Source organism: Citreicoccus inhibens (assembly GCF_019039035.1).
GTDB lineage: Bacteria > Myxococcota > Myxococcia > Myxococcales > Myxococcaceae > Citreicoccus > Citreicoccus inhibens.
Map to the genome: position 1 here is coordinate 403,701 of NZ_JAHNZT010000004.1, position 50,282 is coordinate 453,982.

The 50,282-nt window shown below is 70.0% G+C and carries 44 protein-coding genes and 2 riboswitches (1 of these 46 only partly in view); of the genes, 16 read left to right on the forward strand and 28 right to left on the reverse strand.

The window, feature by feature from the left end:
* Nucleotides 1-50, reverse strand: partial view of a glycosyltransferase gene (locus KRR26_RS08115; RefSeq protein WP_217079528.1) — the beginning only. It extends 1,195 nt beyond the left edge of the window; 50 of the gene's 1,245 nt are visible here — the first part of the coding sequence; the start codon lies at nucleotides 48-50; the stop codon falls past the left edge of the window.
* A 223-nt stretch (nucleotides 51-273) separates the two neighbouring features.
* On the opposite strand from KRR26_RS08115, the gene KRR26_RS08120 reads away from it, so the two are divergent.
* A complete protein-coding gene (locus KRR26_RS08120; protein ID WP_217079529.1) occupies nucleotides 274-1,107 on the forward strand; it encodes a penicillin-binding transpeptidase domain-containing protein in 834 nt (277 codons plus the stop codon).
* A gap of 69 nt (nucleotides 1,108-1,176) precedes the next feature.
* Complete coding sequence (locus KRR26_RS08125; protein WP_217079530.1) at nucleotides 1,177-2,475, forward strand: hypothetical protein; 1,299 nt, start codon at nucleotides 1,177-1,179, stop codon at nucleotides 2,473-2,475.
* 120 nt (nucleotides 2,476-2,595) lie between these two features.
* On the opposite strand, the gene metK is transcribed toward KRR26_RS08125, so the two are convergent.
* Nucleotides 2,596-3,774: a methionine adenosyltransferase gene (gene metK / locus KRR26_RS08130; RefSeq protein ID WP_120205714.1), complete on the reverse strand. Its 1,179-nt coding sequence runs from the start codon at nucleotides 3,772-3,774 to the stop codon at nucleotides 2,596-2,598.
* A 230-nt stretch (nucleotides 3,775-4,004) separates the two neighbouring features.
* Between metK and KRR26_RS08135 the strand changes: the two genes are divergently transcribed.
* From KRR26_RS08135 to KRR26_RS08160, 6 genes are all read left to right on the forward strand, one after another.
* Nucleotides 4,005-4,595: an ABC transporter substrate-binding protein gene (locus KRR26_RS08135; RefSeq protein ID WP_120205712.1), complete on the forward strand. Its 591-nt coding sequence runs from the start codon at nucleotides 4,005-4,007 to the stop codon at nucleotides 4,593-4,595.
* A 117-nt stretch (nucleotides 4,596-4,712) separates the two neighbouring features.
* The gene (locus KRR26_RS08140; protein ID WP_217079531.1) at nucleotides 4,713-6,875 is read left to right on the forward strand and encodes a site-specific recombinase; all 2,163 of its coding nucleotides are present in this window, start codon (nucleotides 4,713-4,715) and stop codon (nucleotides 6,873-6,875) included.
* Between the two features lie 119 nt (nucleotides 6,876-6,994).
* Nucleotides 6,995-9,643: an efflux RND transporter permease subunit gene (locus tag KRR26_RS08145; protein ID WP_217079532.1), complete on the forward strand. Its 2,649-nt coding sequence runs from the start codon at nucleotides 6,995-6,997 to the stop codon at nucleotides 9,641-9,643.
* 80 nt (nucleotides 9,644-9,723) lie between these two features.
* Nucleotides 9,724-10,326, forward strand: a complete 603-nt coding sequence (locus tag KRR26_RS08150) for an MXAN_6521/LA_1396 family lipoprotein (RefSeq protein WP_236068380.1) — start codon at nucleotides 9,724-9,726, stop codon at nucleotides 10,324-10,326.
* 11 nt (nucleotides 10,327-10,337) lie between these two features.
* Nucleotides 10,338-10,823, forward strand: a complete 486-nt coding sequence (locus tag KRR26_RS08155) for an MgtC/SapB family protein (RefSeq protein ID WP_120205707.1) — start codon at nucleotides 10,338-10,340, stop codon at nucleotides 10,821-10,823.
* 111 nt (nucleotides 10,824-10,934) lie between these two features.
* A complete protein-coding gene (locus KRR26_RS08160) occupies nucleotides 10,935-12,533 on the forward strand; it encodes a hypothetical protein (RefSeq protein ID WP_236068381.1) in 1,599 nt (532 codons plus the stop codon).
* Nucleotides 12,534-12,539: 6 nt separating this feature from the next.
* Here KRR26_RS08160 and KRR26_RS08165 read toward each other — a convergent pair whose 3' ends face one another.
* From KRR26_RS08165 to KRR26_RS08205, 9 genes are all read right to left on the reverse strand, one after another.
* Nucleotides 12,540-12,890 (reverse strand): hypothetical protein, encoded by a 351-nt coding sequence (locus KRR26_RS08165; protein ID WP_147422943.1) that lies wholly within the window; start codon nucleotides 12,888-12,890, stop codon nucleotides 12,540-12,542.
* A 99-nt stretch (nucleotides 12,891-12,989) separates the two neighbouring features.
* A complete protein-coding gene (gene ptsP, locus KRR26_RS08170) occupies nucleotides 12,990-14,816 on the reverse strand; it encodes a phosphoenolpyruvate--protein phosphotransferase (protein WP_120205704.1) in 1,827 nt (608 codons plus the stop codon).
* 40 nt (nucleotides 14,817-14,856) lie between these two features.
* Nucleotides 14,857-15,135, reverse strand: a complete 279-nt coding sequence (locus tag KRR26_RS08175) for an HPr family phosphocarrier protein (protein WP_120205703.1) — start codon at nucleotides 15,133-15,135, stop codon at nucleotides 14,857-14,859.
* Nucleotides 15,136-15,162: 27 nt separating this feature from the next.
* The gene (locus tag KRR26_RS08180) at nucleotides 15,163-15,945 is read right to left on the reverse strand and encodes a PTS system mannose/fructose/sorbose family transporter subunit IID (protein WP_328707079.1); all 783 of its coding nucleotides are present in this window, start codon (nucleotides 15,943-15,945) and stop codon (nucleotides 15,163-15,165) included.
* Complete coding sequence (locus KRR26_RS08185) at nucleotides 15,942-16,658, reverse strand: PTS sugar transporter subunit IIC (protein ID WP_120205699.1); 717 nt, start codon at nucleotides 16,656-16,658, stop codon at nucleotides 15,942-15,944. Before KRR26_RS08185 ends, KRR26_RS08180 begins: the two co-directional genes overlap by 4 nt.
* 4 nt (nucleotides 16,659-16,662) lie before the next feature.
* On the reverse strand, nucleotides 16,663-17,148 hold the full coding sequence (locus KRR26_RS08190) for a PTS sugar transporter subunit IIB (RefSeq protein WP_120205698.1): 486 nt from the start codon (nucleotides 17,146-17,148) through the stop codon (nucleotides 16,663-16,665).
* A gap of 33 nt (nucleotides 17,149-17,181) precedes the next feature.
* On the reverse strand, nucleotides 17,182-17,604 hold the full coding sequence (locus KRR26_RS08195; RefSeq protein WP_120205696.1) for a PTS sugar transporter subunit IIA: 423 nt from the start codon (nucleotides 17,602-17,604) through the stop codon (nucleotides 17,182-17,184).
* A 363-nt stretch (nucleotides 17,605-17,967) separates the two neighbouring features.
* Nucleotides 17,968-18,888, reverse strand: coding sequence for a diacylglycerol kinase catalytic domain-containing protein (locus KRR26_RS08200; RefSeq protein WP_120205694.1), 921 nt, complete (start codon nucleotides 18,886-18,888; stop codon nucleotides 17,968-17,970).
* 15 nt (nucleotides 18,889-18,903) lie between these two features.
* On the reverse strand, nucleotides 18,904-19,911 hold the full coding sequence (locus tag KRR26_RS08205; RefSeq protein WP_120206135.1) for an SPFH domain-containing protein: 1,008 nt from the start codon (nucleotides 19,909-19,911) through the stop codon (nucleotides 18,904-18,906).
* A 403-nt stretch (nucleotides 19,912-20,314) separates the two neighbouring features.
* On the opposite strand from KRR26_RS08205, the gene KRR26_RS08210 reads away from it, so the two are divergent.
* Nucleotides 20,315-21,028: a metallophosphoesterase family protein gene (locus KRR26_RS08210; protein WP_120205693.1), complete on the forward strand. Its 714-nt coding sequence runs from the start codon at nucleotides 20,315-20,317 to the stop codon at nucleotides 21,026-21,028.
* 68 nt (nucleotides 21,029-21,096) lie between these two features.
* Nucleotides 21,097-21,873 carry an imm11 family protein gene (locus KRR26_RS08215; protein ID WP_199723764.1) on the forward strand — a complete coding sequence of 259 codons (777 nt, stop codon included), beginning with the start codon at nucleotides 21,097-21,099 and terminating at the stop codon, nucleotides 21,871-21,873.
* A 10-nt stretch (nucleotides 21,874-21,883) separates the two neighbouring features.
* Here the strand turns inward: KRR26_RS08215 and rapZ are convergent, their stop codons facing one another.
* Both rapZ and hprK read right to left on the reverse strand, forming a co-directional pair.
* Nucleotides 21,884-22,747 (reverse strand): RNase adapter RapZ, encoded by an 864-nt coding sequence (gene rapZ / locus KRR26_RS08220; RefSeq protein WP_120205691.1) that lies wholly within the window; start codon nucleotides 22,745-22,747, stop codon nucleotides 21,884-21,886.
* On the reverse strand, nucleotides 22,744-23,712 hold the full coding sequence (gene hprK, locus KRR26_RS08225; protein ID WP_217079533.1) for an HPr(Ser) kinase/phosphatase: 969 nt from the start codon (nucleotides 23,710-23,712) through the stop codon (nucleotides 22,744-22,746). Before hprK ends, rapZ begins: the two co-directional genes overlap by 4 nt.
* Between hprK and KRR26_RS08230 the strand changes: the two genes are divergently transcribed.
* From KRR26_RS08230 to KRR26_RS08240, 3 genes are all read left to right on the forward strand, one after another.
* The gene (locus tag KRR26_RS08230) at nucleotides 23,702-25,228 is read left to right on the forward strand and encodes a glycosyltransferase family protein (RefSeq protein WP_120205688.1); all 1,527 of its coding nucleotides are present in this window, start codon (nucleotides 23,702-23,704) and stop codon (nucleotides 25,226-25,228) included. The genes hprK and KRR26_RS08230 overlap by 11 nt on opposite strands.
* Before the next feature lie 60 nt (nucleotides 25,229-25,288).
* Entirely contained in the window at nucleotides 25,289-25,633 is a 345-nt protein-coding gene (locus tag KRR26_RS08235) for a histidine triad nucleotide-binding protein (protein WP_120205686.1), read from the forward strand.
* Nucleotides 25,634-25,701: 68 nt separating this feature from the next.
* Nucleotides 25,702-26,472, forward strand: a complete 771-nt coding sequence (locus KRR26_RS08240; RefSeq protein ID WP_120205684.1) for a YoaK family protein — start codon at nucleotides 25,702-25,704, stop codon at nucleotides 26,470-26,472.
* 4 nt (nucleotides 26,473-26,476) lie between these two features.
* On the opposite strand, the gene KRR26_RS08245 is transcribed toward KRR26_RS08240, so the two are convergent.
* From KRR26_RS08245 to KRR26_RS08295, 12 genes are all read right to left on the reverse strand, one after another.
* On the reverse strand, nucleotides 26,477-28,660 hold the full coding sequence (locus KRR26_RS08245; RefSeq protein ID WP_217079534.1) for a spermidine synthase: 2,184 nt from the start codon (nucleotides 28,658-28,660) through the stop codon (nucleotides 26,477-26,479).
* Nucleotides 28,661-28,732: 72 nt separating this feature from the next.
* Complete coding sequence (locus KRR26_RS08250; protein WP_233576867.1) at nucleotides 28,733-29,497, reverse strand: ABC transporter ATP-binding protein; 765 nt, start codon at nucleotides 29,495-29,497, stop codon at nucleotides 28,733-28,735.
* Nucleotides 29,498-29,520: 23 nt separating this feature from the next.
* On the reverse strand, nucleotides 29,521-33,210 hold the full coding sequence (locus KRR26_RS08255) for a serine/threonine-protein kinase (protein ID WP_217079535.1): 3,690 nt from the start codon (nucleotides 33,208-33,210) through the stop codon (nucleotides 29,521-29,523).
* 85 nt (nucleotides 33,211-33,295) lie between these two features.
* The gene (locus KRR26_RS08260; RefSeq protein WP_217079556.1) at nucleotides 33,296-34,987 is read right to left on the reverse strand and encodes an FHA domain-containing protein; all 1,692 of its coding nucleotides are present in this window, start codon (nucleotides 34,985-34,987) and stop codon (nucleotides 33,296-33,298) included.
* 149 nt (nucleotides 34,988-35,136) lie between these two features.
* Nucleotides 35,137-35,688, reverse strand: coding sequence for a QcrA and Rieske domain-containing protein (locus KRR26_RS08265; protein WP_328707081.1), 552 nt, complete (start codon nucleotides 35,686-35,688; stop codon nucleotides 35,137-35,139).
* The gene (locus tag KRR26_RS08270; protein ID WP_217079536.1) at nucleotides 35,685-36,398 is read right to left on the reverse strand and encodes a cell surface protein; all 714 of its coding nucleotides are present in this window, start codon (nucleotides 36,396-36,398) and stop codon (nucleotides 35,685-35,687) included. Before KRR26_RS08270 ends, KRR26_RS08265 begins: the two co-directional genes overlap by 4 nt.
* Nucleotides 36,395-37,669 carry a hypothetical protein gene (locus tag KRR26_RS08275; RefSeq protein ID WP_120205674.1) on the reverse strand — a complete coding sequence of 425 codons (1,275 nt, stop codon included), beginning with the start codon at nucleotides 37,667-37,669 and terminating at the stop codon, nucleotides 36,395-36,397. Before KRR26_RS08275 ends, KRR26_RS08270 begins: the two co-directional genes overlap by 4 nt.
* Nucleotides 37,670-37,813: 144 nt before the next feature.
* Nucleotides 37,814-38,031: riboswitch (cobalamin riboswitch) on the reverse strand.
* 46 nt (nucleotides 38,032-38,077) lie between these two features.
* The gene (locus KRR26_RS08280) at nucleotides 38,078-39,115 is read right to left on the reverse strand and encodes a FecCD family ABC transporter permease (RefSeq protein ID WP_120205672.1); all 1,038 of its coding nucleotides are present in this window, start codon (nucleotides 39,113-39,115) and stop codon (nucleotides 38,078-38,080) included.
* A gap of 134 nt (nucleotides 39,116-39,249) precedes the next feature.
* The gene (locus KRR26_RS37370) at nucleotides 39,250-39,372 is read right to left on the reverse strand and encodes a hypothetical protein (RefSeq protein WP_268905783.1); all 123 of its coding nucleotides are present in this window, start codon (nucleotides 39,370-39,372) and stop codon (nucleotides 39,250-39,252) included.
* A 226-nt stretch (nucleotides 39,373-39,598) separates the two neighbouring features.
* The gene (locus KRR26_RS08285) at nucleotides 39,599-40,477 is read right to left on the reverse strand and encodes an ABC transporter substrate-binding protein (protein ID WP_236068382.1); all 879 of its coding nucleotides are present in this window, start codon (nucleotides 40,475-40,477) and stop codon (nucleotides 39,599-39,601) included.
* A gap of 32 nt (nucleotides 40,478-40,509) precedes the next feature.
* Nucleotides 40,510-42,135, reverse strand: a complete 1,626-nt coding sequence (locus tag KRR26_RS08290) for an MXAN_6577-like cysteine-rich protein (protein ID WP_217079538.1) — start codon at nucleotides 42,133-42,135, stop codon at nucleotides 40,510-40,512.
* Nucleotides 42,110-44,155 carry a TonB-dependent receptor plug domain-containing protein gene (locus KRR26_RS08295; protein WP_217079539.1) on the reverse strand — a complete coding sequence of 682 codons (2,046 nt, stop codon included), beginning with the start codon at nucleotides 44,153-44,155 and terminating at the stop codon, nucleotides 42,110-42,112. The genes KRR26_RS08290 and KRR26_RS08295 overlap by 26 nt, the downstream gene beginning before the upstream one ends.
* 59 nt (nucleotides 44,156-44,214) lie before the next feature.
* Nucleotides 44,215-44,458: riboswitch (cobalamin riboswitch) on the reverse strand.
* A gap of 399 nt (nucleotides 44,459-44,857) precedes the next feature.
* Here KRR26_RS08295 and KRR26_RS08300 point away from each other — a divergent pair.
* A complete protein-coding gene (locus KRR26_RS08300; protein ID WP_120205667.1) occupies nucleotides 44,858-45,106 on the forward strand; it encodes a hypothetical protein in 249 nt (82 codons plus the stop codon).
* Nucleotides 45,103-45,456, forward strand: a complete 354-nt coding sequence (locus KRR26_RS08305) for a ComEA family DNA-binding protein (RefSeq protein WP_217079540.1) — start codon at nucleotides 45,103-45,105, stop codon at nucleotides 45,454-45,456. Before KRR26_RS08300 ends, KRR26_RS08305 begins: the two co-directional genes overlap by 4 nt.
* Nucleotides 45,457-45,543: 87 nt before the next feature.
* Here the strand turns inward: KRR26_RS08305 and KRR26_RS08310 are convergent, their stop codons facing one another.
* The 3 genes from KRR26_RS08310 to KRR26_RS08320 form a co-directional block, all read right to left on the reverse strand.
* A complete protein-coding gene (locus tag KRR26_RS08310) occupies nucleotides 45,544-45,927 on the reverse strand; it encodes a hypothetical protein (RefSeq protein ID WP_147422942.1) in 384 nt (127 codons plus the stop codon).
* 46 nt (nucleotides 45,928-45,973) lie between these two features.
* Nucleotides 45,974-46,507: a hypothetical protein gene (locus KRR26_RS08315; protein ID WP_236068383.1), complete on the reverse strand. Its 534-nt coding sequence runs from the start codon at nucleotides 46,505-46,507 to the stop codon at nucleotides 45,974-45,976.
* A gap of 250 nt (nucleotides 46,508-46,757) precedes the next feature.
* Nucleotides 46,758-48,608, reverse strand: a complete 1,851-nt coding sequence (locus KRR26_RS08320) for a WD40 repeat domain-containing protein (protein WP_236068384.1) — start codon at nucleotides 48,606-48,608, stop codon at nucleotides 46,758-46,760.
* A gap of 738 nt (nucleotides 48,609-49,346) precedes the next feature.
* Between KRR26_RS08320 and KRR26_RS08325 the strand changes: the two genes are divergently transcribed.
* Entirely contained in the window at nucleotides 49,347-50,144 is a 798-nt protein-coding gene (locus KRR26_RS08325) for a formylglycine-generating enzyme family protein (RefSeq protein ID WP_268905787.1), read from the forward strand.
* Nucleotides 50,145-50,282: the final 138 nt, after the last annotated feature.

Genomic DNA, 50,282 nt, shown 5'->3' on the forward strand with positions numbered 1-50,282 from the left:
CGCTCATAGTCGGCGACCTGGACCAGGCGATGCACGGTGGAGCTCGTCATGGGCCCATCACTGCGTTCGGAGATGGGACGCCGCCACCGCGCCCTTCGCGAAACGCCACCTCGCGCACAGATGGACCGAGCAGGACCCGTGAGAGGTGTGGCCCGCAGACCACTCCACCGCGTCACCCGAGCCACGCTTCGCCCCGGCGTCGGCCGTCCACCGCTGGCGCATGCCTTGCTTCGCGACCCGCGCCTCACGCCCTTCACGACAGGAGTCTCTCGCATGTCGCAGCACCCGCTTCAGCTCTTGGGATGCCTCCTCCTCGGTGTCCTCGCGAGCACCGCGTGCGCCACCGGCCGCCCCGCGCCCTTGCGCCTCGCCACGAACCATCCCGGCTGCTTCGGGCTGATGAGCCTGGAGACGGGCGAGGTGACCTTCAACGATGCGGCGCGCTGCCGCGAGCGCCTGACGCCGGCCTCCACCTTCAAGGTCCCGCACGCGCTCATCGCCCTGGAGTCGGGCGTCGCCACGCCCGACGAGGTCTTCCCGTGGGACGGCACGAAACGCTCTTTCGAGGCGTGGAACCAGGACCAGACGCTCGACACGGCCATGCGCCGCTCCGCGTTGTGGGTCTTCCAGCGTCTGGCCACAAAGCTCGGCCGCGAGCGCGAGGAGGCGTGGCTGAAGCGCTTCCACTACGGCAATGAGGACGCGTCGGGCGACATCACGAAGTTCTGGCTCAACGGCCCGCTGCGCATCTCTCCCGAGGAGCAGCTCGCCTTCCTGGCGCGCATGTACCGAGGCCAGCTCCCGGTCAGCGCCCAGACGTTGAGGACGGTGCAAGGCATGCTCGTGCAGCGCGCGGACAGCGTGGCTCACGTGCGAGACGACATCGACCTCGCGGGTCCTTGGAAGGACGGCTCGGTGCTCAGCGCAAAGACGGGCTCCGCGCTGCGCCCCGAGGGCAACGTGACATGGCTGGTAGGCCACGTGGCCACGCGGCACGGCGCGTTCGTTTTCGTCAGCGAGGTCCAGACGCCCGCGGGCCCGCTTCCCTCGCCCCATCCCGCGCTGGCCGCCGCCATCGCGTCCCTGCGCGCCCAGGGCCTGTTGTGACATCCTGTGCCCGCTCCGAGCGCGCCCCTTGCGCTCGCCGGAGCCCTCACCCGCTGCCCGAGGCCCCCGATGCGCACCGGACTCCTCCTCGCATCCGTCGTCCTGCTCGCCTCGCCCGCGGGCGCCGCTCCGCCGACGTTCGTGGAGCAGGTGGAGACCTACGCTCGCGACCGAGCCTTCACGGTGACTTGGATCAGCGACTACCAACTCGATGAAGACCCCGAGCTGGAGCACGTCGCGTGGCTCTGCCACACGACCGCCAAGGGCGGCCATGACGCCCTCTTCGTCGTCGAGCAGGACCCCGGCGTCCTCTGGAGCCTCCACCAGGCCGAGGGGTCCGAGGAGCCGTGCCCGGCCCCCAAGCTCTTGCCCCCGGGTCCACCGCCCAGCCGGCTCGAGTTCGTCGTGAAGCTGCCCGGAGATTCGGGCTCCGCGACGGGCAGCGTCGCGTTTCGCGAGGGCAAGCTCGTCACGCTCTCGCGCGGGCACAGCCACGACGTCCGCAACGCCCTCGCGGAGTGCGGCCACAGCCTGTCCTTCACCTCACAAGGCGAGAACTGGGCGGAGCTGAGCTTCTCGCAATCGAGTTGGTACCAATGCCTGACCCGGGACCATTCAGACATCGCAGTGCCGTCGACCATCCGGGATCGCCGCGGGGGATTGATTCCAGTGCTCGCCACGCCCGCGCGCACGCACGCGTCCACGTACAACCTGCTCATTCGCGTCCCGAAGAACTGGCCTCCTCGTCATGAGCAGCTTGCCCATGTGCAGGTGGACGCGCTGTTCCTCGAGGAACCGAGTCGCGTGCGCCTGCGCATCCACGTCACCGACGACGTGCTGCTCCCCGCCCACGCCAAGATGGCGGACAAGGAGCTGCTCGGCGTGGATCATCTGGAGCTGTGGTGGTCGCCGATGAACCCCGCGCCCGAGACCCCCGCGAATCGCCAGCTCGCCGTGGCGCGCACCGCGAAGGGTGAGCCCGTGGTCCGCTGGCTCTTCCCGGCACACTTCACCGAGCCGCTGCCTCACGTGACGCTGGAAGGCGATGACTTCCTCATCGACCTGGCCCCCGCGCACCTCGGACTCGTCCCCGAACTGAAGGACAACTGGTCCCTGCCGTTCACCGTCGTGTTCTCGGACTCGGACGCCGTGGGCACGAAGCAGCCCGTCGTGACGGGCACCAGCATGGTGAAGCCGAACGACGCCACCACCTTCGGCAGGCTCATCGCCCTGAAGGGGCTCGCCCGCTATCCCACCATGCCGAACGACGACGAACCGGAATGGAATGACATCCCCATCCCCCCCGGGGAGAACCTCCCGCTCACCGCCGCGGGGCTGCCCGCGCCGCCCACTCCGCCCAAGCCCTGAGCGGCGCGGCCTCGCGCTTAGGCCGCTGAAAGCACCACGCGCCCGCCCCTTTCCAGGAGCGAGCGCGCGGGCTTCAGCGAAGCGGGGTGCGCGGACCCAAGGCCCGCGCCGCCGAGTGAGTCAGACCGCCTTCAGCCGGGAAGACGCCGCGCCACCGGCCGCGTCACGCAGCGCGTCCTTCTTGTCGGTGCGCTCCCAGGTGAACTCCTTGTCGGTCCGGCCGAAGTGACCGTACGCGGCGGTCTTCTGGTAGATGGGCCGCAGCAGGTCCAGGTGCTCGGTGATCTCGCGCGGCTTCAGGCCGAAGACCTGACGCACGGCCTTCGCGATGCGCTCCTCGGGAACCGCGGCGGTGCCGAACGTCTCCACCATCACGCTGACCGGCTCCGCCACGCCAATGGCGTAGGAGACCTGCACCTCGCAGCGGCGCGCCAGGCCGGCGGCCACCACGTTCTTGGCGATGTAGCGGCCCATGTACGCGGCCGACCGGTCCACCTTCGACGGGTCCTTGCCGCTGAACGCGCCACCACCGTGACGGCCCATGCCGCCGTAGGTGTCGACGATGATCTTCCGGCCCGTCACGCCCGAGTCGCCCATGGGACCGCCGATGACGAACCGGCCCGTCGGGTTGATGAAGAACTTCGTCTTGTTGTCGATCAACTTCTTGGGGAGCGCCTTGATGATGACGTCCTCGCGGATGGCCTCCTGGATCTTCTTGTTGGAGACGTCATCCGAGTGCTGCGTGGAGACGACCACCGCGTCGATGCGCACCGGACGACCGTTGCGGTACTCCACCGTCACCTGGCTCTTGCCGTCCGGACGGATCCAGTCGTGGTTCTTGCGGCGCACATCCGCCAGCCGGCGCGTCAGCGCGTGGGCGTAGTGGATGGGGGCGGGCATCAGCTCCGGCGTCTCGTCGCACGCGAAGCCGAACATCATTCCCTGGTCGCCGGCGCCCTGCTCCTTCTTGTTGTCCACGCCGCGCGCGATGTCCTGGCTCTGGCCCTCGATGGCCACCATGACACCGCAGGTGTTGCCGTCGTAGCCCATCGAGCTGTCCGTGTAGCCGATGCGCGTGATGGTCGCGCGGACGATCTTCGGAATGTCCACGTAACAGTTCGTCGTCACCTCACCCGCGACAATGGCGAGGCCCGTCTTCACGAGCGTCTCCACGGCGACTCGGCCCTGGGGGTCCTTGGCGAGAATGGCGTCGAGCACCCCGTCGGAGATCTGGTCGGCGATCTTGTCCGGGTGGCCCTCGGTGACGGATTCAGACGTGAACAGGAAGTCGGTAGGCATGTCTTCTCGGAGCTTGCGCTTTTCTACGACTGTGCGCGGGTCGGACAGTAAACGTGCGGTCCTAGCAGAGTCAAACCCGCAAGTGGGGCGCGACATTCGGCGGATGTGCCCTGCGAGCAGGCGAACATCCGGCGACACTACACGCGGGGTCTGACGCTGAATTTTGTCCTGCGCCGACCGTTTCCCTGGGCTAACAGGAACCCGCCGCTATCCCGAGGAAAACGAATCGTATGAACGCACGCTTCCGCACCTTCTCCCTGTTGGCCGCCCTCACCTTCGCTTTGCCTGCGCTCGCCGCGCCGGCCGCCAACGAGGCGGTGGTCAAGCCCGTGAAGACGGTGGTGCAGTCGGTCCGCTACGAGAAGGACCTGAAGGCGCTGGAGAACTTCGGGGGCGAGCAGCAGGGCCGCTATCTGCTCGGCGAGGACTGGGACAAGGCGACCAAGGCCCAGCGCACCGAGTTCCTGCAGCTCTTCCACACCCTCTTCGCGAAGATGGCCTTCCCCAAGGTCCGCGAGAACTTCAAGAACCTGGCCTCCATCACCTACGACGCGCCTGACGTGAACGGCGCCGAGGCGAAGCTGGGCTCCACCATCTTCATCAATCACCCACTGAAGAAGCAGGAGATGAAGCTGAAGTACACCATGGCCAAGGACGGCACGACCTGGAAGGTCGTGGACGTGGAAGTGCTCGGCGACTCCATGCTCAAGGGCATCCGGGATGATCAGGTCCGCCCGCTCATGAAGGAGGGCGGCTGGGACGCGCTGCTGGGCGCCATGCGCAAGAAGAACCAGGAGCTCGCTTCGGTGCAGGTGAAGTAATCCAGCGAGCGTCGTGCCGAGTGACCGGGCAGCCAGGCTCCCGGTCATCATCGAGGTTCCGAGGGCTGCGCGAGGCGGGTACTCTCCGCCTCCCTCCTCACTCCGAGCGCCTGGCGAATGTCCGTCCCCTCCACCGTCCAGAAGCCGCCGGCCCGCTCCGCGCCCTCCGAGCGCGAGGTGGATGCCTTCGCCGTTCAGTACGCGCCCCGCGCCCCGGGTCACCCCGCGGTGCGCGACCTGTTCCGTCTGTTGGAGGACATTCCGGCCGAGGGGCTGGAGGCCCGGCTCGCGTGGGTGGAGCGCTGGGTGCACTGGCTGCGCGACCGCATCCCCGCCCAGGGGCTGGTGGACGCCGATGAGCCCGGGGGTTCCGCGGCGGACTCGCGGCTGGCCCTGTTGGTGCGCGTGCTGGAGGGCGAGGGCGCGATGCGCGCGCACCTCACCCGGCTGGTGTCCGGAGTGTGCGCCGGCAGCCGCGGACTGAAGCTCTTCGCGCAGGTGGGCCTGCCCGCGGGCGATGGGTTCTTCTCCGAGGTCAGCGACCGCATCGCGCGGCGCGTGCTGCCCGCGCCGCCCGCGCCCGGGCAGTTGTCGGAGCTGCTGCTGCGCGTCTTCCCGGTGCCGGAGGACTCGAAGTGGCTGGCGGCGTTGTCTCCCGTGCTGCTCGCGCGCCTGTCCGCCCTGGTGGGCGAGCCCGTGCCGCCGGATGTGGTGCCGGGCGCCCGCGTGCGCGCGGACCTGATGGACGCGCTGCTGTTCCTCGCGGTGCAGACCGCGGCGCAGGGGCTGGCCGAGGACGTGCGGGACCGCAGCCTGGAGGTGGCCTTCCGCGCCTCGCCCTTCCTGCGGCTGCGGTTGGTCTGCGACGCGGTGCTCGCGCGCGACGGCGCACCGGACACGCTGCGCGAGGTGGCCACGAGCGTGGCGGACTGCCGGCAGGTGGTGGCCACCGTGTCTCGGCACCTGGAGGACGCGGGCGTCAGCGTGGACCTGGTGTATCGCCTGGAGCGCATCCGCCGCGGCCTGGACCGGATGGAGGCCATCGCGCGGGTGCTGGGCGCGCCCCGAGGCGAGGCCCGCTGGCGCGAGGGCCTGGCGCTCTTGTCCAACCTGCTCGGCCATGCGCACGCGGACCGCTCCGTGCGGGCGCTGGTGCGGCGCAACGTGCGCCTGCTGGCGCGGAAGATCATCGAGCGCGCCGGGCACTCGGGTGAGCACTACATCACCGGCACGCGCGCCGAGTTCCACGGCATGGTGCACTCGGCCGCGGGCGGCGGCCTGCTGACCGCGGGCACCGCGGCGATGAAGTTCTTCCTGGGCAGCCTGTCCCTGGCGCCCTTCTTCGCGGGCTTCTTCGCGGCGCTCAACTACGCCGGAAGCTTCGTGGTGATGCAGTTCCTGGGCTTCACCCTCGCCACCAAGCAGCCCTCCATGACGGCGGCCACGCTGGCCGGCGCGGTGGGCGAGAACACCGACGAGCACGGCCGCCTGGAGCGACTGGCCGAGTTGGTGCCGCGCATCACCCGCTCCCAGCTCGCGGCGGCGCTGGGCAACCTGGGCTGCGTGCTGCCCGTGGCCGTGGCCATGGCGTTGATATTCCAGCGCGTGATGGGCCACCCCCTGCTGTCCGCGGACAAGGCCCAGCACGTGGTGGAGTCGCTGCACCCGTGGCACAGCGCCGCGCTGCTGTGGGCGGCCTTCACGGGCGTGCTGCTGTGGGTGTCCAGCGTGGCCGCGGGCTGGCTGGAGAATTTCGTCGTCTACCGCCAGATACCAGAGGCGCTCGCGCACCACCGCGTCCTCCGGGCGGTCCTGGGCGTGTCGGGCGCGCGCAAGGTGGCGGATGGGCTGATGCACCACGCGGCGGGCGTGGGCGGCAGCGTGACGCTCGGCGTGCTGCTCGCCGTGGCGCCCGGGGTGGCGGGCTTCTTCGGGGTGCCGCTGGATGTGCGGCACGTGACGCTGTCGTTCGGCTCGCTGGCCTTCGCGGGGTGCTCGCTGGGGCCCGAGGCCGTGCTCGAGCCGGACTTCCTCGCCGCGGTGCTGGGCATTGGCTTCATCGGGCTGCTCAACTTCGGCGTGTCCTTCGCCCTGGCCCTGGCCGTGGCCCTGCGCGCCCGCGACGTACCCCTCCGCGAGGCGCTGCGGTTCGTCCGGGTGGTCATCATCCACTTCCTCCTGGACCCTCGGGCCTTCCTCCTGCCGCCCCGGGACGAGCCGGCGGCGGCCCCACCGGCCGGAGCCCCCGAAGTCCCGGCCCCGGAGCCCGGCGGTCGCTGAGGCGTGTATTCCCGGTGACAGGCCGGAGGGGCCCGCTCGCCGGGCCCGCGCCCAGGGGGCAAACAGGCACGGGGCTTCGGCTTCCGGGCGGCGGCGTTTGCCGCTAGGGTCGCGCGGCCATGAGCAGCGCTCCTTCCTCGCATCCCCCGCCCCGACTCGCCGTCGCCTACGCCGAGCTGCTGGTCAACCGTCCCGGAACCGTGATGACCGTGCTGCTGTTGCTGCTCGGTCTGGCGCTCTGGGGCACCTCGAAGCTCACCATCAACTCGAACCAGCTCGACCTCATCTCCCAGGACCTCCAAGAGGTGAAGGACGTCAAGCGCGTCATCGACATGGTGGGCGGCAGCGGCTTCTTCATGGTCGCCCTGCGCGGCGACGACGAGGTCGCGCTCAAGCGCGTCGCGGACGACCTGGCCGCGAAGATCGCCGCGGACAAGCAGAACGCGCGCTCGGTCACGTACAAGATTCCCGTCGAGTTCGTGCAGCAGAACATGGTCCTCTTCGTGAAGACCGAGGACCTGGCCGAGGGCAAGCGCCGCATCATGGCCTTCCTCAAGGATCAGCTGCGCCGCAACAACCCCTTCTACATCGAGATCAAGAAGACCGAGCCGGTGAAGCTCGACCTGACGGACCTCGTCGCCAAGTACTCCAGCGTCGGCAACAAGAGCATCGCGGACGACTACTACATCTCGCCTGACCGCAAGCTGTTGCTGCTCCTCATCAAGCCGATGTGGGACACCAACCAGATTGGCCAGACGAAGGCGTACGTGGAGAAGCTGCGCAAGGACCTGGCCGAGTACTCGCAGGCGAACCCGGCCGGCACGCAGCTCGTGGAGGACTATTCCAAGATGGGCGACTCCAAGACGGTCGCCTACGGCTTCACGGGCTCCTACAAGACGGCGGTGGATGACTCGTACGCCATCGAGGAGTCGCTGCAGCCGGTGACCATCATCGCGCTGCTGGCCATCTTCGGCATCACCATCGTGTTCTTCCGCAAGTGGGCGCCCACGCTCATCGTCGTCACCGGCACGGTGGCAGGCACGCTCTACACGCTCGGCTTCACGTACCTGATGGTGGGCGAGCTGAACATGATCACCTCCATCCTGGGCGGCATCCTGATGGGGTTCGGCATCGACTACGGCATCCACTTCATCTTCCGCACGCGGCTGGAGCTGGGCGCGGGCAAGCCGTACGACGTGGCCATCCGCGACGCGGTCATCAACGCGGGACGCCCGGCGCTGGTGTCCGCGGTGGTGGTGGCAGGCTCGTTCTTCGTGCTGATGGTCAGCGAGTTCCGCGGCTTCAGTCAGTTCGGCTTCCTGGCTGGCTGCGGCACCCTGTTCCTGGGCTTCACGCTCTTCTCGTGGTGCCCGGCGCTGCTCGCCATGGCGGGCCGCCGCAACCCCGAGCTGCCCAAGAAGCTCATCGGCGTGATGACGCCGCCGCCGGTCAACAGTGCGTCCGGCGCCGAGCTGCGCATCCCGCGCCCGGGGCTGGTGCTCGCGGTGGGCTGCGTCATCGTCGCCGTGGTGTGCGCGTGCGCGTTCCCGTGGAAGGCGGGCGAGGTGAAGGACGGCATGTCCTTCTGGGAGCGCCTGCCGCACGGCGTGGGCTTCAACTACAACACCCGCGCGCTGATGCCGGTCAACCAGCCGTCCGTGGTGCTGCAGGATGAAATCAACCTGCGCTTCAAGATCGCCAGCGATCCGCTCGCCATCTACACGAAGGACCTGGCGGAGACGGAGGCGCTGTACCAGGAGCTGACACGAGACCCGTCCAAGCGCCCGGCCATCGCGCAGGTGATGAGCCTCTTCACCTTCGTGCCCCCGGCGGAGATCGCCCAGGCCAACGCCAAGATTCTCCAGGAGTGGCAGGACGAGCTGAAGGAGATCGACGTCGCCGCGCTGCCGCCGGAGACGCAGGACAAGGCCGCCATGTTCATGAAGATGCTCCAGGCGCGCCCGTTCGACGTGAACGGCGTGCCGGAGATCTACGCCACGCAGTTCCGCCACCTGCCCAGCACGAAGGTGGAGAACCACGGCTACCTCACGTTCATCTACCCGAGCGTGGACCTGTGGGACGGCAAGCAGATGCTCCAGTTCGCGGACCAGACGCGCTCCATCAAGGCGATGGTGACGCCGGGCAAGTACACGAACGGCCCGGTGGGCGCGCCGGTGGAGAAGGAGTTCCGCGCCGCGGGTGCCACGCAGCTCTACGCCAGCCTGGCGCGCATGGTGCTCAAGGACGCGAAGCTCACGGTCATCCTCACCGCGCTGTGGATCCTCGTGATGCACTTCGCCGACTTCCGCAACGCGAAGCTGGCGCTGGCGTCCGTCATCCCGCTGACGGTGGGCCTGGGCATGATGATGGGGTTCATGGCGCTCGCGGACCTGCGCCTGAACTTCATGAACATCATCATCCTCCCCATCCTGCTGGGCTTCGGCGTGAGCCACGGCCTCTACCTGCTGCACCGCTTCCTGGAGGGCACCTCGCCCCTGGTGGCGCTGCGCAGCGTGGGCGCGGCGGTGGCCTCGTCCACGCTCACCGCGGTGGCCGGCTTCGCGGCGCTGCTGGTCGCCGGGCACATGGGCCTGCGCTCCATGGGCATGGTGGCCTGCATCGGCCTCATCACCACGCTGCTGGTGTCCTTCACGGTGCTCGCGGCGGTGATGCAGCTCATGCATGACAAGCGGCAGCGTGACGAGGCGCGCGCGAAGGACGCGGGGTCCGCCGCGGGCGGTGACTCCTCCGCGACCCGCGCGGCCTGAGCCGGCCCCCATCACGGATTCGGATACGCCCCCAAGCGCTCGCCAACCGGGCGCGCGGGGACCGAGGGAGAGGGAACATCATGATGATGAAGCGACTGGGGCCCGCGCTGGGCCTGCTGGTGCTGGCGGGCTGTGCCTCCACGGTGAAGAGCCAGCGGCTGCGCGACGACTACGCGCAGGTGGACCGGCTCCAGGTGAAGCGGCTCGCGGTGGTGACGCAGCCGCTGCCCGACGACAAGGCCGAGGTGGGCGAGCTGTGGAGCCTCATCGCGCGCCAGTGGGTGAACCAGAACCGCGACTTCCTCGTGAAGAGCAACGTGGCGCTGCCGGGCCAGCCCGCGGACGCGGCCCTCCGCGAGCAGTGCGTCGAGGGCATCGAGGGCGTGCTGTGGCTGTCCCCGCAGGTGAAGCGCGTGGGAGACGGCGTGGAGGCGGCGGTGAAGGCGCAGCTCTTGCGCTGCCGGGATGGCCAGGAGGTGTGGGCCGTGGAGTCCGCGGGGAGCTGGGGCTCGAAGGACGCGAAGTACGTGGAGCGCACCGAGCAGTATGTGCAGCAGTTCGGTCCGAGCGTGGAGCCGTACGTCGTCCCCTCATACAAGCTCTTGGTGGCCACGCTGGAGACGTTGCCCAATCCCGAACTGACGGACGCGGACAAGGACGAGAAGATCGACCTGGGGGAGTAGCCTCCCCCGCCGTGGATACGCGCACCATCGTCTTCCGGCTGGCCCTGGCCACGGTGCTGGGGGGCATCCTGGGCTTCGAGCGCGAGGTGAATGGCCAGAACGCCGGGCTGCGCACGCACATGATTGTCGCGCTCGGCTCGTGCTGCTTCACCCTCGCCAGCATCTTCACCGAAGTGCGCCTGGGTGAAGGGGTGCTGCCCGAGGGCACCCAGACGGACATCAGCCGCATCGCCAGCCAGGTGGTGGTGGGCATTGGCTTCCTGGGCGCGGGCGTCATCCTGCGCCAGGGCGGCACGGTGACGGGGCTCACCACCGCGGCGAACCTGTGGCTGACGGCCTCGGTGGGGATGACCTCGGGCATGGGCTTCTATGCCGCGGCGGGCGGCACCGTGGGGCTGGCCCTGCTGTCCCTCGTCGCGCTGCGCCCGGTGGAGCGCGCCATCCTCCGCTATCGCGTCAAACATGGGCGCACGCCCATGCCCCCCTTCGACGACTGATTCCACCGACAGTGCGCCTGCACCTGCTAGCTTCCGGCCCCGTCACGGGGTTCACGGAGCAGGAGCCAGATGCGCGGGTTGCGACGGGGGGGACTGGCGATACTCGGCTGGATGCGAGACGGCTGGCGCTGGCTGGCACTGGGCGCGGGCGCGTTCGTGCTCTCGGCCGCGGTGCGCTGGAACTGGCTGCACGCCCACTTCGGCGCGCTCGTGACGGGCGTACTGCCCGACGACGCGTTCTACTACTTCGAGATTGCCCACCGCGTCTGGGCGGGCCAGGGCGTGACGTTCGACGGAACAGCGCCCGCCACGGGGTTGCACCTGCTGTGGCTGGGGCTGCTGCTCCCCCTCTTCGCCTTCCATCCGGCGGGCAGTCCCGCGCCCGTGGTGGCCTCGCTGTGGCTGGCCACGGCGCTGATGGCCGTGGCGTCCACGCTGGTGGCGCGCATCACGTGGAAGTGGACGAAGCGGTGGGACCTCGCCGTAGCGACGGGGGCGTGCCTGACGGTGAACCCCTGGGTGGTGCGCGAGTCGCTCAACGGCCTGGAGACGGCGCTCGCGTTGGCCTTCCTGGCCGCCAGCGTGCTGGGGCTGCTTCGCTACACCGAGTCCCCTTCGCGCCCACGCGCCATGGCGCTCGCGGGACTGCTGGTGCTCACGCTGCTGGCGCGCTCGGATGCGCTGGTCATCCTGGCGCCCGCGTGCGGCGTGCTGCTCCTGCGCCGCGCGTGGTGGCGAGACGCGGCCGTGGTGGCGGGTGGAGCGGGGGCCGGCGTCGCCGCGCTGAGCCTGCTCAACTGGGTGCGCACCGGCGCCTTCCTCCAGAGCAGCGCCACGGCCGTCCCGTGGCTCTTCCACGCCAACTGGAGCCGCCTGCACCCCGAGGCGAGCGCGGCCCAAGCACACGAGCACGGCTGGGACGTCTTCCTCCGCGCGCTGGACTCCACCGAGGTGTTCCTGGGCGAGCCCCTGGTCCACCTCCTGCTGCTCTGCGCCGCCGGGCTCGTCGTGACAGGGGTGGGCCACGCGGTGTCGCGGCGCTCGCCGTCACTGGACTCGGCGCTGCCCGCCGCGCTGCTCGTGGGGCTCGCGGCGGGGCTGCTGGCGCTGCACTTCGTCCACGGTTACGTGCGGTGGTTGCCGCGCCCCTGGTACTTCGTCCCATGCGCGCTGCTCGTGTGCCTGGCTCCCGCGGCGCTCGCGCGGCTGTGGCAGGGCGGGGGCGCGGCGCGAGCCTCGCTGGCGGGTGTGCTGCTCCTGGGAGCCACGACGTTGACGATGGGCCGGGACCTGGAGCGCCTGCGCGTCCAGTGGGATGTCCCCAGCTATCCCTGGCAGGCGGAGATGCTGGCCACGGGCCTCGCCCTCGTGGAGCGCCTGCCGGCGGACGCCGTGGTGGGCGCGTTCAACGCGGGCATCATCGCCTACGTCACGCCGCAGACGGTGGTGAACCTGGACGGCGTGGTCAACGAGGACGCGGCCCGCGCGCTGAAGCGCCACGCGCTGTGGGCCTACATGCGCGAGCGCCACATGGAGTACCTGGCGGACTACCCCGCCATGTGGCGCCCCAGCGAGTTCATCCACTGCACCTGGCCCTACTGGGGAGGCTCTCCGCCCCTGCCCCAGGAGTTGTTCCGCGTGGACTTCCCCGGGCTGGGCTGGCCCTCGCCCAGCGACCCCATCGTGGTGGCGCGGCTGCCCGAGTCCTGAAGCGCCTCAGGTGTCGGAGCGCGGCGACGGCGAGCCCGTGGCGCGCTTGAGCGCGCCCGTCAGCTCATGGACGAAGCGCCGAGGCCGTCCCCAGCCCAGCCAGTGGAGGCGGTCCGCCCAGCGGCTCTTGAGGTTGCCGGGCAGCGAGGGGGGCAGGCTCGCCAGGTCCTTTCCCAGATACACATCCTCGCCGTCGATGGCCGTCACCTCCGACCATGGCAGGGGGTGCTCCCGCCCACAGGGGGCGCCTTCCTCCAAGGTCATCCCTCGCGCGTCCACGGCGACGATGTCGCCCAGGCGTTCGCCATCGCGGTCCCGCACCGTCATGCCCGTCCGGATGTCCGCTGGCTTGGCCATGCCTCGCTCCCCCGTCTCGGGAAGCTTGGCCATCCCACGCGGCGACGCGCAGGCGGCCCCCTCTGACAGCCGGGGAGGCAGGGGCCCGCCTTGTCGGCGTCAGGACACCGGCTCGGACTCGGACTCCGGCTTGGGCGCGTGGACGGGCGAGGACAGCACCAGCTCCTCTCCGCCCGAGAAGCGGCGCTCCATCTCCGCGCGGACGAAGCGCTCGATCTCCTCGGCGGTGGTCAACTCCATGGCGCCCTCCAACAGCCTGAGGGCCTCGGAGCGGTCCGCCCGGCGCAAGAGTCGCTTCACCACCGGAATCTGCCCGGACGTCATGGACAGCTCGTCGAAGCCGAGCGCCAACAGCACGAGCGCGTAGAGCGGGTCGCCGGCCATCTCGCCGCACATGGACACGGGGATGTTGGCGGCCTTCGCCGCGCCCACGATGTCGCGCAGCATGCGCAGCACGGACAGGTGCAGCGGCCGGTAGAGGTACGCGACCTCGCGGTTCTGCCGGTCGATGGCCATGGAGTACTGGATGAGGTCGTTGGTCCCCACCGAGAAGAAGTCCGCCTCCTGTGCCAGCCGGTCGGCGATGACCGCGGCGCTCGGCGTCTCCACCATGATGCCCACCGGGAAGCGCTTGCCCACGGGCACGCCCGCGCGGCCCAGCGCCGTGCGACACGCCTCCAACTCACTGCGCGCCTCGCGCAGCTCGCTCACGCCGCAGATGAGCGGGAACATGAGGCGCAGGTTCCCATGCACGCTGGCGCGCAAGAGCGCGCGGAGCTGCACGCGGAACAGCTCGCGGTTGGCCAGGCAGTAGCGGATGGCCCGCAGGCCCATGGCCGGGTTGGGTTCCTTCTCGTGCTTCGTCTTGCCGGGGACCTTGTCGCCGCCCAGGTCCAGCGTGCGGATGGTGACGGGACGGCCGCCCATCGCCTCCAGCACCTGCTTGTAGGCGCGGTAGTGCTCCTCTTCCGTGGGCGCGGTCTTCCGGTCCAGGAACATGAACTCGGTGCGGTACAGGCCAATGCCCTCCGCGCCGTGCGCCAGGAGCGACGGAATCTCCTCCAGGAACTCCATGTTGCCGTTGAGCCGGATCCGGAAGTGGTCCGTGCTCACCGCCGGCAGGTCCTTGGTGGCCAGCGCGAGCTGCTCGCTCTCGTGGTAGCGCCGCTGCTCCTCGCGGAACAACGAGAGCTGATCCTCCGAGGGGTTCACCAGCAGCAGGCCGCGGATGCCATCCAGCGCCACCAGGTCGCCGGGAGAAATCTGCTCGCTGGCGCGGCCCGCGCCCACCACGGCGGGCGTCTCGCGGGCTCTCGCGACGATGGCCGTGTGGCTCGTCTGTCCGCCCAGGTCGGTGACGAAGCCCGCCACGCGCCCGCTGCGCGCCATGAGCGATGCGTCCGCGGGCGACAGGTCATGCGCCACGACGATGGCCTCGGCGGGGACCTCCACCTCTTCGTCCACCACCTGGCCCATGAGGTTGCGGATGATGCGGTCCGCCACGTAGTCCACGTCCGAGCGGCGCTCCCGGAAGTACTCGTCCGGGATGTTGTCGAACAGGTGTTTGATTTTCCGCGCCGTGCGCCGCACCGCCCACTCGGCGTTGATGCGGTCCTCGACGATGAGCCGGTTGACCTCGTCCACGAGCATGGGGTCGTGGAGCATCAGCCGGTGCGCCTCCAGGATGAGCGCGTGGTCGCTGCCCTCCGTGCGCGTGATTTGTTCCTTCAGCTCGGCGAGCTGGCGGTCCGACAGGTCGATGGCCGTCTTCATCCGCATCCGCTCGGGCTCCACCTCCGCCTCGGCGAGGCGGAGCTTGGGCGTGCGGATGCGCTTGCGGTCCAGGATGAAGGCGTGCCCCACCGCGATGCCGGGGGAGGCACCGATGCCCGTCAACTTCAGCGTGGGGGTGGCCTGGCTGCTCACGAATCCTTCTTCACCGGGGGTTGAACCGCATTCTCTCCTGTTATTTCGACTCTCCAAAACGATCGGCGATGAGCTTCGCCAGTTCCTGGAGACACGGGCCAGCGTCCTCGCCCTTACAGGTGAGCTTCACCTGGGTGCCCTGGGCGGCCGCCAGCATCAGGACCCCCATGATGGACTTGGCGTTGGCCCGCTGTCCCTGGGCCTCGATGGTGACGTCGCTCTTGAAGCGGTTGGCCACCTTGACCATCTGCGCCGCCGCCCGGGCGTGCAGCCCCAGGGCATTGATGATCTCGTAGGTGCCTTCGGCCACGGTAGACATCGAGACTCCCACCTCTCTTCTGCTTTTCTAGAGAAATGCGCCCGCCGCGCACGCGAGCCCCGCGGCGAGATAGAGCACCACGTAGTTGGGCACCCGTCGGGTGACGAGCACATAGGAGGCGATGCCGAGCGCCAGGCACCCGGCCGCGAGGAAGGGCGCGCCCTCGCCTCCCGCCGCGGCGCCGAAGCTGACCGCCAGCCACGCCGCCAATCCACCGGCGCTCGCGGCGGCCACCGCGCGCAGCCGAGCGCCCTTGGTGGGCAGGTTCACCCGGGCCACCGCCTCCACCAGCCGGTCCCCCAGGAACAGCCCCAGCCAGTACAACCGCACGCGCAAGAGCACGTGCACCAGGTTGTAGAGCACCAGGAAGAGGGCCACCGCCCACACGCCCAACAACGGCACCAGCGTGGCGCACACCGCGCCCACCGCGGGCTTGAGCGACAGCCAGAAGAAGCCGTCGCCCAGCGCGGCCAGCGGCCCCATCAGCGCCGCCTTGAAGGCCACCACCCGGTCCGGTGACTCCTCGCCACGGGCGATGCGCTGCTCGTGGTTCACCACGCCGCCCACGATGGCCGCGGCCACGTACGGGTGCGTGTTGAAGAAGACGAGGTGGCGGCGCACGGCCTCCTCGCGCGCGGGCCCAGCGGGGTACAGCCGCTCCAGCGCGGGATAGACGGCGTAGGCCAGCCCCAGGTTCTGCATGCCCTTGGGGTTCCACGAGGCCTGGAGGAAGAGCGAGCGCAGGAACACCCGCAGCAGCACGTGCGCCGGCAACGAGGCGTCTCGCACGGTGGCCGCGGAAGTGCTCACGGCAGCCCCTGCCGGTTGAGCAGCACCAGGACCGCCGTCACCACCGCCGCCGCGAGCCCGGCGTACAGCGGCGCGCGCTTGGCGTGGCTCCCCTGCGCCGCGATGGCCGCCGCCACGGAGGCCATGGCCGGGTAGGCCCACGCCAGCCCGCGCACCAGCCGGTTGGGCAGCGCCACCATGAGCGGCTCCAGGAAGAAGCCCGCCAGGGCGCACGCGGCGGTGACCGAGCCGTAGAGGAAGAAGTGCGGCCAGATGCCCCACAGGTTCTGCCGCATCGCGCGCTGGAGGTTGCCCTTCTCCGCCGAGGACAGCGCCACCCGCGCGAGCCGCGCCGAGTAGCCCTCCATCAGCCGGTCCATGCGCCGCCCCACCCTCCCCAGGCCGATGAACACCAGCACCGAGAGCGACCAGATGGCCGGCGTGGAGCCCGCGCCCGTGGCCAGCGTCAACGTGGCCGCCGCGGCGGAGGTGCCCGTGGCCACCAGCGTGTCGTTGTCCGGGAGCGCGGCGCCCAGGTTGGCGGTGCCCAGGTAGAACAGCTCCAGGAGCATGCCCACCGCGAGGCCGCTCGCCACGTCGCCCAGGAGTCCGCCCATGAAGGTGGCGGCCACCAGCGGGCGCGCGAGCATGGCTTGGAGGAAGGCCTTGCGCTCCACGGCCACCACGCCGCCCCACAGCCCCGCGAGCGCGACCTGGGTCCACCCCACGCTCACGGGCTCACCCCGCCTTCGCCCAGCGCTCGGTCAGGTCTGGCAGCGCCACCGGCTTCTCCACCGGCACGGCGCGGGCCTCCACGCGAACCCCGCGCTCGGAGAGCTGCTGGAGCGTCTGAAGCTCCGCCTCCGCCAGGAACACCGACGGCGACACCTGCCGCCGCCCGGTGCCGAAGTGCACGTTGCCCAGGTTCAGCTCCTCCAGGGCCAGGCCGTGCGCGTACGCCAGGGGCACGCTCGCCACGTCCCGCAGGAGCACGAGCGTCTTCACGCCGTCCCGGGACAGGGCCGCGAAGTCCACCTGCGACAGGGGGAGGATCTGCACCTCGATGGCGCTCTGTACGGCCAGCGCCATGGCCGCGCGGATCAGAGGACTGGAGGCCGCCTCATCGTCCGCCACCACCACGCGGGACACCTTGAGGTAGGGCAGCCAGGCCTCGACGACCTGACCGTGGATGAGGCGGTTGTCGACGCGGACCAGGGTGATCACAGCGGACTCGAATCGCCCACGTGCGTGGGTCCGTCAAGTTCGCGGCTGCTGTTGGGCCTCGCGAAGCAGGGCGGATGCACAGGTGATGTTGCGCTGGCCGTAGGAAGCCAGCTGGTTGGCCATTTCCGGAAGGGAGAGCTGCTCGGAGCGAAGGGAGTTGGCCTTGAGGAGCATGGGGAGGTTGACGCCTGCCAGCACCTCCAGGTTCATCCGCTGACACATCATCAGCGACTCCTTGCAGGGCGTACCTCCGAAGAGGTCGGCCATCAGGATGACGCCGTCCCCTTCGTCCACGCGGCGCACCGCCTCCTTCATCTTCACCCGCAGGTCCTCGACGGACGTGCCCGGCTCGATGTTGCAGGTTGCCACCGCGGGCAGCTTGCCCACGATCTGTTCGGCGGTGGCCACCAGCTCCTCCGCGAGACGCCCGTGCGATGCGATGACGAGGCCGACCATGTTCGACTCCTGACCAACCCCCCGGAGGCTGCGTCCTACGCCTGAACGCCGCATTGCGCAACCCCGGCGAAAGTTTCCGCCTTCAGCCTTGTGCCTGAGTCAGACCCTTGGTCCCAAGGTAAGGCGGCCCTGCCCACCATGCCTGGATTTTCAGGCCCGGGAAAGCGACGGGATGTCGCCTGCCGGACGGGGAGCGGGGCGTGTCTCTCCCCATCCTGTCTGATGCCCGTGCGACTTGCGAGATGCTTGCGGATCGCGCCCGCCCGCCGTCCGGCCCCCCACCTGGGAAGCAGGCGCGGGCCCTCCCTTTCGCATGCGACACAGGGTCATCCGGGCCCCATGCGGGGCGCGTCCGCGACGACCTCAAGCGGAGACGAGCCGCGCGCACGCGTCCGAGGGACGGATGCGCGCGGTGGCGCCCGCGCCGAAGGCGAGGAAGTCCTCCTCCATGCCGTCGCTGAAGATGACGCCCCCCTGCGGCATGCGCGACTCGAGCACCAGCTCCTGCTGAGTCGTGACGATGCCGCCCACGACCTCCGCGCTGGAGTGGCGGCTGATGAAGGGCTCGCGCACCACGAACGCCAGCCGGGGCGCCTCCCAATCCAACTTCCACGGCGTCCCCGGCACGCCGCCGGTTTGAGCGGTGAGGCTCCGCGCCAGCGTGAACACCGAGGACAGCCAGCCACTCGCGCCCGCGCCCGTGGACACCAGCACCCCGCTGGAGGACTGGGACTCGCGCTTGCCGGCATGCTCGAGCTGGTAGCGCGCCGACACGTGCGTGCGCGCGCCAATGAACAGGTCGTTGAACGCGCGCAGCCGCTGCCCGTCGCCGAGCACCGCTTCCGCCAACCGCACGCGACGCAAGCGCGCCGTGCCCTCGAGGACACGAGCCACCGCGCCGCGCGCCTTGCTCGGGAGGAAGGGCAGCAGCACGCCGTCGAAGCGCTCGGGGTCGGGGTTGACGCCCACGAGCGGCTGCTCCCCCACGTACTTGGCCACGTTCGCCACCAGCCCGTCCTGCCCCAGCGTCACCACCACCTCCTTGCCCGTGAAGAGGAAGGTGGGCACCAGCGCGCGGTCCACCTGCTGCACCGGCAGGCCCAACTCCAGCGTGCCGCGCAGCGCCTCCACCGCGCGGCGGTACGCGGCGTCTTCCTGCTCGAAGTCGGCGAAGTCCTGCCCCGCGCGCTCGACGTAGAACTTCGCCTGCTTGCGCGTGTTGAAGCGCACCACCAGGTCTGCCAGCCGCGTCTTGCGCGTGACGAGCACCACCTTCTCGAACATGGCGCCCTCCCCTCTCTAGCGTTCGCGGCCCGCCGGTGCGCCTTCCGAGCGCCGGCCCTTCCCCGCCGCCGTGCTCGGGGTCAGCAGCGCCTGGAGCAGGTCCGGAGACACGTTGAGTTCGCCGATGCGCTGCGCGTTCTCCGCCATCTCACGGAAGGCCAGCGCGATGTTCGTCCCGGGGTCGCTGCCGCTGGCCGATGTGGCCATCAGCGTCTTCCAGTCCATGCCGCGCACGGGCGCCAGGCGCTTCTCCAGCGCGTAGGCCTGCGCGTCCGCGGCCTGCCGCTCGTTCTGGCTCCAGCGCTCCATCAGCGCCGAGCGCTGCTCCTCTACCGCGATGTCCGCCGACATGCGCGCCTCGCGAATCTGCCGCTGGCGCTCCTCCACCGCCAGCTCCGTGGCCAGCTCGCTCTCGCGGATGCGGCGCTCCTGCTCCACCGCCGCGTTGCGCCGCGCGTAGATGGCTTCATCCGCCTGGCGCTGAAGTCCCTCGCGCGCGTCGGCCTCCAGCGCTCGCGCCATCTCCGGCGTGGGCTGCGCGGACAGGAGCGAGAACCCCATCACCTCCACGCCCAACGCGCGCACCGACTCGGACTCCGCCAGCGCGGCGAGCACCTGCGCCTCGATGGCCGCCGAGCGCACCAGCACCTCGCGCAACAGCAGTGACTGCACCACCGTGCGCGCGCGCACCTGCGCCACCTGCACCAGCCGCTCCGCCAGCTTCTCCGGGTCCTCCGAGCGATAGCGCCCCGTGGGCCCCAGCGAGTAGTCCAGCAGCGCCGCCAGCTTGCGCGGCTCCGCCACCCGGTACGTGAGCTGCCCCTGGAGCGTCACCGCCTGGAAGTCCCGCGTCACCTCGTTGAACGCGAACGGCACGTCCGCGCTCGCCAACGGCACCGTCACCAACGTGGCCGACGGCTTCCAGTACAGGAACGACAGGCCCGCGCCCTCGCGCCGGACCTTCCCCGCCTGGAAGTGCATCACATACGTCGTCGGTGCCGCCTTCATGTAGCCCAGGACCATCGTCATCCCCCTTGCCCATCATGTTCGTGTCTTGTGGACACCATGTTAGTGTCAAACAAACACGAACGCAACGCTTCGAGCGCGCGGTGGTGCCGGCGGGCGGAGGATGGGAGGGGGCGGCGGTCCCAGGGGACTGACGGCAGGCACCGGTCGGCCGGTCGGTCCCTGTCGATTGGCCCGTGGGGGCTCGCGCCGCACTGTTGGGAGGACAGGAGGCGACGCGACAGGAGCCGCGGCGGCACGGGCGCCGGGATGCTCCGTGGGGGAGAGGCCGTGCGCTCGCACGGGTTGGGGTGTCACGTCACCGGGCGGCCGGTCGAGCCGCGCGGCACATCCTGGGACGTGGGAACCGGACCGATGGGGCCGGGGTTGTTCCGCCCATGCCCAAACAGGAGGAGTCGTCATGCGCATCGCGGTGATCTCGGACCTCCATCTCGGCCGCCACGACACGGTGGACCCCTTCGGGCACGACGACTCCGTGTTCCTCCGCTTCCTGCGCTTCTTGGAGAGCAACTTCGAGCGCATCGTGCTGCTGGGGGACATCTACGAGACGCTGACCGCTCGGGCCCCACGCAGACAGGAGGCAGAGCTGGCGGCGGCGCGGGCGGCGCACCCCGAGCTGGTGCGGCGCTTCGCGGGCCCGCAGTACCACTACATCCACGGCAACCACGACCTGGTGGCGGGCCGCGTGCTCGGCGCTCCGGAGGAGCTGGTCCTCGAAGCGGACGGCGTGCGGATGCTCTTCACCCACGGTCACCGCCACGACTGGGTCATCCGCAAGGCGCGGTGGATCTCCGAGGCCTCGGTGTGGGCGGGGGCGTGGCTGCGGCGGCTGCAATTGCGCGCCATGTTCCGCGCGCTCCAGGCCGTGGACCTGCGCTTGAGCGGCGCGCTGCCAGACCCGGCGCGCTGCACGTTTCAGCGCTGGGCCATTGAACGCGCCCACCAACGGGACGCGGACATCGTCGTCACCGGACACACGCACCTGGGCCTGCGCGTGGAGCATGGAGACCGCCTCTTCCTCAACAGTGGGACGTGCTCCGAGGGGCAGTTCTCGTTCCTCAGCCTCGACACGCGCGATGGCCGGTACGGCCTCCACACGTCGTGGGCGTGGTAGCGCCCCGCCCGCGCGGCGAGGTGCGATGAAGCGCGCCAGGCGCCGGGGGCTCGGGGTAACCTCGGTGGATGTTCAGGCGGCTGACCGATGCGCTTCGAAAGCTGTGGCGGCCTCCGGCCTCCGCTCCGAGCGCGCCGACCCCGACGACGGCGAGCCCTCCGAAGCTCCGGACGCGCAAGAAGGTGAAGGCGCTCACGCGGCGACAGCGGCGCGCCAGCAAGGCTCCCGCGCAGCAGGCCCCGAGGAACCCCACGGCGACCCGGGCCCGCTTCTACGACCTCCATGACGACTTCCAGGTCCCCAGCCGCTGGGAGCTGGGGGATCCACGCGACGCGAACGACCGCGAGGTGGGGGACGTGTGGATGTTCACCGCCGGCCGCGCGGTGATGCCTCCAGGTCCGCTGAACATCCCCACGGACCCATTCGCCCAACCGCTCGACTTCTCCCTGGCGGGCGCGGGCCTGACGCCTGTGCTGCACCCGCGCGTGGCCGAGCTCTTCCGCGCGTTGGCCCCCGCGGACGTCCAGCTGCTGCCCACGCGGGTGGAGGGACGACGCGACACGTACTTCATCCTCGTGGCCACCCGCCTCATCCGCTGCATCGACGAAGCGGCCTGCGAGGAGGCGCGGCGCTACACCCCGGAGGATGGGCTGCCCGAGAAGGTGGGCCAGTACCGGACCGTGCGCGGGCTGCGCATCGACCCGAGTCAGGTGGGCGACGCACAGGTGTTCCGCCCGTGGGGCTACCCCGTCACGCTCATCGTCTCCGAGCCCCTGAAGCGAGCCCTGGAGAAGGCGGGCGTGAGCGGCCCGCGCTTCACCTCGGTGACGGGCGCGCGGACCTGAAGCCCGCGCCCTATTCCTTCTCGATGTCGCGGTCCCAGAGCTGCACGCGGCCGTGCTCGTCCGCGAGCCGCCGCACCAGCTCCTGCGCGATGGCCACCGAGCGGTGCTTGCCGCCCGTGCACCCCAGCGCCACCGTCAGGTACGACTTGCCTTCCTTCTGGTAGCGCGGGAACAGGAAGCGACAGAGGTCGACGATCTTCTCCAGGAACTGCTGCGTCTCGTCGCGGTCGAGCACGTACGAGGCCACCTTCGCGTTCTTCCCGGTGAGGCCCTTCAGGTCCGCGACGAAGTACGGGTTGGGCAGGAAGCGCACGTCGAACACGAGGTCCGCCTGCGGCGGCACGCCGTACCGGTAGCCGAACGACATGATGGACAGGCTCGGGCCCGAGGCCGGCTCCGGACTGAAGCGCGCCTGCACCATGCGCTTGAGGTCGTGCACGTTCAGCGCGGACGAGTCGATGACCTGATCCGCCAGCTCGCGCAGGTCGCGCAGCGCATCGCGCTCGGCCTTGATGCCTTCGGCGACGGTGCCCTCGGGCGCCAGCGGGTGGCGGCGGCGCGTCTCGCTGAAGCGCCTGAGGAGGCTGTCGTCGCTCGAGTCCAGGAAGAGGACATCCACCTGGTGTCCCGCCCGCCGGACATCCGCCAGCACCCGGGGCGCGTCCTTGAGGAACACGCCCTCGCGCACGTCCACCACCAGCGCCATGCGCTCGAACTGGCCCGCGCCCGCGAGCTCCGTCAGCTTGGGCAACAGCAGCACCGGCAGGTTGTCGATGCAGAAGAAGCCCGCGTCCTCCAGTGCCCGGATGGCGGTGGTCTTGCCCGAGCCGGACATGCCGGTGATGACGATGATCTGCTTGCTGGAGGCGGTCACTCGACCTCTTCTCCCAAGGTGCGGCGCATCGCCCCCTGGGCGATGGCACGGTTGAGGCGCTCGGCGAACTCTCGCGCCGAGTGGTGTCCCTGAAGCTTGAGCAATTGGTTGCGGGCCGCCACTTCGATGATGGTGGCCATGTTGCGTCCGGGACGGACCGGTACCACGGACAGCGGGATGTCCACTCCCACAATCTGGAGGTGCTTGTCCTCCACTCCCAGTCGGTCGTACTCCTGCTGGGGGTCCCACTCCTGGAGCTCAATCACCAGTTCGATCTTCTTCTGCTCGCGCACCGCCGCGACGCCGAAGAGGTCCTTGATGTTGATGATGCCCAGGCCGCGAATCTCCATGTGGTGCTTGATGACCGGGTTGCCCGCGCCATAGACGGCGCCCTTGCGCCGCGTGACGTCCACGATGTCATCCGCCACCAGCCGGTGCGCGCGCATCACCAGGTCGAGGGCGATCTCGCTCTTGCCGATGCCGCTCTTGCCCAACAGCAGGATGCCCACGCCGAACACGTCCATCAGCACGCCGTGCAGGCTGCTGGACTCGGTGAGGGACTCCTCCAGGAACGCCTGCACGCGCTGGATGAACTCGCTGGAGAGCATGGGCGTCTTCATCAGCGCCAGCCCGCTCTCCTCGCACGCGGTGATGAGCGCCGGGGGGATGTCGAGCGCCTTGGTCACCACCACGCACGACAGGCCCTCTTCCTCGGCGAAGAGCTTGGCGAGCGCTTCGCGCTGCTGCGCCTCGGTCAGCGTGGCGAGGTAGGAGATCTCCGTGTTGCCGAACACCTGCACGCGATGCGGGTGGAGATGCTCCGTGAAGCCCGCGAGCGCCAGGCCCGGCTTCTGGATGCGCGACGAGTTGACCACGCGCTGGAGCCCGTGACGCCCGGCGACCAGCGTGAGCTGGAGGTCGTAGTCGTGGTCGTCGAGGAGCTGGGAGATCCGAATGGATTTCATCGTCAGGACCTGGATATCACCCGCGAGCCCCTTTGAGGTGCTCCCCACCGTGCCAACTGTTCCTCCCACACCCGACGACCTCCGCGAGCACCGCGCGGGGGTCTGGCTCCTGACGGGCGTTCTGACGGTGGGGGCGCTGCTGCGGCTGTACTGGGCCGTCCACGATGATGGGATGTACTGGCCGGACGAGGTCTACCAGAGCCTGGAGCCCGCCCACCGGCTCGTCTACGGCTACGGGCTGGTGGCCTGGGAGTTCGTCGAGGGGGCTCGCAACTGGGCCCTCCCCGGGCTGGTGGCGGGGGTGATGGGGCTCGCCCGACTGCTCGGCATCACCGACCCGGCGGGTTATCTGTCCGTGACCAAAGGCGTCTTCGCCCTGATGGGGGTCGCCTGCGCCTGGGGGAGCTGGCGGCTGGCGCGCGCGAGCGGCGCCTCCCCGCTGGCGGCCTCGGGCGGGGCGGCGCTGCTGGCGCTGTCGGCGGTGCCCCTCTACTTCTCGCCGCGGGCCATGAGCGAGAACGCCTCCGCCCTGCCCGCGGTGGTGGGGCTGGCGCTGGCGCTGGCGCCGGGTGCGTCTCGGCGGGCCGTCGTGACGGGCGCGTCCTTGTTGGGGCTGGCCGTGCTCCTGCGCCTGCAGAACGGCATCTTCTGCGTGGGGCTCCTGGGAGTGCTCGCCGCGCGGCGGGAGTGGCGGCGCGCGGGCGAGGCGCTGGGCGTGCTCGTGCTGTGGGCCTTCCTCTTCGGCCTGTTGGACCGGCTCACCTGGGGGCGCTGGTTCCACTCGGCCATCGTCTACCTGGACTTCAACCTGGTGCAGGGCAAGGCCGCTGGCTGGGGCACCGCGCCCTTCGGCTACTACGGGCGGGTGCTGCTCCGGAGCATGCCGGAGGTCGCCGCGCTCACCGGGGCGCTCGTGCTGCTGGCGCTGCCGCGCGCCCCAGGGTTGAGCGTCATCGCGGGGGCCTTCTTCCTGCTTCACGCCCTCCAGCCCCACAAGGAGCTGCGCTTCCTCGTCCCGCTCTTCCCCCTGCTGGCGGCGCTCGCGGGCGTGGGCCTGGACAGCCTGTTCCAGCTGGCGCGAGGACCGCGCGCGCGGATGGCGACGGTGGGGGTCGTGGGGATGCTGGCGCTCGTCTCGGGCGCGCGCGCGGGCGCCCTCACCTTCGGCCGGGTGGGGCAGTACGAGAACTCCCGCCCGCGCGACAGCGCGTGGGATGACATGGGCCCCGTCACCCGTCTCCTGGAAATCGCGGGGCGCCGCGAGGACGTCTGCGGCCTGAAGGTGGAGGCGGTCCATCTGGCGTGGACGGGCGGCTACAGCGCCTTCCACCGGAGGGTGCCGCTGTACCCTCACTTCGGGCCAGGTCGCGAGTCCGGCCTGTTCAGCCACGTCATCACCGTCCCCGGCGCGGTGCGGCCCGACGACGTGGTGGCGCGCGAGGGCCCCTGGGTGCTGGCGCGCATCTCCCAGGGCGGGTGCATTCCCGACCCAGGCTATTCGTGGCGATTGCCGTGAGCGGACGCTCCAGCGCGGAGGCGGTTCCCTCCAGCGCCTCGCGTTGCTAAGCCACGCGGCATGTCCGACTGCCTCTTTTGCAAGATTCGCGACGGCCTCATCCCCGCCCGCGTGGTGTACCGCGACGAGGAGTGCCTGGGTTTCGAGGACATCAACCCACAGGCGCCCACGCACGTCCTCTTCATCCCGCTGAAGCACATCGCCACGGTGAATGACCTGACGGTGGAGGACCGGGAGGCGGTGGGGCACCTGTTCATGGCCGCGGCCAAGGTGGCCAAGGAGCGAGGCCACGCGGACAACGGCTACCGCGTGGTGATGAACACCCACCGCGATGCGGGTCAGACGGTCTTCCACATCCACCTGCACATGCTCGCGGGCCGACCGCTCCTCTGGCCGCCGGGCTAGGTGCCCCGCGAGGCACGGCGCACGTGGCGCGCGGGTGTTAGCATCCGCGTGCCACCCGGCATCCGCCCATGCCCTTCAGTACCGAATCGACCCCGAGCAGCCGTCGCGCCTACAGCATCCTGTCTCTCTTGCTGGCGAGCGTCGCGGGCTCCGTCAACGCGACAGGCTTCGTCGCGCTCGGCATGCACACCTCGCACATGACGGGCAACACCGCCGGCCTGGGCGAGGCCCTGGCCAGCGGGCAGTGGACCGCCGCGCGGCTGACGGCCCAGCTCCTGGGCTCCTTCGTGTTGGGCGCGGTCTGCGCCTCCGTGTTGCTGGATGCCTCGCGCCACCGCACACGGGGCCGGCACTCCGCCGCGCTCGTGCTGGAGACCAGCACGTTGGGCGGCATTGCCCTGTGGCTGTGGTTCCACCCCGGCGCGCACGCGGTGCTGCCCCTGTGGAGCCTCGCGTTCGCCATGGGGCAGCAGAACGCGCTCGTCACGCGGGTGTCCGGCGCGGTCGTCCGCACCACGCACATGACGGGCATCCTCACGGACATCGGCATCCAGCTCGTGCAGATGGGCGCGTGGGTGCGGGATGGCGCGCGAGGACGAGGAACGCGCGGACTCTTGCACCGGCTGCGCGAGCTTCCTTCCGCCATCCAGTTCGAGCGCACGCGGCTGCACCTGGGGTTGCTCGGCGCGTTCCTGCTGGGGAGCACGCTGGGGCCGCTGCTCTTCCTGCACTACGGCGCCGCGACGCTGGCGCTGCCCTGCGCACTGCTCGCGTTGCTGGTGGTGCTGGACTTCAGCTCCGCCGCCATGCCCCACGCGCACGCGGCGCCCCACGCCTGAGAGCTCAAGGCCCCGCGGGCTCGGCGCGCGCGGGGGGAGGCTCGGGCTCGGCCAGGCGCTCCCACACCACGGACCTCAGCGCGAGCAGCACGCTGCTGCGCTCGTCCGTCCACGTGAAGTCCGGGGGCCCGCGCAATGACAACCGCCGCACGCTCGACAGCGTCCGCGTGAAGGTGGGTCCCCAGGAGAACTCGCGGTCGGGGCTCAGCACCACCCAGGTGCTGCGCAGCGCGTCCGCTCGGGACTCCTGGTAGACGAGCGTGGCGAACAACCCCGAGGCCCGCGCGTGCGCCAGCGTGACGGGGAGCAGGTCGAGGTATTGGTTGCTGATGTGCAACGCCAGCACGCCGTGCGGCGCGAGGTGCCGCAGATAGAGCGCCACCGCCTCCTCCGTGAGCAAGTGCACGGGGATGGCGTCCGAGCTGAACACGTCCAACGCCAGCACGTCGAAGCCGCGAGGCTGGCCGCGCTCCAGCTCGCGCTCCAGGGAGATGCGCGCGTCGCCCTCCACGACCTCCACGGCGCCGCGCGCGTCCAACAGGTAGCTGAAGAAGCCCTGCTGGCCTCGCGCCAGCGCGATGATGGTGGGGTTGATTTCGTAGAAGCAGAGGGAGTCCTCGGGCTCGAGGAGCGCCGCGCTCGTTCCCACGCCCAGCCCGAGCACGCCCACGCGCAGGCCCGCGGGCAACCCCACCGCCTGACGCAGCCGTCGCTGCTCCGCGATGGCGAGCCCCAGCCCGCTGTCCTCCGTGAAGTACGACGTGGCTTTCTTGCGCTTCGAGGGGTCCACGAACTGCCAGCCGTGGGTCGTGATGCCGTGGCGCAAGGTGAACTGGTGCTGAGACGGAACGCTCGGCACCTGCTCCAGCACCTGCACCACGCCGAAGAAGCCGCGCTCGGAGTAGCGCACGCGCGACTGCTCCCCCGCGGTGATGAGCGCCATGTTGAGCGACACCGTCACCAGCATCGCGCCTCGCAGCACGCGCTGCAGGCGGGCCAACAGCGACTCCTGGCTCGGCCGACGCAGCATGCCGGCCATCGTGATGGCGCAGCAGGCCGCCAGCGCCAGCGGGTACTCCCAGTAGACGCGGAAGAGCACGGGCGCCAGCAGGTTGACGAACACGCCGCCGAGGACGCCGCCCGTGGAGACCCACAGGTAGAAGGCGCCCAGGTGCCGAGGCGCGGGCCGCAGCCGATACAGCGCGCCGTGGCACACCATCGCGCCCGCGTAGAGCGCCGCCGCGTAGAACAGCACCTGCCACAGCAGCCCGATGTTCGGCCCCTGCTTGTGCGCATAGGCCACCAGGGCCACCGAGCCGATGAGCAGCAGCGCGGTGCGCGGACGCTCGGCGGTGGACTCGCGGGCGAAGGCCAGGATGAACGTGAGCAGGTACACCGCGAGCGGCAACACCCAGAGGAACGGCCCCGCGGCCACGTCCTGGGAGAGCTGGTTCGTCGTGGCCAACAACAGCACGGACGCGCAACCGCTCAGCCCCAACCACTTCAACGTGAGGCCCAGGCCCGGGCGGCGCCCCTCTTCGACCGGCGCGCTCGCGTCGACAGCGGGCGAGGACTCACCGGCGCGCGCCAGCACGTCCCGGGCGCACGCGACGCACGCGAACCCGAAGCAGAGGAAGCCCGCGCTCCAGGCCCAGGTCTGCGCGCCACGGGAGACCCAGGGCTCGATGAGGAAGGGGTAGCCCAACAGCGACAGCAGCGAGCCCGCGTTGGACAGCGCGTAGAGGACATACGGCGAGCGCCCCGGACGCGCGGACGCGAACCAGGACTGGAGCAGCGGCCCCGTGGCGCCCAGCACGACGAAGGGCAGCCCCACCATCCAGGTCAGCATGCCCAGCAGGCGCAGCACCGGCGCGTGCTCGTCGAGCGGACGCCACTCCGGGCCCGGCGCCAGCGTGGAGCCCGTGAGGAGCGCGCGCACGCCCAGCGCCGCCACGGCGATCGCCAGCACGCCCAGGTGGAGCCGCACCTGCGCGCGCGGACGCAGGCGCGAGGAGACCACGTGCGCATAGCCGTAGCCCGCGAGGAGCGCGGTCTGGAAGAACAGCATGCACGTGGTCCACACGCCCGACGTGCCGCCGTACCAGGGCAGCGCATAGCGCCCCACCAGCGGCTGCACGCCGAACAGGAGGAACGCACTCGTGAAGATGGCGACGGCGTAGCGGGCCATGAGGCCTCGGGGGGAGTCCTTCGTGTTTCTCGCTTGGGTGGCGCTGGTGTCAACACCCCCACCCTCGCGCGGCTAACGAGGCGGCGCTCTCGGTGCGAAGAGCCGGGCCCCGGAGGGCGCGAGCGCCATCTCCATGGGCAGCCCGTAGAGGGCTTCGAGCGCCTCGCGTTGGAGCACCGCGTCCACCGGCCCCTGGGACAACACCCGCCCGTCTCGCAGCAACATCACATGGGTCGCGAAGGCCGCGGCCAGGTTGACGTCGTGGAGCACCGCGACCGCGCCCAGCCCCGCGTCCACGCGCGCACGCACCCGAGCGAGCGTGCCCACCTGATGCGCCACGTCGAGGAACGCCGTCGGCTCATCGAGCAACAGCAGCACCGGCTCCTGCACCAACCCGCGGGCGAGCAGCAGCATGCGCCGCTCGCCTCCGGAGAGCGCCTCGCCCGGTCGCTCCGCCAGATACGCCACCCCCAGCTCTTCCAAGGCCGCGCGCGCCAGCGCCTCGTCGCGCGCGGAGGGCAGTCCCCACAGACCCAGGTGCGGGCTGCGGCCCATCAGCACCAGTTCCAGGCCGCGGAAGCCCTCCACCGACTCGACCGTCTGGGGCACCCAGGCCACTCGCCGGGCGAGCGCACGCGGCTCCCACTCCGTGCGCGCCTTTCCCAAGAGCAGCGTCTCGCCTCGCACCCAAGGCCCCACGCCGAGCGCCGAGCGCAGCAGGGTGCTCTTGCCCGTGCCGTTGGGGCCGAGCACCGCCCACAGCTCACCCGCGCGCACCGCGCAGTCCACGCCGTGCAGCACGGGCCGAGCCCCGTACCCCGCGACGACTCCCTGCATGGACAGCAGTGTCTCCACGGTGCCTAGGGCAGTTCCTTCTGTCGCTGCACCAGCTCGGAGTGGAGCTTGCGGACGTTCGTCAGCGTCGAAGGGTCGTTGGTGTCGCCCGCGGCGGCCACCTCGTCCGCCAACTCGTTGTAGCGCATGCACGCGGTGCGGAGGCTGGCGCAGTCGTGGTCGCGCACGAGCTTCAGGTAGAGCGCGCTCGTCGCGCTCCACTCGCGCTGAAGGGGGGTCTGGTCGCGTCCCTTCTCCTTCTCCTTCTCCTTCGCCCCGCGCGGCGGCGGGCGCTGCTTGCTCGCCCGAGTCGGAGCAGTTCCCCGGTGACCTGGGGCCGACTCGCCGTTGCCCTCGTTCGAGGGCTCCAGCGGCGTCACGAGGCTGTCGTCATCGAGCGACTCGTCTGCCGCGGGAGCTGGGGTGGCCGGATGCGCGTCCGCGGCGGGCTTCGGGTCGGGCGCGAGCGTCTTCGCGTGTCCGGGTGGCGGAGGAACCGTGGGCGTGCGCGGAATCAGCGGCTCGGCGGGTGGTGGCGATGGCGCGCGAGCGAAGTCCACACCCACGAACTGACGCAGGCCCGGGATGAACGCCAGCGCCGCCGCGGCGGCCCCGAGCCCCCCCAAAAGAAGCAGCGTGACGATGACCACGGCCCGCACCTTTCCGGGGGGGCGAGTGGGGCGCGCGGTGCGACGCGTGTGCTCCTCGGGGCGCCGTGCTTCCGGCTCGGGGCGCACGGGCATCACCGTGCGGCGGGTCTCGTCGTGGGACGGCAGCGGCGCGGGGACGTCGTCCTCTTCTTCCACCTCCACGGGCGCCGGACGGGCCACCACGGCCTTCATCCCCGAGGACGTGTTGCCGCGAACCGGCATCCCAGGGGACGACGCGCGGATCCGACGCGAGCCCGTCTTGGGCCGAGCCGCCTCTGCCTCGACATCGCGCAGCAGCGCCTCATCCAAGACGACGCGAGGCTGCGTGTCGTCATGGCGTGCGCCGGCACGCGGCAGGTTGAAGCGAGGGTGCGTGTCCACGTCCCCGAGGCGGGCATCCGCGCCGGCCGGCCCCTCGGCGGCGAGGGGAGACGCGGCGGGGTCCGAGTGCTCCTCGGGACGAAGTGCCATCGCCGAGGGAGTGGTCTCCTCCGGCATCACGGGGCGCGCGGCGCTCCCCTGCCCCACCGAGGACATGGCCGAGGAGGGCGTGGAGCGAGGCGGAAGTCCCGGCGAGACCGTGGGGACCTGGACCGTTGGCGCCGAATGAGACGACACCGTGCGCGAGATGCCCGACGCGCGCGGCGGCGGACCCGATGACGGATGGTGGGATGCGGCTCCCGAGCGCCCCGCCTCGCTGATGCGCATCTCCAAGGATGCGGTGCGACCGCCCTCATTCGGGCGCAGGTCCTGCGCGGAAGCACGGCCTCCCTCGCCAGCGCGGAACTCGGGAGCGACCGTGCGCGTCGTGTCGCTCGTGCGAGCGTCCTGTGCACCGCCTGCGCGCGCCTCAGCCGCAGCGCGCGCGATGTCACTGGAGCGCAAGTCCAGCGCGCCACTGATGCGCGGATCCGACGCGGCAGTGCGCGTCGTGTCGCTCGTGCGAGCGTCCTGCGCACCGCCGACCCGCGCTTCGGGAGCAGCCGTGCGCGTCGTGTCGCTCGTGCGAGCGTCCTGTGCACCGCCTGCGCGCGCCTCAGCCGCAGCGCGCGCGATGTCACTGGAGCGCAACTCCAGCGCACCACTGACGCGCGGATCCGACGCGGCCGTGCGCGTCGTGTCGCTCGTGCGGAGGTCTTGTGCGCCACCCACTCGCGATTCGGGAGCGGCGGCGCGCGTCGTGTCGCTCGTGCGGGCGTCCTGTGCTCCCGCCGCGCGCAGCTCCATCGAGGCCGAGCGCCCGCCATCGAACCCTCGCAGGTCTTGCGTGGCTGGGCGCCCCGCGTCGCTCGCGCGCATCTCCAGCGCGGTCGGGCGCGTCGCGTTGTCACTCGGACGGAAGTCCGGAACCACGCCCCGAGCCCCGTCGCTCGCGCGCATCTCCAGCGCGGTCGGACGCGCGGAGCTGTCGATGCCTCGGCTGTCCGGCGCCACGCCTCGCGGCTCGGTCGTGATTTCACGAGGTGGCGGAGCGTCCTCCTCGTCATCCGCCAGCGGCCCATCGGGCAGCGGCGGCGGAACCATGAAGGGCTCCTCGGGCTCCGACGCCATCAGCGGCTGCCCCGCCATGGGCGGCGGCAACGGCGGCGTCAGCGGTTGAGGAACACGGAAGGCTGCGGCGGGCAACACCACCGCCGGCACCTCTCGCGTCGAGGAGGGAGGACGAACTCCCGGCGCGGTGTCGCTCGCGCCCGGACGGCTGATGGCGCCTGGCTCTGGCTGGAGCGCGGGCGTCGAACGCACCTCGGGCCGCTCCAGCGCTTCGGGCCGAACTTCGACCGACGGCACCGTGTTGTCCGTCGTGCCCCGCCGCGCCCGCACGCGCGCCTCTTCCTCCAACTGCTCCACCGGAAAGGCGGGCCGCGTGGTGTCGTCCACCATCACGCCCGGACGCGTCTCGCCATCGTCGCGCCCTTGCCCATCGCCCTCACGGCTGCGCGGCGTGGGATGGAACGAGAGCGGCTCCACAGGACCATCCAGCCGGATGGTCTTCGGCGGCAGCATGGGCGTCGTCGGACGCGACGGCGCACCCTCCGCCCCGCGCGCCTCCACGCCCATCATGCGCGGCACGTCCTTGAGGCTCGCCAGCAAGCGCCGCTCGGACACGAAGTCCGCCGCGAAGAGGTCGCGCATGAAGCGGCTGACGCTCTCCGGCCCCGCGCTCGCGTCAATCTCCATCAAGCACGTCTGAAGCCGCCCACGGAACTCCTCCGCGGTCTGGAAGCGCTGCGAGGGATCCACCGCCAGCGCCTTGGCCACCAGTTGCACCACCGACGACGGCGTCAGCGGCTCCACCTCGTTGAGCCCGGCCACCTTGGGATTGGCCACCGCCGACATCAACTCGCCCGGAGGCACGGCGTCGAAGGGGTTCTTCCCCGAGATGAGCTCGTAGAGGCACAGCCCCACCGCGTACAGGTCGCTGCGGCGGTCCACCGGCTGGTGCCGGGCCTGCTCGGGCGACATGTAGAGGAACTTGCCCAGGATGATGCTGGGGTTCGTCTTCGCGGCCGACAGCCGGCTCTTGGCCAGCCCGAAGTCGATGACCTTCACCTCCCCCTCGTAGGAGATGAGGATGTTCTGCGGCGAGATGTCCCGATGAACGAGCTTCAGCTCCTTCTCGTCGTCATCTCGCTTGCGGTGCGCGTACGCGAGCGCGTCCAGCACCCGCCCCATCACGTACAGGATGAACGTGAGCGGCAGCGGCGACTGCCGGTCCCTGACGCGCCCCGCCACCTTGCGCAGGTCCTTGCCGTCCACGTACTCGAGCGCCATGTAGGCCTCGGCTTCGTGGAGGCCCATGTCCAGCACCTGCGCGATGGAGCCGTGGCTGAGCTTCACCAAGGTGCGCGCTTCTCCCACGAAGCGCTCCACGAACTCCGGGTCCGCCGCCAGCTGCGGGAGGATCTTCTTGATGACGCAGAGCTTCTCGAAGCCCTGCGCCCCCTCCAGGCGCGCGAGGTAGATTTCCCCCATCCCCCCCGTGGCCAGGTGAGACAGGAGCGTGTACCGGCCAAAGGGCTGCGGCCGGAAAGGACGCAGTCGGGCGGGCTGGGAGGAGGAGTTCATGCGGGGCGGGGATGCACCACGGGGACACCATTGAACCCCGTCCCGGCCCCCGCCATCAACCGGTCAACCGGCCGGAGGGGTCTCCTCACCGGACGCCAGGGTTGGTGAGCGAGCCCATGTCCTCGTCGATGACCTCGAAAACGGCCACCTTGTCCTTGGGGGGGCGCACCACCCGCTCGCCCAAGGGCAGGACGTCGAAGCGCGCGCCGGTGGCCGCCAGGACCTTGCCCGTCATGAGCACCTGCCATGGGTTGGCCGTGCTCGCGAGCCATCCCGCCACCCCCATGCCATCTCCCACGGCGGTGAAGTCCTGCCGGTGCTCGGGGCCGATCATCCCCACCAGCGCGCGCGTGGTATGCAGGCCGATGCGCAGCTCGCAGCGCTCTTCCGCGGGCTTGCGCGACATGCCGCGCTCCCAATCCGCGCGCAGGGCCAGTGCCGCGCGCACCGCGCGCACCGCGTCCTCGCCCTGCGCGAGGGGGACGCCGAAGAGCGCGCGGAACGTCTCGCCCTGGAAGCCCTCCACCGTCGCGCCGAAGCTGAACACGATGCCGCTCATGCGCGAGTGGAAGTCCGAGAGCAGCTGCGTGGCTCGCGCCGCGCCCAGCTTCGCGGCCATGGCGTTGAACCCCACCAACTCCGCGTGGAGCACGGTGACGGTGCGCTCCTCCAGCCCCGGGAGGCGCCCGTTGTTGCGCTGGGCCTCGGCGGCGCGGCGCTCGGCGATTTCGGGCGGATGGAAGCGCTCCAGGGTGCGGCGCAGGCGGTCCGGCCCCGAGCCGTCGCGCACGCTGAAGCGCTGCACCCCGCTGGCCACCAGATGCGCCACCGCCGTGCACGCATCGAGCATGACCTCCAGGCTCGTGTCTCCCTCTCCGGGCGTGTTGACGTAGAGCACGCCCAGGAAGGGCGGCTCGGCGCCGATGGGGATGCACAGTACGCGGTCCACGCCGTAGAGGATGACGCTCTCGCGGCTGGCGAAGCGGCGGTCGTCGCGCACGTCGCCCAGCGCGAGCGCGCGGCCCTGGCGCAGCGCCTCGTCCACGACGGCGTCCGACACGGGCACCTCGCCCTTGGCGAGCCGCCCCCGGTGGCGCACGGCGGCGGGCACCAGCGGGCCCGTGGCGTGCTTGAGCAGCACCACGGCGGTGGTCGCCTCCGTGCGCTCCAGCAGCCGGTCCATGGTGGCTTCGAGGAACGAGGTCAGCGTGCGCGCGGACGCGAGCGCCTCGGCGGTGTGAAACAACAGCACCAATGTTTCATACGCGACCCGCGGCCCGGCCTGCATCGCGGGCCCCACCGGCGAGGCCTGCGAGAAGCTGTCGTCGAACGGCAGCGGGTTCACGTTGTCCAAGAGGCGCAGGACGTCCGCGTCCTTCACCTCCTTGGCGAGCAGGACGGCGGGCGACACATCCGTGCCGTGACCGAAGCGCACCACGCCGCCCGCGCCCAGGTCCACCATCTCCGTGGCGGCGCTCTCCACCGTGTGCGGCTGGCGCACCGCGAGCGTGTTCTCCCCGAGCGCGACGCTGTCTCCGGCCATCAGCGACTTCGCGCCCTGGAGGGGTGCGCCGTTGACTCGGCTGCCGTTGCGGCTGCTCAGGTCCTCGATGCGCAGCATGTCGCCTTCGACGAACAGCCGCGCGTGACGCCGCGACACGAGGTCGCCGCCCAGGACGATGTCGTTCTCGTCCGCACGACCGAGGCTCGTGGCGCCCTCGGGCAGATCGTACGACGTGTCGAAATAGCCCGGCCCGTTGATGATGATCTGCCACATCGAAGCCAGGACGTTACACGACATTTCCCTGTGTCAGAGAGGCCGCGAGCAAACTGTGACCGGTTCAGGCCCCCGGGCCGCCGCTTCCGCGCCGCGTCATGAACGCCTCCCCATTCCCAGGTCCGGGGCTACCCCCAGTCCCCACCGGCTCAGCGCGGCCGGAAGATGAATACCGATTCACCCCGGAGGACCGCGCGGAACGTGGCCAGTGGACGGGTGGCGGGGCCTCGCAGCACCTGCCCATCGAGCCCGAAGCGAGAGCCGTGACACGGGCACTCCAGGGCGGCTGACTCAGCGTCCCACGCCACCAGACACGCGCCATGGGTGCAGGTCCGCCAGACCGCTGACACACAATCCGGCGGGGTCCGCACCACCACCACATCCAGCAGGGCCTGGGGGACGTGCACCCCCGCCTGTCCTCCCACCTCACGCAGCGCGGGGTACTCCGCGAGCGGCACCTCCACCCAGCCCTCCTCGGGAGTCCCGGGCTCGGGAGTCCCGGGCTCGGGAGTCCCGGGCTCGGTGGAGGCACCACACGCGCCGCCAGGGACTTCGAGGACGGCGGCGTCCCGCCACTCCCGGCCGCAGCCCGCGCCGAGGACGGCGAGGGCACAGGTGCCGCGCAGGAGACTGCCCAGCGCGGCGCGCCGGTCCACCTCGGGAGGAGGGAGGACCGGAGGGAGCGGCGGGGTGCGACTCACGGCGAGGTCCCGCTCAGCGACTCGCCATGCACCACCGCGACGGCGTCCAGGTCGAAACCTCCGGACGTCCCGCCGTACTTGTTGGTCCCCGTGTCCGTGATGCGCACGAAGCGCGCGCGCTTCAGGCCCACCGTGGCGAGGTCGAACCCGTCACCGCCCGCGACCGCGGGGTCGGTGGGGCTCACGCCGTTGGTGGGGTCGGACAGCACGGGACGCACGCCCGCGCAGCCCGGGTAGCCCCCCGCCGCATCGGTGAAGGCGCAGGGGAACGTCGTCCAGTTCACGCCGTCCTCGCTCACCGCCACCTCGCCCGTCTCCGCGTAGGTGCTGCCGTTGGCGAGCAGGAAGGGGTTCTCGAAGACGAGGAAGTCCACCCCGGGCCCATCCACCACGCCCACGTCCGTGAAGCGCAGGACGATGGAACCCCCCTTGCCGAGCGAGAGCACGTCGAGCGACCCGTTGCTGTCACCCGCGCCGCGAGGCGGACCGAGCACCACGTCGGGGAATCGGTCCTGCCCGAAGCCGGCCGTCTCCCCGGGCTGGAAGGACACCACGACATCGGCGAACGGATCCGCCGGGCGCGCGCCCGCGTCCGGCTCCGTGCCGCTGTCAGGTGAGGGCCGTGGGGAGTCCTCACCGCACGCGGACAGCGCGAGCAGCGCGAACAACAGCGCCCCCCAGGGCGCGCGAGGACAGGCGCGAGGGCTCATGGCGCGGTCTGATGAATGCGCACGAGGCGGCTGCCGTGCTTGTCCTGGAGCCCCACCAGCAGGTCCGACCCGATGGACGACAGCAGGCTCACGGACGTGCACTGGTTCGGGAACACGAGCACCGCGGAGCGCGCGCCCACGCTGACCGGCGCGTTGCCCGTCAGGCCCGGCAGCAGCGGGATGCGGGACACGTCCGTGCCCTCGTAGCCGTGAGCGCCCCAGCCGCCGCGCAGCACCGCCACGCCGCTGCCGAAGGACGCCGCGCTGGCGAAGTCACTGCCCACGTCGATCTTCGGCTCGGCGGTGAGCGTCACCGGCTTGCCCGAGGTGCGCGCCTCCGCCAGCTTCGTCGGAGACACCGCGTAGGCGACGTTCGCGTAGGTGTCCTTGTCGGAGAAGCCCAGCATCGCGATGCCGTTGTCCGCCACGGCCGTGAAGCCGCTGCCGCCCACGGCGGAGGGGAACTCGACGACCTTCACCGCGCGCGGCGGCTTCTGCGACGTCTCCAGCGCGTAGACCCCCAGGCCACCCGACACGGCCGCGAGCCCGCCGCCGTTGATGAGGAACACATCGGGCGTGGCGGCCGCGGTGTAGTTGGCGGGCGCGGCGAAGTAGGCCGAGTCCGTCGGGTGCGCCACGTCAAACAGCGCGACGGAGCCGGGGAAGTCCTTGCCGGACTTCGTGTAGCCGCCGAGGACGCGCGCGCCGTCCGTCACCACATAACCACCGATGAACACCGGATCGCTGGCCAGCCGGTCCTCCGCGGACACCACGTTGAAGAGCCCGGACGCGCCGAGCTGCAGCGTCGGCCACGTGCCCAGCGCATACAGGGACGCGTTCTTGTCGAAGCCGCGCAGGCCATAGAGCGAGTACGTGGGGCCCGGCGTCGCGGCCACCGCCGTCACGCCCTCGGGCAGCGCCACGGACTCCGCGACGGTGAAGCCCGTCTGGAGCTGGAGCGCGCCCAGCTTCGCGTCCACCAGCGCGTTGGCGCAGGGGTCCGTTCCCGCGTCCGTCCCGGCATCCACCGGGTTCGTGCCCGCGTCGGTGCCGGCATCGGCGGTCTCACCGTGAACGTCCTTGGCGACACACTTCTGCGCCTCGCACGTCCAGAGCTTGCCCTGTGGCGCGGAGCCCTGGTCGCGACAATCGAACTCGTCGCGGCACTCCACGTTGTCGCAACCCACGCCCCACAGCGTCATCGCGAGCACCGTGGCCGCCAGGCCCACCGGCCGGCTCCACGTCTTCGCGCGCTTCATGTCCGTCGTCATCGCGTCCTCTGTCCTCTCCGCCCCCACGGGCGGGTTGGGACTCCGAGCGAGCAGACGGACGCAGGCGGTCTTTGGGCGCGAGCCACACACCGGAAGACGCCTCCGCCGCCTCCCCTCGGAGGCTCCGGTCTGTGGCCGTGCCACGCAGGCACGGGTCATCGGCAGGTCTTCGGACTCGCAGGCGCGGGCACCTCGCTTCGAGGCACCCCTCTACTGGCCGTCGCTTCCCAGCCCATCCCCGGGCCAGTGCTTGCTTGGACGGCGTTCGTTCCTGCTCACCGCTGCGGGGCAGTCCCGGATTTCCACCGGATTCCCTGGCGTCTCCGCAACCTCGCGGGGACACCGACAACGTCGGCGGGAGTATGGCGGGCGGCGGGCATTGTCAATGCTCCGGCCGCCCCGCTCACCTCACAGCGCGTCCAACCGCATGCGCCTGCGCAAGAGGACGAGGAACAGCGGGCCACCCAAGAGCGCGGTGACGACGCCCGTCGGAATCTCCGAGCCGAACAAGTGGATGGACAACCGCGCCAGCAGGTCCGCGAGCATGAGGAACGCGGCGCCACCCAACGCGGACGTCGGAATCAGCAGCCGCTGGTCCGGTCCGAACGCGAGCCGCAACAGGTGCGGCACGATGAGCCCCACGAAGCCGATGAGCCCTGTGAGCGCCACGGCGCCAGCCACGCTCGCGCTCGAGGCCAGCAGCAACCAGCGACGCGTGGCGGCCACGGGCACGCCCAGTGTCGCCGCGTCATCGTCGCCCAGACCCAGCAGGTTGAGTCGTCCGGCCAGGGCCCACATCACCGCGATGGCACCCACCTGGAGCAAAGCAGCGAACGCCAGCGTGGCGCCGTGCTCGTAATTGAGCGAGCCCGCCAGCCAGAAGAGGATGGCGCCCAAGCGGTTCGGGTCCGACAGCGTCTTCACCAGTGTGATGGCGGCGGACGCGAAGGAATTGAAGACGACCCCGGTGAGCAGGGCCGCGTAGGGCGCGCGGGCCGCGTGGCCGCTGCTGGAGGCGAGCACGAAGAGGATGGCGGCGCCCGCGCCCAGGAACGCGAAGACCGACGGCGCGGACAGCCGGACCAACGCGTCGCCCATGCCCGGGGTCATCACGCCCACGGTGGACAGACCGAACGCAAGCGCCAGCGTGGCCCCGAGCGCGGCCCCACCGGACACGCCTAGCACGAACGGATCCGCCAACGGATTGCGCAGCAGCCCCTGCAAGGTGGTGCCCGAGGCGGCCAGGCCCGCGCCCACGATGGCGGCCAGCAACGCGCGCGGCAGGCGCAGCGAGAAGAAGATGACGGCATCCGTGGACCGCGGGGCCGTCAGCGCGGCGACCAGGGAGATGGGCCGCTCTCCGAAGCGCGCCGCCACCGCGAACGCGCTCAGCGCCAACAACGTGAAGGCGAGCAGCAAGCTCACGAGCCGCGCGGGATGGAACATGGGCCCCCGTCCGGAGCGCCCGCTCACGCGAAGCCCCCATCGCGCGACGCGCCCGCGCCTCGAACCTGGGCGATGCGAAGGACGTGACGACGACGAACCATGGCGGAAACTCCGAGAGCGGCGACGGCAGGCATCTACCCCGGCCGCCGCCGCTCCGGAAGTCCCTCGCCGCCCTGCTGGCGCAGCCCGTGGTGAGCCTGGAGTCGGGACACCATCCGCTCCAGCATCTCCGCGTCGCGCGCGAGACAGGCCGCCACGAGCCACACGTCGCCTTGCGCGCTGCGGCGCCTCCGCCAGTCCGTCGGGGGAAGCGGCAGGCGATGCGAGCGACAGCGTCAGCAGCAGCGCCGCGAGGTTGACGAGGCCACCGCGCGCGCCCAGCAGCAGGGGCTCGTGCGGAAAGGCTGGCAGCTGGGGATGCTCATCTCCGAGAACGCACGCCCCTCCCGGAAGGCGCGGGGCCGCGGCGAAAAGACTTTCGTCCTAGTGGACGCCCGCATCCCGCGGCGCCGGCGCGGGGTGGAGCAGCAGGAACAGCTCCTCCAGACCGCGCCCCAGCGACGGACCGGGCTGGAGCAGCGCCAGCGACGGCACCTCCACCCAGCGGGCCTCGGACAGCCCTGGCAGCGCGCGCAGCGTGTCCTTGCCCACGTCCACGTCCGCCGCGTCCACCACCACGTCGGGCCGCGCGGCGACGACGCGTTCCACGGAATACACGGGGTAGGCCGTCCCCGCGTCCGCCGCCACGTTGAGGCCGCCCGCGTCCTGGAGCAGCTCGTTGGCGAACGAGCCGGGCCCGGCGACGACGAGCGGCTCGAAGCCATAGACAAACAGGACGCGCGGCGCGGGCTGCCTCTTCGCGGCTTCACGAATGCGAGCCCGCGTGGCCTCGATGCGCGTGACGAGCGCCTGCGCTTCCGTGTCCCGGCCCAGCGCCTTGCCCACGGCGCGCAGGGCCGCGAGCACATCCGTCACGGTGTGCAGCGGCAACACGAGCACGGGCACGCCCAGCTCCACCATCTTCTCCACCGGCCGCTGGTTCCCTGGCCCCGGCTGCACCAGCACGAGGTCCGGATGGAGCGCCACCACGGCCTCCACCGAAGGGTCCACGAAGCCGCCCACGCGCGGCAGCTTCGCCACCTCCTTCGACTCGTCGTAGCGCGACACGCCCACGAGCGACGCGCCCGCCCCCAGGCTCTGCACCATCTCCGTCAGGGAGGGCACCAGCGTCACCACCCGCTTCACCTGCTTGGGCGGGGTCCCCAGGACATACGGCCCCGAGGGCGGCGCACCCGCGTGGGCGGAGCCAGCGACCAGACACCCGAAGAGCCCGCACAGCAAGGCCACGGAGCGCGCGAACATGATGATGGAAGTCCTCATGGAAGGAAGGGGGCTCACGGCGCGAGGCCCGGGATGGCCACGACGTCGGTGACGTTGGACACGGGGCGACGCGGATCTCTCGGGCAGGCATCGAGCGCGGGGCCCACCGCGCCGGGCGTGCTGAAGCCCCGCCGCTCCACCAGGGCGCCGTCCTTCACCTCCACCACATAGACGCGCCCGCCATTCACGTCCGCCAGGTACACGGCGTCCTTCGCCACCGCGAAGCGCCCCGCCACGGCCACCTGGCACTCGGGCGTCCCGGGCGCGCAGCCCGCGGACAAGGAGTAGGTCGCCACGAGCGCATCGTCCTTCACCAGCGCGAGCCCGGTCGCGCGCACATCGTCCGCGCGATTGCCATTGGCGGTGTCGTAGCGCGCCTCCCCCAGACAGCTCACCACCAGCTGTCCACCCACGGGCTCCACATAGCCCGCGTTGAGGCAATGCTCGGCCCCCAGGTCGATGGCGCGCACGCCGCCGTCCGCTGGCTCGATGCGCGCGAGCATCCCCGGACCGTTGGGGCGATAGTCATTGGCGGGGTTCAAGTTGGTCAGCGCCACGTACACCACGCCGTTCAGCGTCGTCGCCGAATAGGGAAGCGGCAGGCTGGTGCCTCCGTCGAACGACTTGAGGTCCAGGCCCGTGAGCGGAATCGAGTCCAGGAGCCGGGGGTGCTCAGGGTCCAGCACCTCCACCCGAGCCACCGCGTTGCCCTTCTTGAAGCCCGAGCCCGCCGTGCCGAACAACGGGATGAAGAGCGTGTCCCCCACGCGGGTGATGCCCTGCGGGCTGGTGTTGGCCCCCAGACTGAGCTGCGTCACCGTGCGCAGGCCCAGCGACGTCCCTCCGCCCGAGCCCTCGCCGCGGAGCACCTGCAACGTGTTGTTGATGGAGTCGACGACGTAGACGTAGGGCCACGCCACGAAGATGTCATTGGGCGACGTGGTGACGTTGCCCAGCGAGGAGCGCTGCGACACCTGGCCCAGCTCTCCCGCGGGCGCCTGGAGCAACTCGGAGTTGGTGGCATCCGCCGCGAGCAGGACGTTGCGATACGCGGCCAGGCTCTGCACGCCGCCCCCCAGTTGCCGGCGAGGCCCGAGCCGGTCCGTGCCCGCCTGGATGCCCACGACCTGCCCCAGGTTGTAACAAGCCGCCACGACGTCATACGCGCAGACGCCCGCGTGACACGACTGCGCATCCGGACACGCGTGGCCACAGGCACCGCAGTTCGCCACGTCCGCGAGCAGGTTCACGCAGGCGTCGCCACACCGCGAAGTCCCCGCCGAGCACCCCACGCCACAGCGCCCCGCCTCGCATACCTGCCCGGAGGGACAGGCATTGCCACACGCGCCGCAGTTCGCGACATCGCTCGCCACCGCCACGCACGTCTCACCACAGCGCAGCGAGCCCTCGCGGCACGCGCACGCGCCGTCCTGACACACGGAGTTCGCGCCGCACACGGTGCCGCACACGCCGCAGTGCTCCACGTCCGCGCGCAAATCCACACACGCGTCACCACACACGGACAGGCCCGGCGTGCACACCGCGCCTTCCTTGGGGCAACCGGTGAAGAGCAGCACCGCCGCCAGGGACAGCCAGGGCGCCCAGGGAAGCGACTCAGGGGTTCGGGGCCTGCGGACCATGGTTCTCCTGGGAGGAAGGGGACGCCGCGGGAGGGTCCAACGCCACGCCCAGCGTCACGTAGGCGGCGCGCCCCGGCAGCGGATAGCCACTGAAGTCAGACGTCTGCGCATCCAGCAGGTTCTTCAGCTCCACGGACACGGTGACATCCGGGTGGCGCAGGAACGTGCTGGAGGCGCCCGCGCTCACCCACGTGCGGTCGGGCAGCGTGAGCGAGCCGGTGCGATTGAAGAACTGCGCGGACTGGTAGATGACCTCCGCGCGGGCATTGAGCCAATCCGGCCCCGCGCGCACACGCCCCATCCACTTGTGCCGAGGACGGTACGGCAGGTCCTTGTCGAGGAAGCGCGGATCATCGAAGCGGTTCTGCGTGCGCATCCACGTGTAGCTGCTGCCCGCGGTCAGCCAGGGCAACGGCCGAGCCTCGACCTCCAGCTCGGCGCCCCACACGCGCGCGGCGGCGAAGTTGTAGGGCTTGGCCAGCAGCGGTGGATACAGCTCATACGCGATGAGATTGTCATACAGCGCCGCGAACCCACCGGCCGAGGCGCTCCAGCCCTCGCGACGCCAGGTGACAGCCGCGTCCGCGTAGAGCCCCCGCTCGGGTTGAAGCGAGGGATTGGGCAGCAGCGTGCCCTGGCGGATGTACAGCTCCAGGAAGGACGGCGCGCGGTGCGACTGGCCCGCGTTCGCGCGAACGGCGAAGCCATGACCCACGTCCAGGGACGCGCCCAGCTTCGGCGCCACGAGCCAGTACGGCCCCACCCGCTCCAGCCGCAGCGAGGGCGCCACGCCCAGCCGTCCGCCCCAGAGCAGCAGCTCGTCCATGACCATGACGCTCGCGCGCCACCACGACGCCTCTTGCGTGTGCAGCGCCTCTGTCACCGCCTCGGCCGAGCCCGCCACCGCGACGCTCACCGCATGCACGTCGCCCAGCAGCGTGCGGCCTTCCAACTCCACCCCGCCCACCGTCTGACGTTGCGCGCCGCCGTCCATCTCCGGCACGCCGCCCGTCACGTCGAGCCCCTCGCGTCGGAAGAAACCGCGCGCGCTCAGCTCACCCGCGTTCGCCAGGGGCCGCGCCCACCGCAGCCCGAGCGACACACGTCCCAAATCCTGTCGCCCGGTGGTCTGCGGGTTCTGCACCGTGCCAGCGAGCCCTCGGTTCTCCAGCGCCAGCTCCGCGAGCACGTCCATCCGAGCGCCGTCGCGCAGCTCGCGCTGGTAGCGCAGCAGGGCGCCGCCACCGCGAGCGTCATTGCGCGTGCGCACCTGCTCCGTGAGCGGATTGCCCTCCACGGCGGGCAGGTCGTCCACGCGGTATCGGAAGTTCCCTTCCGAGCGCCCGCCGTGCACGAGCAGCATCACCTGGCCATCGAGCAGCGGACCGGTGGCGGCGAGCTGCCCGAGCACGGTGTCCCAGCTCCCGTACGTCACCTCACCGCTGGCGCGCAGCGTGCCTTCGGGAGGACGCGTGACGATGCGGATGGCCCCGCCCAGACCGCCCGCGCCATAGCGCGCACCGGCGCCGCCACGCAGGACCTCGATGTGGTCCACCAGCGCGGCGGGCACGAGCGACAGGTCTGCCATGCCACCCGCGCCGTTGAGGGGAATGCCATCCAGGAACACGAGCACGCCGTTGGACGATGCCCCGCGCACCACCACGCCCTTGCTCTGCCCGAAGCCGCCCGTGTCCTGCACCGCGAGGCCCGCGCCGCCCGAGAGCAGCTCGGCGGTGTCGCGCGCCTCGCCGTCGTGCGAGCGAGCGTCGATGACGGTGATGGCGCCCGTGGGGTCCCTGCGCCGAGCGGCATCCGGGGCCTCGCTCACGGGGGCCTGACCGGTCACCTCGACGGTGGGGACGACGAAGACCTCGTCCGAGGTGGGGGGCGCGGTGTCCGGCGGGCTCGCCTGCTGCTCTGCGGGGCGCTCCACCTTGGGGGTGGGCGCTTGGGCTCGCGCCATCCAGGAGAGGCTGAGCGCCAGGCACGCCACGGGCCTGACGAGTTGAGTCCGCCGCATGCTCCGCCTTCCGCTCTCTCCATCGAAGAGAGAAGGCCGCCGGGTCGTTCCGATGAAGAACGCGACCGGACCCCTGGGCAGGTCTCCTGGCTCGCGAGCTCTGGGAGCGGCGCACACCGCGCCGGTCCAGAAGGGGACCTCTGCCTTCCTCCGGTGCATCCCACGGCACGGTGGAGTGGCAACAATCCGAGGTTCCCGGCCCTGACCTCAGGGCAGCCCGTTCACAGTGGCGGGACCGCGCCGGATTCGCACCGGCTTCCCTCTTGAAAGCCCGACATGGGCACCCAAGGGCCCGCCCCTTCTAGGGGGTCCCCCCTCGTGCGTCAAGCGACCGCAGGTGGCCCGTCGGGAGTGAACACCACGGGTTGCGAAGCACTGAACGCGAGGCTCGGAACCAGCGCACCCGCCCGCACCGCAGGTGACGCCACACATCGAAGACGCAGCGCACCACGACCACGGAGGTCGAGTCGAAAGCACTTCGAGCCCGCCTGCCTCTCTCACGCGCTGAGATCGGATCTGGAGCATCCGTGCCCGTCCTGGAGCGTGGATGGACATCGAGCGTGTGAACGGTCGGGCCGCGAGTCACCAGAGGAGCCGACCTCTGGCATGGGGGCTGCTCTGACCGCGAGGGACCTCAGGCGGTCACGCCGAGCGAGGGACCCGCGCCGTGGTGGTGCGGGAATGCAGGACGAGGGGGCAGGGATGCTGACGGCGGGGAAGCGGTTGGCGGTGTTCTCCATCCGCGAGGGCAAGGGCGGGAGCATCTGGGTGAGGGCGGGGAGCGCGTTCGTGAACAAGGATGGTTCATTGAACGTGCTGTTGGACGTGCTGCCGCTCGACGGGAAGTTGCATGTGAGGGAAGCGGCGGAGAAGCGGGACACGGCGACGGTGGGCGGGCGCTACGCGAGCGAGCTGAGCCTGGAGTCGTCGCCGGTAGGAGGGCACTCGTGAAGTTCGGATGGGTGGCCTTGCTGGGCTGGGCGCTGCTGGGGCCCGGGCTGGCCGAAGCAGCCAGACAGCGAACGCAATACACAGGCGTGGTGAACCTGAACGAGGCGACCGCCAGCCAGTTGGACCTGTTGCCGGGCGTGGGGGAGAAGGCGGCGGAGCGGATCCTCGAACATCGGAAGAAGCGGCCCTTCGGACGCATCGAGGAGTTGGTGCGAGTGAAAGGCTTTGGGAAGAAGCGCTTCCTCAAGCTGAAGGCACACCTGACGCTGACAGGCCCCACGACGCTGAAGGTGGAGAAGGTCTCCACGCCCGACGCGCCGGGAAAGGAGGCCGCGCACCAGAAACCATGACTCCACTCTGAGGAAAAGTCGCAGAAGGGCCGCCGCCCCGGAAGGAACGGAGCGACGGCCCGTCCTCATTCACACGACGCTCCGCGCTCAGAGTTCACTGAGGATCCGGCCACGTCCATCGATCGCGTACGTGACGCCCGCGTCCATGAGAGGAGTCTCGAGTTCGATGCCACATCGCGAGAGCCGAGGCAGGAAGCTGACGAAATAGAGATTGTCATTCTCCTTCAACACCGTGGCGTCATAAACATCCCGACGAGAGAGGCAGACGGCCAGCTTCTCATCGTGGGCTGTCGCCTTGGTGCCGGGAGGCATGAACTCATTCCGGGCGACCTCCAACGCGGCCATGGAAGGACCGTCCAGATGGACGCCGCTCTCCAGGGAGTTCGGGAACACCACCGCATGCGCCTCGTCGGGGGATGCCCGCTCCGCCTTGCCTATCTTGTAGTAGCCCAGCCGGGCACACCCGCTCATCAGGCTGACGCAGCAGAGACCGATTGCACACGAAGAGATTCTCATATCAAGGCAGCCAGTCCTTCCCCTCGAACATCTGGATGTTGCCAGAGTCATCGTAGACTTGGCCAATCTCAACCCACTGCGCATTTCGCAGTGCCGAGACAATACGCGTCGCATAATTGTAGCTGTAGACCCTGCAGATGCCACCTCTGTCGAGATAGAGAAGATAGAGTTCGCGATGAAACACGCGTCCGGTCTTCATATCCACCATTCGGGTGGGGTTCCAGCGACCGCTGAGGTCTCCGGCTGAGAATCGAAGGTTATGCGGGTGGGTATGGTCGCCCGCGATGATAAGAGCGCCCACATGACGCGGATCGTTGAGCGCCTGCGGCATTGAACACGTTTTTGCGCCGCGCGAGTCCAACTTCTCGCGAACATCCGAGAGATAACTGAGATAGAAGGCAGCCTCCTCGGGTACGTAATAGGTCAGCGCGCAATATTCGCTGCCAGCCATGCCACCCGAGGCCGCCCCCTGGCTCGTCATGAGCGTGCAGGTGTTCGCGGTCAACTCTTCAGTCGTCTTGAACGGACCTGCCAATGGACCGTCGACCTCCAGTTGTCCATTCGACAGGCGACGAACGCGGATATTTGGGTTCGCCGCACATCCCAGAGCGATTCCTAGACACGCTAGGACTCTGACGAACCGGGGTGGGCTGAGAGCATTCAGAGCCAATTCGTCGTCCTTTCGCGGATATGCCGCACATTGCCATTCAAGACCACGACCACTTTTCTTCTCAGCGGCAGATTCGGCGGGAGCTGCATTGGAATATGAAGCGAGCTCACCATCCTCAGCGGTTCTGGATGGTCATCCTAGACGCGTCCCACTGGAGACCGTACCGCGACAAGAGCGCGTTGACCTGCTCCCCTGCGGGAAGTGGCTGCGCGAGGCTCTTGAACTGGACGAAGCGAACAGTCCGGTCGGACGCCACGGAGGCAAGGACGTCCACCCCAGGAGAGAACGCCACGGCGGACAGGAACCCCTGCTGCCCGTGGATGCTCCCCAACAAGTCCCCGTCAGGCAGGCTCCAGACCTTCACCCGCATGTCCATTCCGCCCGAAGCCAGGAACCTCCCATCAGGAGAAAGCCCGAGTGAGAGCACTCCCACCGAGCCCTCATCCATTCGCGTCAGAAGTTGGCCATCCTCTGGCGCCCACACCTGGATGGGTTGGTGCATCCCCGCCGTGATCAATTGGTCGGCGGGCGTGAACGCCAAGGCGCGGATCCGCTCCCCCACCTCCAGCGTGCGCACGACCTGACGGCGCGTCAGGTCCCACAGCTTGACGACTTTCTCCGAACCACCCGATGCGAGTCGAGTCCCCGTCGAGTCGATCGCCACCGCCCAGACTTTCCCAGCCGGGTTCTCCAATCGACCAAGCGGCGCGCCATCTGGCATCGACCAGAGATGGACCGCGTGATCTCCCCCTGCGGCCAGAAGCCGTCCATCCGGGCTGAACGTGAGCCCTCGCACCGACCCGTCCACGTCCGCCAGCTCACGAAGCCGTCGGCCTGTGGTGGCTTCCATCAACTGCACCTTCCCCTTGAGACTTCCCGTTGCGAGCACCTGCCTGTCTGGGCTGGTCGCGATCGAGACCACAGGCTCCGTGCTCTCGGCGCGATGCGTGGGGGCTTCGCCTGGCGCCGTACGCCAACGAAGCATTCCGTCCTCCGCGCCCGTCACGAAGTCCCCGTCCCCAATGAAGGCCAGCGCCTCCACCCAGGCAGTGTGCCCTTGGAGCATCACCTCGGCAGGGACGACGGGGCGGCGCCAGACATGCAGGGCCCCATCCATTCCTCCCGATGCAAACGTGCGCCCATCAGGAGACAGGGCCACGGACATCACGAAGCCGTGATGAGCATCCAACCGCTCCAGGAGTTCACCACTGCGCGTGTCAAAGATTTGCACCCGTCCATCCCATCCCGCCTGCACAACGAAGCGGAACTTCGGCTCCATGGCGGCGGCGGAGACGTCTGCCGGGATCTTCAAGACATCGACGAGCTGGCCAGACTGTGGATTCCAGAAACGAATGGAGCGGTCCGCCGCCGCGGTCATGGCCAGGCTCCCATCAGCAGAGAACGCAGCGGACTCCACCTTCTCCTCATGCCCACTGAAGCGGTGGAGTTCCCGGCGTGACGCCAAGTCCCAGAGACGAGCGCTCTTGTCCATGCTCGTCGAGAGAAGCCATCTCCCATCTCCCGAGAACGTCACAGCAATTGCATAGTCATCATGTTCGAAGCGCAACCGCTCCACGCCTGTGTCCACGTCCCAGACACGCACGGTCTTGTCCAAGCCACAAGAGGCCAGCTGCTTCGCGTCAGCGGAGAATGCCAGCCCTCTCACGACATCCGTGTGCCCGATGAGCACGGCCACCGTGCGGCCCTGGAGCACACTCCAGACATGGATAGACCCGGGCCTGCCAGCGAATGCGATCCGCTTCCCATCCGGGGAGAACGCGACGGCATGGACCTCCGCGGGGTTCTCTGCGATCTCGGCAACCCGCTCACCGCCATCCACCCGCCAGAGGCGGACAACGTGGTCATATCCCCCAGTGACCAGGAACCGCCCGTCTGGGGAGAACGCCAGGGCCAGGACGGAGCCCTCGAACGTCTTCGTCCACAGCAACTGCGAGGCTCGGTTCATGGCCCAGCCCTGTCCCCAGCGCGCCGCAGCAGAGTCCCGAAGCCCACGCGCCACAGAGAAATAGCCAGCCGCAAGTCCCCACTGCTTCGAATCGAGGGCAGCATCTCCTTTCGCGGAGTAGATCCACGAGCGAAGTTCCTGCTCCGCCGAGTTCCCTGAAGCACCGCCTGGGCTTCGAATCTGAGGGTGTCCCACACAGGATGCCAGCAGCATCACGAGCGGCGCCAACCTCCACAACGGACCTCGCATATCAGAGCACCTTCAAATCCATGGGGGGCAATGAGGCACGAGAGCGTGCTCAATCGTCCATCCAGAGTCCATCCATTCCGCCAATGGGTTCCCAAACGGATTTCCGTATTCGCACCTGAAGGCCATGAATCAGGAACGATTGGGTTCACTCCGAACCCAGTCCACTCGCCCTCCATGGACAGCGCGAGCAAGCACTCCGCACCTCCGGAGGAATGTCTGTGTGGGAATGGCACCGGAGCGTGAGTCACCAGCCCAGGACATGAAAGCCGTCATGGACATCCCGTCCTGCATTCGGCATTCGCTTCGCGAAGGCTCGATGCCACCTGCCACATCGCCTGAGCTGCTGACCGAGTCGTTCTCCTGGACCTGTAGGTCGTCACGCACGACGATGCCCGTTGTGCCGCTGCGTTCCAGCATGACGCTGTTCCATAGGGAGCCTTCTCGATGACGTCCTTCTTGGCCCGTTCGTGTCTTCCGCTCCTGCTTCTCATGGAAGGCTGCGCAACCTCGAAGGAGGCGACGACGCATTCCCCCGCTCGCGAAGCCCCGACAACCGCAGCCACCGCGGTGTGGCTCTCCGCCGGAGGGTTCGACATGGGTTCCCCCGAGGGAGAGCCAGGACGGGACACGGACGAGGGGCCTCGAACCCACGTCGCGCTCGCGCGGTTCCAGATGGACGTCACACCCGTGACGGTGCGCGCCTTCGAGGAGCGAGCCGAACAGGTACGAGCAAAGGATCCCCAGGCGCACTGGTGGACCGAGGCCGAGACGCCGCAGGGGTGGCTGGGCCACTGCAACCTGGGTTCAGAGCGCCAGGAACACCCCATGAACTGCGTGGACTGGCGAGCAGCGCGGGCCTACTGCGAACTGACAGGTGGCGCCCTGCCCACGGAAGCTGAATGGGAGTACGCCGCGCGTGCCACGGCATCGACCGCCTACTGGTGGGGCGAGACCTTCGACGTGACTCGTGTCGTAAGTTCAGTGGCCTGCACGTCACGGGGCTGCCTGGGGAGCACGGCTCCCGTCGTTTCTTCCGGCGTACGCTGCAACAGTTGGGGGCTTTGCGACATGACCGGGAACGTGTGGCAGTGGACCGCCACGACCTACCAAGAACACCTGGGCGAGACCACGCCCGCTGAGCCTCCCGACGTGCCGGAGAAGCCTGTGCACCGAGGAGGCTCGTGGCTGAATCAGGTGCCGTCCTTGTTTCGCTCCGCGCATCGCGGTCTCGCCTATCCACGGAACGGCTTGACCGGGGTGGGCTTCCGCTGCGTCCTCAGGCGGTAACCACTCTTGCCCTAAACCGAGGGTCGTGATTCGCGATCAGGTTGAGGGGCGGGCAAGCGCGAGACGAGCGGGAAGAAAGAGCAGGGGCACCTCTCGTTCGGCTCTGTGTGCGCAGAAGACCTGAGAGCGAGAAGGCCC

What these genes read in the sequence shown, in the direction of transcription:
- KRR26_RS08260 (WP_217079556.1), bottom strand. Translation starts at nt 34,987, where the DNA reads ATGTGGCAGATCATCATCAACGGGCCGGGCTATTTCGACACGTCGTAC.
- KRR26_RS08200 (WP_120205694.1), bottom strand. Translation starts at nt 18,888, where the DNA reads ATGTTCGAGAAGGTGGTGCTCGTCACGCGCAAGACGCGGCTGGCAGAC.
- KRR26_RS08245 (WP_217079534.1), bottom strand. Translation starts at nt 28,660, where the DNA reads ATGGCCCGCTACGCCGTCGCCATCTTCACGAGTGCGTTCCTCCTGTTC.
- KRR26_RS08195 (WP_120205696.1), bottom strand. Translation starts at nt 17,604, where the DNA reads ATGGTCGGCCTCGTCATCGCATCGCACGGGCGTCTCGCGGAGGAGCTG.
- KRR26_RS08240 (WP_120205684.1), top strand. Translation starts at nt 25,702, where the DNA reads ATGCCCTTCAGTACCGAATCGACCCCGAGCAGCCGTCGCGCCTACAGC.
- KRR26_RS08320 (WP_236068384.1), bottom strand. Translation starts at nt 48,608, where the DNA reads ATGAACCGAGCCTCGCAGTTGCTGTGGACGAAGACGTTCGAGGGCTCC.
- metK (WP_120205714.1), bottom strand. Translation starts at nt 3,774, where the DNA reads ATGCCTACCGACTTCCTGTTCACGTCTGAATCCGTCACCGAGGGCCAC.
- KRR26_RS08285 (WP_236068382.1), bottom strand. Translation starts at nt 40,477, where the DNA reads ATGTTCGCGCGCTCCGTGGCCTTGCTGTGCGGGCTCTTCGGGTGTCTG.
- KRR26_RS08165 (WP_147422943.1), bottom strand. Translation starts at nt 12,890, where the DNA reads ATGGCCAAGCCAGCGGACATCCGGACGGGCATGACGGTGCGGGACCGC.
- KRR26_RS08140 (WP_217079531.1), top strand. Translation starts at nt 4,713, where the DNA reads ATGTCCGTCCCCTCCACCGTCCAGAAGCCGCCGGCCCGCTCCGCGCCC.
- KRR26_RS08120 (WP_217079529.1), top strand. Translation starts at nt 274, where the DNA reads ATGTCGCAGCACCCGCTTCAGCTCTTGGGATGCCTCCTCCTCGGTGTC.
- hprK (WP_217079533.1), bottom strand. Translation starts at nt 23,712, where the DNA reads ATGAAATCCATTCGGATCTCCCAGCTCCTCGACGACCACGACTACGAC.
- KRR26_RS08235 (WP_120205686.1), top strand. Translation starts at nt 25,289, where the DNA reads ATGTCCGACTGCCTCTTTTGCAAGATTCGCGACGGCCTCATCCCCGCC.
- KRR26_RS08290 (WP_217079538.1), bottom strand. Translation starts at nt 42,135, where the DNA reads ATGGTCCGCAGGCCCCGAACCCCTGAGTCGCTTCCCTGGGCGCCCTGG.
- KRR26_RS08300 (WP_120205667.1), top strand. Translation starts at nt 44,858, where the DNA reads ATGCTGACGGCGGGGAAGCGGTTGGCGGTGTTCTCCATCCGCGAGGGC.
- KRR26_RS08135 (WP_120205712.1), top strand. Translation starts at nt 4,005, where the DNA reads ATGAACGCACGCTTCCGCACCTTCTCCCTGTTGGCCGCCCTCACCTTC.
- KRR26_RS08175 (WP_120205703.1), bottom strand. Translation starts at nt 15,135, where the DNA reads ATGTCTACCGTGGCCGAAGGCACCTACGAGATCATCAATGCCCTGGGG.
- KRR26_RS08230 (WP_120205688.1), top strand. Translation starts at nt 23,702, where the DNA reads ATGGATTTCATCGTCAGGACCTGGATATCACCCGCGAGCCCCTTTGAG.
- KRR26_RS08270 (WP_217079536.1), bottom strand. Translation starts at nt 36,398, where the DNA reads ATGAGCCCTCGCGCCTGTCCTCGCGCGCCCTGGGGGGCGCTGTTGTTC.
- KRR26_RS08145 (WP_217079532.1), top strand. Translation starts at nt 6,995, where the DNA reads ATGAGCAGCGCTCCTTCCTCGCATCCCCCGCCCCGACTCGCCGTCGCC.
- KRR26_RS08215 (WP_199723764.1), top strand. Translation starts at nt 21,097, where the DNA reads ATGTTCAGGCGGCTGACCGATGCGCTTCGAAAGCTGTGGCGGCCTCCG.
- KRR26_RS08160 (WP_236068381.1), top strand. Translation starts at nt 10,935, where the DNA reads ATGCGAGACGGCTGGCGCTGGCTGGCACTGGGCGCGGGCGCGTTCGTG.
- KRR26_RS08325 (WP_268905787.1), top strand. Translation starts at nt 49,347, where the DNA reads ATGGAAGGCTGCGCAACCTCGAAGGAGGCGACGACGCATTCCCCCGCT.
- KRR26_RS08295 (WP_217079539.1), bottom strand. Translation starts at nt 44,155, where the DNA reads ATGCGGCGGACTCAACTCGTCAGGCCCGTGGCGTGCCTGGCGCTCAGC.
- KRR26_RS08125 (WP_217079530.1), top strand. Translation starts at nt 1,177, where the DNA reads ATGCGCACCGGACTCCTCCTCGCATCCGTCGTCCTGCTCGCCTCGCCC.
- KRR26_RS08255 (WP_217079535.1), bottom strand. Translation starts at nt 33,210, where the DNA reads ATGAACTCCTCCTCCCAGCCCGCCCGACTGCGTCCTTTCCGGCCGCAG.
- KRR26_RS08205 (WP_120206135.1), bottom strand. Translation starts at nt 19,911, where the DNA reads ATGGTCCTGGGCTACATGAAGGCGGCACCGACGACGTATGTGATGCAC.
- KRR26_RS08275 (WP_120205674.1), bottom strand. Translation starts at nt 37,669, where the DNA reads ATGACGACGGACATGAAGCGCGCGAAGACGTGGAGCCGGCCGGTGGGC.
- KRR26_RS08250 (WP_233576867.1), bottom strand. Translation starts at nt 29,497, where the DNA reads ATGCAGGGAGTCGTCGCGGGGTACGGGGCTCGGCCCGTGCTGCACGGC.
- KRR26_RS08150 (WP_236068380.1), top strand. Translation starts at nt 9,724, where the DNA reads ATGATGATGAAGCGACTGGGGCCCGCGCTGGGCCTGCTGGTGCTGGCG.
- KRR26_RS08310 (WP_147422942.1), bottom strand. Translation starts at nt 45,927, where the DNA reads ATGAGCGGGTGTGCCCGGCTGGGCTACTACAAGATAGGCAAGGCGGAG.
- KRR26_RS08280 (WP_120205672.1), bottom strand. Translation starts at nt 39,115, where the DNA reads ATGTTCCATCCCGCGCGGCTCGTGAGCTTGCTGCTCGCCTTCACGTTG.
- KRR26_RS08210 (WP_120205693.1), top strand. Translation starts at nt 20,315, where the DNA reads ATGCGCATCGCGGTGATCTCGGACCTCCATCTCGGCCGCCACGACACG.